Source organism: Streptomyces meridianus, assembly GCF_023703325.1.
Lineage (GTDB): Bacteria > Actinomycetota > Actinomycetes > Streptomycetales > Streptomycetaceae > Streptomyces > Streptomyces meridianus.
In genome coordinates, this window is record NZ_JAMQGM010000023.1 from 55970 (window position 1) to 112673 (window position 56704).

Sequence of the window (56704 nt, forward strand, 5' to 3'; positions counted from 1 at the left end):
GCACAGCTCCAGCGGGATCCGCTTGTCCCGCACGTACGCCGCGAGCCGGCCGAGTTCGACGGTGCCGTCGTCGGCGACGCGGATGTCGTCGATGATGCGGACGCCGTGGCCGAGCCGGTCCGCGCCGCACCACTGGAGCGCCTGCCAGATGGAGGGGAGACCGAACGCCTCTCCTGCGTGGATGGTGAAGTGGTTGTTCTCCCGCTTGAGGTACTCGAACGCGTCGAGGTGACGGGTGGGCGGGAAGCCGGCCTCCGCGCCCGCGATGTCGAAGCCGACGACGCCCAGATCCCGGTAGCGGTTGGCGAGTTCGGCGATCTCCAGCGAGCGGGCGGCGTGCCGCATCGCGGTCAGCAGGGCGCCGACGCGGATCCGGTTGCCGGCCTCGAGGGCACGGCGTTCGCCTTCGCGGAAGCCCTCGTTGACGGCCTCCACGACCTCTTCGAGGGTCAGTCCGCCGTCGAGGTGCTGCTCGGGGGCGTAGCGGACCTCGGCGTAGACCACGCCGTCGGCGGCGAGGTCCTCGGCGCACTCGGCCGCGACCCGGACCAGCGCGTCACGGGTCTGCATGACGGCGCAGGTGTGCGAGAACGTCTCGAGGTAGCGCTCGAGGGACCCGGAGTCGGCGGCTTCCCGGAACCAGGTTCCGAGCTTCTCGGGGTCGGTCTCCGGCAGTCCCTCGTATCCCGTGTCGCGGGCGAGGTCGACGATGGTGCCGGGGCGCAGCCCGCCGTCGAGATGATCGTGCAGCAGCACCTTGGGGGCCCGGCGGATCTGGTCCGGGTTCGGGGTCTGGGTAATCTCGCTCGTCATTCACGAACTCTACCTCCTACGCGCGTAGAAGGCCGGGAATGTTGTGCAACGGAGACGTGTCCGGACAGTAGGCGCGCGGCGCCGCTTCTGCCATCGTTACGGCATGGTTCAGGAGGCGGTGCCGGTGCGGGACGCCCGGCTGGGGCGGGCGGCGGGAGCCGCCGAGGACCGGACGGTGCACGGGGTGGTGCTGCTGCTTCCCGGCGGCGAGCCGGCGAGCACACGCAAGCAGTCGCCGCTCGCCGCGACGGGCACTCGCCGGCTGGGACGGTGGCTGACCCGGTTCGGGAGCCCGGAAGGGCTGGTCACGCACGTCGTGCACTACCGCTACCGCGGCTGGAACGGCGACGAGGCCCATCCGGCGCGGGACGCCGAATGGGCCACCGACGAGGTTGTCCGGCGCTACGGCGACGTCCCCGTCTGCCTGGCCGGCAGCGGGATGGGGGCACGGGCCGCGCTGCGGGCCGCCGGCCATTCGGCCGTCAACACCGTTCTGGCACTCGCCCCTTGGCTGCCCGGCGGGGACGGCGCCCACGACTCCGAGCCGGTCCGGCAGCTGGTGGGGCGCCGGGTGCTGCTGGTGCACGGGACGGTCGACCGGCGCACCGATCCGGGCCTGTCGTACCGGCTGGCCGAGCGCGCCAAGAAGGTCAACCCCGACGTGTGCCGCTTCGAAGTCCACACGGACGACCACCGCTTGAAGCAGCACCGGGACGAAGTCCTGGCGCTGGCCGCCGACTTCGTCCTCGGGTCGTTGCTGGAACGCGGCTACTCGCGGCCGGTCACCGACGCCCTGGCCGCTCCCCCGCCACTCGGCCTGAGGATGCCGCTGGCCGCGGGGTTCGGCGCTTCGCTGCGGCCCTGAGTTCCCCGGGCGCGACCACGACCGACGCGGCCGGGCCGACGGCCTCAGTGCAGCAACCGGCCGCGGCGGGAGAGCAGAAAGCGCTTGAACGCGGCGACGGGTGGGGTGTCTGCGGGCCCGTCGAGCCACGCCACCCCGATCTCGCGCACGGCGCGCGGCGCGCTCACCGCGAGTTCGACGACCCCCGGCCGCGGCACGGCGGGCGGCGGCAGCAGTGCCACCCCGAGGCCCGCCGCCACCAGACCGCGCAGCGTCTCCGCTTCCTCGCCCTCGAAGGCCACCCGCGGGGTGAACCCGGCCTCGTGGCAGAGGGCGTCGGTGATCCGGCGCAGTCCGTAACCGGGCTCCAGGGTGACGAACGTTTCCTCCGCCGCCTCCGCCAGGCGCACCCGCCGTCGGCCGGCCATGGCGTGATCGTCCGGGACGACGAGTCGCAACCGCTGCTCGTCGAGCCGCCGGGCGATCAGATCGGGCGCGTCCGGCATCGGCGAGGTCAAGCACAGGTCGAGTTCGCCGGACCGCAGCCGGTCGATCATCTCGTCGCTGTAGGTCTGCACCAGCTGGAAGCGGATGCCCGGAAACCCCGACCGGAACTCCCGGAGCAGGCCGGGGACGGTCTCCGAGCCGAGGGTGTGCAGGAACCCGAAGGCCACCTTGCCGGTGGCCGGGTCGGCATCCGCCCGCACCGCCTCAGCCGCGCGCTCGATCCCGGCCAGCGCGCTCTCCACCGAGGCGAGGAAGGCACGGCCGGCGGGGGTCAGGGCGAGGGCGCGGCCGCGGCGCGCGAAGAGCTCGACACCGAGGTCCTGTTCGAGGCGCACCATGGCGCGGCTGAGCGTGGACTGCGGGACGGCCATCCGGCGGGCGGCACGGGTCACGTGCTCGTCCCGGGCCACCCCGGCGAACTGGGCCAGCCGCGGGGCGAGCAGCACCGGCCACGAACCGGGGTCCAGCCCGGCGACCGCTTCGGATGTCACACCGATGTTTTTTTCGTTGCCGATGGATGACACTCGCGTCCGTGGCCTGCTGTCATGCGCCATGGGAACGATTATCGCCAGTTCGTGCATTGGACGCATGAGCGGGTCGTTCCCTACGTTCTCGGTATGCCTCCTGCCGATACCGGGGCGTCCGCCATCCGCGCGGGCGCCTCCACCCCCGTGTCCCCGCAGACCTCCCCGGGCCCCGACGCCGACGCCGACAAGCTGCATCCCGGCAGCAACGGCTACCGCCGGATGAGCTTCGCGCTCTTCTCGGCCGGTCTCGCCACGTTCGCCCTGCTGTACTCCACGCAGGCGCTACTGCCGGCGCTCACCACCGATCTCGGGGTCTCCCCGGGTCGGGCGAGCTGGACGGTCTCTGCCGCCACCCTCGGCCTTGCCCTCGCCGTGCTGCCGCTGAGCGCCCTGTCCGAACGGTTCGGGCGGCAGACCCTGATGACCGCGGGCCTGTGCGTGGCCACCGCACTCGCCGTCCTGATGCCCCTCGCCCCCGGCATCGGCACCCTGGTGGCGCTGCGGGCCGTCCAGGGCGTGGCCCTGGCCTGCGTGCCCGCGTCGGCGATGGCCTTTCTCGCCGAGGAGGTCCGGCCCAGGGCCCTGGTCGCCGCGATCGGCCTGTTCGTGGCCGGCAACAGCATCGGCGGCATGTCCGGCCGGATCGTCACCGGCTGGGTCTCCCAGGCCTGGGGCTGGCGGGCCGGGCTCGCCGCCGTCGCGGCCATGGCCGTGCTGTGCACAGTGGCCTACCGGCTGCTGGTGCCCCGTGCCCGGCACTTCGCCGCGACCCGGGTCAGCCCGCGGACGCTGGCGCACACCGTCGCCGAGCACCTGCGCGACCCGCTGCTCCGGCGGCTGTACGCGATCGGCGGACTGTTCATGACCGTCTTCGGCGCGGTCTACACCGTCATCGGATACCGGCTGGTCGGCGAGCCGTTCAACCTGCCGCAGGGCGTGGTCGGTTCGATCTTCCTGATCTACCTGGTCGGCACGTTCTCCTCGGCCGCGGCAGGCCGTCTGGTGGCCCGGCTCGGCCGGCGCGGCGCCCTGTACGCGGCGGTGACCACGACCGCATCCGGCCTGCTGCTGAGCCTGGCCGCCGCGCTGCCCGCGATCCTGGCCGGGCTGGTGCTGATCACGGCGGGCTTCTTCGCGGGGCATGCGGTGGCGTCCTCGTCGGTCAGCCGGGCGGCCCGGACGGCACGGGCCCAGGCATCGGCCCTGTACCAGTCGGCGTACTACGTGGGCAGCAGCCTCGGCGGCACCGTCGGCGCGCTCGCCTTTCACGCGGGAGGCTGGCCCGCGACCGTCCTGCTCGGCCTGCTGGCCGTGCTCGGCGCGGCCGGGATCACGGTGTACGCGACGCGCAAGGCGCTGGCCGAGCGCCGCGCCCGGGCCGTGCACCCGTCCTCCTGCGGGACGGCCGCCGCACGGGCCTGACCCGGACGCGCAGGCCGCACGGACCGAAGGGGCCTTCCCGCCACCTGTCCTGGCGGGAACGGCCCCTTCACTGCTGTGATTGCCGCGGTCCGGCGGTCAACTCACCGGAAAAACCCCGGTGTCCACGGTGAGGTCGAAGGGCTCGGGGAGGTGGAGCTCCTTGCCGTACTCGACGGCGGCAAGGGTTCGGTACGTCCCGGCCTCGGGCTTCCCGTAAAGCGTTGCCATCGGGTGCCCGCTCCGCCACGGGTCGAGGAGAAGGTAGAGCGGTACGGACGCGTGGGCATAGCCGTGAAGCTCGGCAATGCGGTCTGCACCGGCGTTCCCCCGTGACGTGATCTCCACGATCAGTTCGGCATCACTCGCGGAAACGAGGTTCCCCGGTCCCGCAGTACTCGACTTCGGGATCACCGCGAGATCCGGGATGTAGAGACCGCTGCGCCCCGGGACCGAGACGCCCTGGGTCTGGTAGATACCCCAGTCACGAGGGATGACGGTGTACAGCAGCCTCTGCAACTCGTCAGCCGTGTTGTGGTGATCCTTCGCCGGTGGCGGGCTCATGGTGACGATCCCCTCGATGATCTCCACCTTCCAGCCCTCGGGCGCGTCCGTCTCCTCCCAGATCCGGACGAGGTCGTCCCACCCGTAGCCGTTGTCCGGCTGGTGGTCGACGGTGAGTGCGCTCATGGCGGTCTCCTCAATCGGTGCGTCACCGGTCCCAGCATGCCGAAGGGACCGGCGGGGGTCCACCGGTCCCGTTCACCCGATCGGGGAAACCGCAGGTCAGGAAAGCATCACGCGATGCGGTCGTGGACGATCGGCTGCGGTTCGAAGGACGTCCCGGGCGGGGCCACCAGCACCCCGCCGTCCAGCGCCTCGATGGCGTAGGCGAACCTCTCGGGGGTGTCGGTGTGCAGCGTCATCAGCGGCTGCCCCGCCGTCACCGTGTCGCCCGGCTTCGCGTGCAGCTCGATGCCCGCGCCGGCCTGCACCGGGTCCTCCTTGCGGGCCCGGCCCGCACCCAGCCGCCAGGAGGCCACACCGACCGCGTAGGCGTCCAGGGTGGTGAGCACGCCGGTCTCCGACGCGTTGATCACGTGCTGCTCGCGGGCCACCGGCAGCGTGGCGTCAGGGTCCCCGCCCTGCGCCGCGATCATGCGCCGCCAGTGGTCCATGGCCGAGCCGTCCGCAAGGGCCTTCGCCGGGTCGGCGTCCTCGATGCCGGCCGCGTCCAGCATCTCCCGGGCCAGCGCCAGGGTCAGCTCGACCACGTCGGCCGGGCCGCCGCCCGCCAGCACCTCGACGGACTCGCGCACCTCGAGGGCGTTGCCGATGGTGCGGCCGAGCGGGGTGGACATGTCGGTGAGCAGGGCGACGGTCTTCACGCCGTGGTCCGTGCCGAGGCCGACCATGGTGGAGGCCAGCTCGCGGGCGTCCTCCAGGCTCTTCATGAACGCGCCGGTGCCGACCTTGACATCGAGGACGAGCGAGCCGGTGCCCTCCGCGATCTTCTTCGACATGATCGAGCTGGCGATCAGCGGGATCGCCTCGACCGTGCCGGTGACGTCGCGCAGCGCGTACAGCTTCTTGTCGGCGGGGGCGAGGCCGTCGCCCGCCGCGCAGACGACCGCGCCGACATCGGTGAGGACGCGCATCATCTCGTCGTTGGAGAGCAGCGCCCGCCAGCCGGGGATGGACTCCAGCTTGTCGAGGGTGCCGCCGGTGTGGCCGAGGCCGCGGCCGGACAGCTGCGGCACGGACGCACCGCAGGCCGCGACCAGCGGGGCGAGCGGCAGGGTGATCTTGTCGCCGACGCCGCCCGTCGAGTGCTTGTCGGCAGTCGGCCGGGGCAGGACGGAGAAGTCCATCCGCTCACCGGAGTCGATCATCGCGGCGGTCCAGCGGGCGATCTCCGCACGGTCCATGCCGTTGAGCAGGATGGCCATGGCGAGCGCGGACATCTGCTCGTCGGCGACCTCGCCCCGGGTGTAGGCGTCGATGACCCAGTCGATCTGGGCGTCGGTCAGACGGCCCCGGTCGCGCTTGGTGCGGATGACGGAGACGGCGTCCATGGGTGGGCTCCTAGAACTGAGGGGCGACGGCCGCGGCGTCCGGCCGGCCTCCCCCGGGAGGGATCTCCGGCCGGACGCGGTGGCCGACTGCAGGTGGTGCGCTGGCGATCAGCGGTCGAGGTCGTTCGGCCCGAACGCATCGGGGAGGAGTTCGCCGAGGGTGCGGACGCCGCGGGCGGTGTCCACGAGCAGCTCCGGCCCGCCGTGCTCCATCAGCAGCTGCCGGCAGCGGCCGCACGGCATGAGCAGCGCGCCCTCCCGGTCGCAGCAGGTGAACGCGGTCAGCCGACCGCCGCCGGTGGCGAACAGCTCCGAGACGACGCCGCACTCGGCGCACAGGGTGACCCCGTACGCGGCGTTCTCGACGTTGCAGCCGCTGACGACCCGGCCGTCGTCGACGAGCGCGGCGGCACCCACCGGGAAGCCCGAGTAGGGGGCGTAGGCCCGGGACATGGCGTCCCGGGCCTGCTTCCGCAGGCTCTCCCAGTCGGGCGCCCGACCGCCGGGGGTGGTGCTCACTTGCCCTGGCCCTTCCGATACGGCCGTCCGATCGCCTTGGGGACCCGCAGCCGCTGTGCGGACAGCGACAGCACGAGCAGGGTGGCGACGTACGGGGTGGCGTCGACGACCTCGAGCGGAACCGTCTCGGTGAACAAGTACCAGACGACGAGCAGGACGGCGACCGAACCGCTGACGACCCCCGCCTTCAGGTGACCGTTCTTCATCTTCCAGACCGCCAGGGCGACCAGGAGGACGGCCACGAGCAGCATCAGGGCGTGCACCGTCTGGCCGCCGCCGCGCAGCTGGAGGCTGTCCATGAACCCGAACAGGCCCGCGCCCATCGCGACGCCGCCCGGACGCCAATTGCCAAAGATCATCGTGGCGAGGCCGATGTAGCCGCGGCCGCCGGTCTGGCCGTCCTGGTAGAAGTGCGAGGGGACGATGGCGAGGAACGCACCGCCGAGGCCGGCGAGAGCGCCGGAGACGATCACCGCCGCGTACTTGTAGGTGTAGACGTTGACGCCCAGCGACTCGGCCGCGACCGGGCTCTCGCCGCAGGAGCGCAGGCGCAGGCCGAACGACGAGCGCCACAGGATGAAGAAGGTGGCCACGAACAGGCCCACGGCGAGCAGCGTCAGCCAGGACACGTTGGAGACCAGGCCGCGCAGGATGCCGGCCGCGTCGGAGACCAGGAACCAGTCGTGCTTCTCGACCGCGCCGAGCAGGTCGGGCACGACGGGGAGGCTGACCGAGGGCAGGTCCGCCATCGGCGGGGACTGCTTGTCGTTGCCGCCCGCGGCAGCGGCGGCGCTGCCCTCGGCGCTGAAGAACAGCTTGGCGAGGTACTGGGTGAAGCCCAGGGCCAGGATGTTGACGGCCACACCGGAGATGATGTGGTCCACCCCGAAGGTCACCGTGGCGACGGCGTGGATGAGGCCGCCGATCGCGCCGAAGACGATGCCGGCGAACGCCGCCGCCCAGGGTCCGTACTCCCAGCCGACGAATCCGGCACCGAACGAGCCGAGCATCATCATGCCCTCGAGGCCGATGTTGATCACGCCCGCGCGCTCGGCCCACAGGCCGCCGAGGCCGGCGAGGCCGATCGGCACGGCGGCGCCGAGAGCACCGCCGTACTGGCCTGCCGAGGTGAGGTCGTCGGCGCCGGTGAACAGGCGCAGCGCCGACAGGGCGAGCAGGCCGCCCGCGATGATCAGCAGGATGACGGGGTACGACAGCTTGCGCTTCGCATCCGGCCGCTTGGGGCCGCTCAGCTCCTTAGTGACCGCGGCAGTGAGGTTCGTGCTCATGCGGACACCTCCGCCTTCTCGGTCTTGCGGGCCTGGGCGGCGAGCTGTGCGCCGACCTTCCGCTGCTGGCTCTTGAGTCCGTAACGGCGGACGATCTCGTAGGCGATGACGACGCACAGGACGATGACGCCCTGCATCACGCCGACGACCTCCTGGGCGTAGCCCTCGAACTCGAGCTGGCCGCCGGTGCGCTCGAGGAAGCCCCAGAGCAGGGCGCCGAGCGCCATGCCGACCGGGTGGTTGCGGCCGAGCAGCGCGATGGCGATGCCGGTGAAACCGATGCCGGCCGGGAAGTCGGTGCCGTAGTTGTACGAGCTGCCGAGCAGGGTCGGCATGCCGACGAGGCCGGCCGCGGTGCCGGACAGCACCATGCTGGTGACGACCATGCGCTTGACGCTGACACCGCTGGCCAGGGCGGCGGACTCGGACTGGCCGACCGCGCGCAGGTCGAAGCCGAACCGGGTGCGGCCCAGCAGGAACCAGTAGAGGACGCCCACGATCACGGCGACGACGATGAAGCCCTCGACCGGCTTGGGCGTGGTCGGGATCTCGAAGAAGTGGCTCGTGTCCGGCAGGTACGGCGTGTGGATCAGGTTCTCCTCCTTCACCGCGAGGCGGGACGGCTGGAGGAAGTAGCCGATCACCGAGGCGGCGATGGCGTTCAGCATGATCGTGCTGATCACCTCGCTGACGCCGCGGGTGGTCTTGAGCAGACCGGCGATGCCGGCCCAGACGGCGCCGACGAACATCGCGACGACGATGATCAGCGGGATCTGGATGATGCCGGGCAGCGCGAGGGACCCGCCGACGACGGCGGCGAAGAACGCCGCGATGCGGTACTGGCCGTCGACGCCGATGTTGAACAGGTTCATCCGGAAGCCGATGGCGACGGCGATCGCGGACAGGTAGTACGGGACCGCCTTGTTGATGATCCAGACCTGGCTGTCGCTCTTGGAGCCGTAGTCGGCCATGACGGCGAAGGCCCGCATCGGGTCGTCACCGGCGGAGAGGATCACCAGCGAGGTGACGATCAGCGCGGCGACGATGGCCAGCAGCGGCGCGGCGATGCCGAGGACCAGACGGTCCTTGTCGAAGCGCTTCATCGGTCACCGCCTCCGTTCTGCGCTGCGTCATGCGGGTGTTCGAGGTGGCCGCTGGCGGCGCCGGTCATGGCCGAGCCCAACTCCTCCGGTGTGATGGTGGCGGGGTCCGCGTCCGCGACGAGCCGGCCGCGGTACATGACCCGCAGGGTGTCGGAGAGCCCGATGAGCTCGTCGAGGTCGGCGGAGATCAGGAGGACGGCTAGGCCCTCGCGGCGGGCCTGCCGGATCTGGTCCCAGATCTGCGCCTGTGCGCCCACGTCGACGCCGCGCGTCGGGTGGGCGGCGATCAGCAGCTTCGGATCGTGGCTCATCTCGCGGCCGACGATCAGCTTCTGCTGGTTGCCGCCGGACAGGGAGGCCGCGGTGACCTCGATGCCGGGGGTGCGGACGTCGTAGTCGCGGACGATCCGCTCGGTGTCGGCTCGGGCGGCCTTGAGGTCGAGGAGCGAGCCGTTGCTGTTGGGCTTCTCGGTGACGTGGCCGAGGATGCGGTTCTCCCACAGCGGGGCTTCCAGCAGGAGCCCGTGGCGGTGGCGGTCCTCGGGGATGTAGCCGATGCCGCTCTCCCGGCGGAGGCGGGTCGGCTCGTGCGAGATGTCGGCGCCGTTGAGGACGATCGTCCCGCCGTCCGGGTCGCGCATGCCCATGATGGCTTCGACGAGTTCGGCCTGGCCGTTGCCCTCGACACCGGCGATGCCGAGGACCTCGCCCTGGTGGATGGTGAAGGTGATGTCGTCGAGGACCTCGCGGACGGTGCCGTCGGGGTCGGTCGCGCACAGCTTCAGGTCCTCGACGCCGAGCATGGGCCGGTCGGTGACCGTGGACTCGCGGGTCTCGGGCGAGGGGAGTTCGCTGCCGACCATCAGCTCGGCGAGCTGCCGGGGCGTGGTCTCGGCGGGGACGACGGAGGCGACGGTCGTGCCGCGGCGGATGACGGTGATGTCGTCGGCCACGGAGAGGACCTCGCCCAGCTTGTGCGAGATGAAGATGACCGTGAGGCCCTCGGCCTTGAGTTCGCGCAGGTTGTCGAACAGTGCGTCGACCTCCTGCGGGACGAGGACGGCGGTCGGCTCGTCGAGGATGAGCGTGCGGGCTCCACGGTAGAGGACCTTGAGGATCTCGACGCGCTGGCGGTCGGCGACGCCGAGGTCCTCGACGAGGACGTCGGGCCGGACGTTCAGGCCGTAGGCGTCGGATATCTCCTTGACCTTCGCCCGCGCCCTGCCGGCTATGCCGTACGGCTTCTCCGCGCCGAGCACCACGTTCTCGAGGACCGTGAGGTTGTCGGCCAGCATGAAGTGCTGGTGGACCATGCCGATGCCCCGGGCGATGGCGTCGGCCGGGCTGTGGAGGGAGACCTGCTCGCCGGCGATCGCGATGGTGCCCTCGTCCGGCTTCTGCATGCCGTAGAGGATCTTCATCAGGGTCGACTTGCCGGCGCCGTTCTCACCGACCAGGGCGTGGACGGTGCCCCGCCGGACGGTGATGTCGATGTCGTGGTTGGCCACAACTCCCGGGAACCGCTTGGTGATCCCTTGGAGAACGACGGCAGGGGCGCTGTCCGTCCGGTGGCTGCTGGTGGACGCTTTGATGGCGCACTCTCCTCGGGGAAGGAGCGGTTCGGGAAGGGCCGTGGGGCCGGGAGGGACGAAAGGCGTGGGACGGGCCGGCGGAAACGACCGGCCGGGAAACGCTACCGCGTCCGCGACGCTACGCGCGTAGCGTCCAGTGTCCGGTGGCTCCGGGCGCAAGTCCCGGAGGGGGGCCGGGACTTCGGCGCGACGGACGTACCGGGGCGGACCCGGCACAAGGCCGGCGGAGGACGAAATCCCCCACCGGCCCCGGCTTTGCACCTCGGATGCGATCGCCGGGGTCCCCGCCGGGCGGGGACCCCGGGGGGATCACGGGGTCTGGCTGACCTTGATCTCGCCGTCCGCGATCTTCTTCTTCGCGGCCTCGATGTCGGCCTTGATGTCGTCGATGAACCCGCCGGAGGTGGCGAGGCTCACGCCGTCCTTCTTCAGGGTGTAGGCGTTGACACCGGTCAGCGGCTTGCCGTCCTTGACGCTCTTGATGACGTCGAACACGGCCACGTCCACGTTCTTGACGACCGAGGTCAGGATCGAGTCCTTGTACTTCGCCAGGCCGGGCTGCTGGTACTGGTCGGAGTCGACGCCGATCGCCCAGGTGCCCTTCTTGGCGGAGATGGCCTCGATCGCACCCGCACCGGACTGGCCGGCGGCGGAGTAGATCACGTCGAAGCCGCGGTCGAGCATGCCCTTGGCCTTCTGCTTGGCCGCGGCCGGGTCGTTGAAGCCCTTGTCGTTGTTCGCGTACAGGTACTCCGACTTGACCTCGACCTTCTTGTCGGTGTCGCGGACGCCCTGCTCGAAACCGGCCTGGAACTTCTGGATCAGCGCGTTGTTCACACCGCCGATGAAGCCGACCTTGCCGGTCTTCGACTTCTTCGCGGCGGCGACGCCGGCGAGGTACGAGCCCTCGTGCTCCGAGAAGACGATGCTGTCGATGTTCTTGCCCTCGGAGACCGAGTCGACGACCGCGAAGGTGGTCTTCGGGAAGTCCTTGGCGACCTTGCCGATCGACTTGCCGTAGTTGAAGCCGACGCCGATGACCGGGTTGTAGCCGGCCTCCGCGAGCGAGGTGAGCCGCTGCTCGCGGTCCGCCTCGGTCTCGTTGTTCTTGGCGGTGAGCATCTTGGCGTCGATGCCGAGCTCTTCCTTGGCCTTGTCGACGCCGCGGGCGGCGGACTCGTTGAACGAGTGGTCGTCACGGCCGCCGACGTCGAAGGCCAGGCCGATGCCCTTGTTGCCCTTGCCGGCGGATTCGGTGGACGACTCCCCGCACGCGGTGGCGGTGAACGCGAGGGCCGCGGTGGCGGCGGTCGCAGCTGCGATCTTGATTACGCGGCGCAAGAGGACTTCCCCTTCTGCTGAAAGCGCCTCTTCCGGCGCTGGCTCCGCGGCATCGTAACGCGCGTAGATGCCCGATTAAACCCTCTCTCCGGGCCGTTATCGGATCGACGCAGAACGACCGGGCGCAGCCCCTCCCATCAGCGGGTTCACGCAGATCCCGCCCGGTGTCCGTCCAGCAGCGCGGCCCCGGTGAACAGGTCGACGGCCACCGCGATGGCCTCCTCGTCGACGTCGAAGTCACCGCAGTGCAGGTCCCGGCGGGTGGTGTCGCCGACCGGCCGGACGCCGAGCCGGGCCATCGCCCCGGGCACCCGCTCGAGATACCAGGAGAAGTCCTCGCCGCCCAGGCTCTGCTCGGTGTCCTCGATGTGCTCCGGCCCGCGCCGGACCGTCATCGCGTCCCGCAGCAGCTCGGTGACCACGGCCTCGTTGACGACCGGCGGCACCCCGCGGATGTAGTTGATCTGCGACTTGGCCCGGTGCAGGGTCGCCACCTCGTCGATCGCCGCGTGGACCAGGTCGGGCGCGGCCCGCCAGGCCGGCAGGTCCAGACAGCGAACCGTGCCGGACAGCTCGGCGTGCTGGGGGATGACGTTGCACGCGTGGCCCGTCTCCAGCCGCCCCCAGGTGACGGCGAGCCCCGAGCGGGCGTCCACCCGGCGGGCGATCAGCGCCGACACGTCGGTGACGACCTTGGCCGCCGCGGTGACCAGGTCGGTGGTCAGGTGCGGGCGCGCGGTGTGCCCGCCCGGGCCGTCGAGGGAGACCTCGAGCCGGTCGCAGGCGGAGGTGATCGGGCCGGTCCGCAGGCCGATCCGCCCCACCTCGACCTTGGGGTCGCAGTGCACGCCGATGATGCGGCCGACGCCCTCCAGCGCACCGGAGACGATCGCGTCGGCGGCGCCGCCCGGCAGCACCTCCTCGGCGGGCTGGAAGATCAGCCGTACCGGGCAGGGCAGCCGCCCGGCCCGGTCCAGCTCGGCCAGGACCAGCCCGGCGCCCAGGACCGCGGTGGTGTGCACGTCGTGACCGCAGGCATGGGCCCGGTCGGGGACGGTCGACCGGTAGGCGACCGTCTTGGTGTCGGGGATGGGCAGCGCGTCGATGTCCGCGCGGAGCGCCAGCATGGGCGGCGCGCCCTCGCGGGCGCCGATGTCGCAGACGAGACCGGTTCCGACCGACAGGACCCGGGGGGAGAGACCGGCCTTCTCCAGACGCGCCTTGATCACCGCCGTGGTGCGGAACTCCTGGTTCCCCAGCTCGGGGTGCATGTGGAGGTCGCGTCGGAAGGCGATGAGCTCGGCACGAAGCTCCTCGGAGAGCGCACCGGGCACCTCGGGGACGTCGGCCGCCCCCCGATCGGCTCCGGCCGGCCCTGCCGGCGCACCTGGATCGGACTCGCGGGACATCAGTCGGTTCACCCTGAGCAGGGTACGTCGACCGGCAAGGCAACTGCCTCTCGATCAACAAAAGTTCAACCCGATGGGGGGTAAGAATCGGGCTGCGAGTCGCATGACCGTACCCCCGGATGGGTATGACTCTTGATTTTTCCCGCCTTCCCTCCCTTCACGGCCAGAGGCGTGCCCGCCGGACGGAAACGGTCACGGCGGGGTCGGGCACGGCGGGGCCGGAGGGGCGGCGGGCACGCGGTGGACGCCCCGTGCCGTCCCCGTGACCGCCGACAGGAAACCCTCGGCCCGTGGCGAGGCGCCGTCCGAGAGCCACTCCGGCGCGACGTCGAACACGACCACCCGGACACCGGTGCCCTCCAGGGCGAGCGGCAGGGTGTGCACCACCGTCGAGGGGAAGCTGAGGATCGTCGCCCCGACCGGTCCCCGGCGGGCGATCAGCTCCAGCGGGAGGTCCGGACGCACGATCTCCAGCCCGGTGACCGCGGCGAGCCGGTGGAGTTTTGCCGCGCTCTCCCGGCGATGGGCGAAGTACCGGGTGGCCCCGTGGTCACGGGCCAGGGCGGCGACCGCGTCGATGTAGCGGCCGGTGTCGATGACGCCGGTCTCGGCCAGCGACGTGCCCACCAGGTCGGCGCCGCCCGTGGTCCGGGGCGGCCCGAAGCGGGACCGCGTCCACGCGAAGTCGTTGGCCGTGACCACCACCCCGTCCGGTGCCTCCACCGGCATCGAGCTGAACACCTCGACCCGGCGGTTTCCGCTGACGTTCAGACGCCGGCGGGCGAGCGAGGCCACCGGAGCGAACACCGCGTCCCGCGGGCCGGCGCCCCTGCCGCTGCGGTGCCAGCGCACCAGCCGCTCACCGCGGGTGAGCTGGGAGACGAACTCCATGGTCGCCGTCCCGTCGTCCACCACGACGGTCTCCGGGGCACCGGCCAGCGTCAGCAGCAGCTGAACGTAGCGGGAGAAGGGGTCGCCGATGACGATGCGCCGCGCCCGGCGCAGCCGGGGAGCGAGCGCGCCGACCGTCCGGAACGGGGCGGCAGCTCCGCCCCGGGCGTCCTCCCAGCGGACGTTCAGCCCTTCGTCACGGGCGAGTTCGGCCATGCGCCGCAGCTGTCCCCGGCTCATGGGGTCGAGCGGGGAGAGCACCACCACGGTGATGTCCTCAGGGCGCAGCGGCTCCGGCACGGGCGCATCCCCGCCCGCCGGCTGCGGCAGCGCGCAGGCGTGCGCCCACTCGAGGACGTTGAGGAACTGGACCGGGGACTCGACGAACGCCAGTGTCTCCCCGCCGGTGCGGGCCGACGCCTGCCGGCCGCCGCCCCGGAAGCCGCGCGCGGATCCCGGCTCGTTCCGGGGGCGCGCAGCTTCCGGCGTGCTCACCAGAAACACCTCGTCCTTTCGTGCCGCAATCAGACGCCGGCGGGCTCGCGCTCGCCGGCCTCGGCGACGACGCCCGCGACCCGGCGCAGCTTCTTCATGGGACCGATCTCGCTGTCGTAGACCTTCTTGACGCCGTCACCGAGGGAGTCCTCGACGACACGGATGTCGCGCACCAGGCGGGCCAGTCCGCCCGGCTCCACGGAGGCGGCCTGGTCGGAGCCCCACATGGCGCGGTCGAGGGTGATGTGGCGCTCGACGAACGCGGCGCCCAGGGCGACCGCGGCGAGGGTGGTCTGCAGGCCGGTCTCGTGGCCGGAGTAGCCGATCGGGACGTTCGGGTACTCCTCCTTGAGGCTGTTGATGACCCGAAGGTTCAGCTCCTCGGCCTTGGCCGGGTAGGTGCTGGTGGCGTGGCAGAGCAGGATGTTGTCGCTGCCGAGCACCTCGACCGCGTGCCGGATCTGCTTCGGGGTCGACATGCCGGTGGACAGCACGACGGTGCGGCCGGTGGCGCGCATGGCGCGCAGCAGCTCGTCGTCGGTCAGCGACGCCGAGGCGACCTTGTAGCAGGGCACGTCGAACTTCTCGAGGAAGTCGACGGACTCGACGTCCCACGGGGAGGCGAACCAGGCGATGCTGCGCTTCTTGCAGTAGTCGTCGATCGCCCGGTAGCCCTCCTCGTCGAACTCCACGCGGTGGCGGTAGTCGATGTAGGTCATCCGGCCCCAAGGGGTGTCGCGCTCGACGTCCCACTGGTCGCGCGGGGTGCAGACCTCGGGGGTGCGCTTCTGGAACTTGACGGCGTCGCAGCCGGCGTCGGCGGCGGCATCGATGAGGGCGAAGGCGTTCTCCAGGTCACCGTTGTGGTTGATGCCGATCTCACCGGTCACGTAGACGGGGTGGCCGGGGCCGACGATCTTGTCGCCGAGGGTGCGCAGACGGTTGGTGCTCATGACAGTCATTCCTTCTTTCACAGGGGGGTTCACAGGGAGGGACCGAGGACCCACGAGGCGATCTCGCGGATCGCGCCGTGGCCGCCCGGGACGGAGGTGACCGCGCGGGCCTCCTCGCGTACGACGGCGTGTGCCTGGGCGACCGCGACCGGCCATCCGACGAGGCCGAAGCACGGCAGGTCGTTCACGTCGTTGCCGACGTAGAGCACGCGCTCGGGAGCGATGCCCTCCTCCTCGCACCACTGTTTGAGTGCGAGGTCCTTCCGGTCGATGCCGTGGAGCACCGGGACCCGCAGCTTGCGGGCCCGGGCGGCGACGACCGGGTTCTGTTCCGTGGACAGGATCAGCAGGGGGATCCCGGCACGGCGCATGGCCGCGATGCCGAGTCCGTCGCCGCGGTGCACGGCGACCGTCTCCCGTCCGTCGGAGTCGACGAGCACCCGGTCGTCGGTCTGGGTGCCGTCGAAGTCGAGGACCACCGCGTCGACGTCGTCGCGGGTGGGCAGCGCGCCGGGGCGCAGGGGGGCCGCGTCGCCGCCGGCCGGGGAGGCGTCGAGCAGCGGCGCGAGGGCGCGGGCGCGGGCGAGGTCGTGCGGGTCGTCGATCTCGAGGACCCGGGCCGGGTCGGTCGGCACCGGCTGGGTGCGGCCGAAGAACCGGTGGCCCGCGTCGCGGAATCCGGCGGCGGACATGGCGTACACCGCGCCGGTCTCGAGGAGGTCCTGGGGACGGTCCTGGCGGCGGGGCCGGTGCGCCTTGTCGTGGTTGACACCGAAGCCGCCGGCCCGTGCACCCTGCTGTCCGGGGTCCCCGACGCCCTGCTGCCCGTCTCGCCAGACGAACCCGTGGAAGGGCGCGACGGCCAGCGCGCTGTCGGCGCCCTCGACGGTGACGGCGGAGGTCACCGCGTCCACGTCCGCACGGGTGAGGAAAGGGCTGGTGCACTGGACGAGGAGGACCGCGTCCACCGGACCGCTGCGCTGTTCGTGAGCGTCCAGGGCATGCAGCACCGCGGCCTCGCTGGTCGCCGTGTCGCCGGAGATGCCGGCCGGGCGGGTCACCACGCCGGCGCCGGCGTTCCGGGCCGCGGCGGCGATGCCCTCGTCGTCGGTGGAGACCACGACGTCGGTGACCGTCCGGGCGGCGAGACACGCGCGCACGGCACGGACGACCAGCGGGACCCCGCCGACCTGTGCCAGGTTCTTGCCGGGGACGCCCTTCGAGCCGCCCCGGGCGGGTATGACGGCCAGCACACGGGGGGTGCTGTTCATGGGTACTCCTTCGCGGTTCGTGGCGCTCACAGGTGCCCCCAGCGGCGGATGACGGGTGCGACCCGCTGGACGCCCTGCCGGTAGGCCGTGCGGGCCGCGTTCCGGGCGAACTCGCGGGCCGCGCGGCGCAGTACGCCGACCTCGCGGGGCTCCTCGCCGGCGCCGGGCAGCGGGGCGCCCCCGGGGCCGAGGCCGTGCCGGGCGAGGACGCCGGGCAGGTAGCCGGGCGCGGTGAGCGGGGTGTAGTAGGGGGAGAGCGGCGGCAGGCCGGGGGCGGCCGTGAGCGCGGCCACCCGTTCGCGGACGGTGTCGAACGCCGTCTCGTAGGCGCCGTCGGCGGCCACGCCCTGGCGGTCGCACCACTCGGGGTCGGCCGACGGCAGCCGTCCGGCGTCGAGTTCGTCCCAGGAGGCGAGGCAGCCGGAGCCGAGGAAGTGGTGGTTGCCGAGGGCCTCGCGGATGCCGAGGTCGGTGAGGACGGCCGTCGGGACGCGGCGGTGCAGCGCCTCCAGGGCGGCCGTCGAGCTGACCGTGACCAGCAGGTCGGTGCGGTCGAGCACGTCGCTCATGTTGCCCTGCACCAGACGGCAGTTCGCGGGGAGTCCGCCGGGCTGCCGGGCTGCGAGCTTCTGGTAGGGCAGTTCCTCGACGTGCGTCGTGTGTTCACCGGGCTTGCTGCGCAGCTTGACCAGCACCTCGCGGTCCGGATGCAGCCGCGCGTGCTCGACGGCCCGCCGCAGCAGGTAGGCGCGGTCGGCCCGGTTGTCCGGGACGGACGGCTGGACGGCGAACACCACGGTGAACGGGCGCTCGTCCGGTGCGGCCGGGGCGTACGGGGTGCCGCCGAGGAACGGCAGCGCGCACTCGACGACGCCCGAGGTGTCGGCGCCGACCCCCGCGTACACCTCGCGGAAACGCCCCGCGTCGTGGCGGGAGTTGGCGAGTACCAGGTCCGCGCCGTGCCGCAGCAGCAGGCCGTCGGCGAGCTTCTCGTAGACCACGCCCACGTACCCGGTGACGACGACCGGCCGCTTCGCGAGGCCGTGCCAAACGTGGGCGAGCCCGTGCAGCATGGCCTGGACCCCGCCGCCGACCAGGGACAGCAGGACGACGTCGTACGGCTCGTCGCCGATCCTCCCGGGCCCCGCGCACTCCCCCATCTCGTGGAGGAAGGCGGCTGCAGTGACCTCGCGCAGGGTGTCGGCGCGCACGCCCACCTCGGCGAGCTGACGCGGTGTCGGCGTGGCGCGGCCGCGCAGGAGAAATCCGTCGAGGCGCACGCCGTCCGGCGCGATGCGGCGGGCGGTCAGGGCGCCCCACTTCCATCGCGTGTCGGAGTCGGCGAGCACGGCGATCCGCGGTCGTCTCTCGGTACTTGCTGGCACGTCGGCGACGTTAGGGAGCAATTCCGATACGCGGCCCAACGCCGCCGCAACAACGGGTTAACAACATGCCGACGAAAAGGGATCGGGCGGCGGGAAAGTCGAGTTAACCATTCCGCCATTCTTCGTTCACTGCGGAGTACACCACAGGTCGCGATGCATGCCGGGTCGCCCCCTAAGGTCACCCGGGTGGTAAAGCTCTCCGTCGTCGTGCCGTTCTACAACGTGCAGACATATGCGCCCGACACCCTGAAAAGCCTGCGTGCCAATGCGAGAAAGGATTTTGAATTCATTCTCGTCGACGACTGTTCGACCGATGAGACCCCCGAGGTCCTCGAGCGCGCGGCTCAGGACCTTCCGGGGGCCGTCGTGATCCGTCACGGGAAGAACGGCGGCCTCGCCACCGCGCGCAACACGGGCATCGACGCGGCCCGCGGCGAGTACATCGCCTTCCTGGACGGCGACGACTGGCTCGCGCCCGGCTACTACGAGGACCTCGTCGCCTGCATCGAGGACCTGGGGTGCGACTTCGTGCGCACCGACCACGTCCAGTGCACCGGCCGGTCCCGGTCGGTGCACCGGGTCCCCCACGGCCCGCGCGGCGTCGTCATGCCGCCCCGGGAGGCGATCCTGCCCGCCGACCGATCGACGTCGGTGGACTACGCGTACGCGTGGGCGGGCATTCACCACCGCCGGCTCGCCGACAACGGCGTCCTGCGTTTCGGTGACGGCCTGCGGACCGCCGAGGACCGGCCCTGGATCTGGCGGCTGCACCGGGAGGCGGAGTCCTTCGCGGTCGTCGGCCTGCTGGGCGTCTTCTACCGCCGCGGCGTCGCGTCCTCGCTGACCCAGATCGGCGACGTGCGCCAACTCGACTTCATCCGCGCATTCGACCAGGTCGTCGCGGAGACGGCGGGGGACCGGGACGCGGACCGGCTGCTGCCCAAGGCCGTCCGCACCTACTGCGCGATCATCGCCCACCACCTCGGGAACATCGAGAGGTTCGAACCTGCTGTGGCCCGCACCCTGCGATCGATGAGCGCCTCGGCGCTGAAGCAGATGCCGCAGGACGTCCTGCGCGACGCCCTGGACTCCATGGACCACGAGCGCGCCGTCCGCCTGCGCCGGCTGCGCCGCCGTCCCTTCACCGGCGGGGAGGTGGCGGCCTGATGCCCGCGGCACACCGCACCCAGATCTTCCAGGTCTCCACCCTGTACGGGGCGGCGACGCTCGCCGCCGCACTCGACGCGGGCTGCTTCCCGTCCGCTCACCGGCGGTTGCTCCTCGTCTGCAACAACGCGGCGACCCCGGAGACGGCACCGGACCTCGCGACGATGCCCGGCTTCGAGCGGCTGCTCGGCCGCTTCGACCGGGTGCTGTCCTGGAACGAGACGATCAGCCCGTTCCACCCCGGCGGCTGGTCGCCGCGGCCCGACGACGTCCCGCTGTGGGAGCGGCACTTGCGGCTGCTGTGGGGCCTCGGGGACGACGAGGTGGAACTGGCGCTCGAGTCCATCCAGGTCAATCCGGCCCTGGCGCTCGCCCAGCTGTTCCCGGCCTCGCCGCTCGACGTCTACGCCGACGGCCTGATGAGCTACGGTCCGACCCGCAACAGGATCGACCCGCTGGTGGGCACCCGCATCCGCCGGCTGCTGTACCTCGACCTGGTACCCGGTCTGAATCCGCTGCTGCTCACCGAGTTCGGCGTGGAGCAGGAGACCGTCCCCACCGACGCGTTCCGGTCCGTGCTGGCCGAGCTGGCCTCCTCCGACGTGGAGGGCCTGCCGGCGATGGACGCCCCGGCCCTGTTGCTGGGCCAGTACCTGTCCGCCCTCGGCATCCTCGAACCCGAGGAGGAGGAGCGGCTGCACGTCACCATGTTGCGCGGCGCGGTCGAACGGGGCCATCGCGAGATCGTCTTCAAGCCGCACCCGACCGCCCCCGCCCGCTGGTCCCGGCTGCTGGAGAAGGAGGCGGAGACGCTCGGTGTCCGGCTGGCGGTGCTGGACCGGCCGGTGCTCGCCGAGGTGCTGTTCCAGCGGATGCGCCCGGCCCTGGTGATCGGCTGCTTCTCGACGGCGCTGATGACCGCGGGCGCGTTCTTCGGGCTCGACGCGGTGCGGACGGGCACCGGCACGCTGCTGGAGCGGCTCAGCCCCTACCAGAACAGCAACCGGGTACCGGTCACGATCGTGGACGCGCTGCTCCCGGGCCCCGACGACCAGGCGGAGCACGACCCGGCACGGATCCGTGCCGGGGACGGCCGCCTGTCCGGTCTGGTCGCCGCGGTCGGTTTCGCGATGCAGCCGCAGATCCACCCGGCCCTGCGTCCCGAGGCCGAACGGTTCCTCGCGGCGCACCTGGACGCCCACACCTGGCGCTACTTCAAGCGCCGCCGGCTGACGTCGCTCGCCCTGCCCGGGGGTGTTCCGTCCCAGCTCGCCTTCCTGCCCCGCAACTCGACGGTGCGCCGGATGGCCCGCCGGGCCCGGGCCGTGCAGCGGCGCGTCGTGCGGAAGCGGACAGCGTTCGGATGAGCGCGCCGACCGTGACGACTCCGGCGCCCACCGGGGCCGGCTCCCCCGAGGCCACCGCGCGCCAGCAGGCCCTGGATCGGACACCCGCCCGTACGTCCTCCCGTCCGGTCCGGCTGGGTGCGCTCGATCTGCTGCGGCTGCTCGCGGCGCTGATGGTCGCCTTCTACCACTACGGCGGCCGGGACGGCGAGATCGGGGAGGCCTGGGGCAGCTCACCCACCGAGCAGTTCCCCACGCTGTCCCAGGCGTTCGCCTACGGCAACCTCGGCGTGCAGATCTTCTTCGTCATCAGTGGCTTCGTGATCTGCATGAGCGGCTGGGGCCGTCCGATCGGGTCGTTCTTCGCCTCGCGGGTCTCGCGGCTGTTCCCGGCGTACTGGGTGGCCGTCGCGCTCGTGACCGCGGTGTTCGCGCTGCCGTGGGTGGCGTACGAGGCGGTGTCACCGAGCGACGCCCTGCTCAACCTGTCCATGCTGCAACAGCCGTTGGGCGTGGACCGGGTGCTCGGAGTCGACTGGACGCTGTGGGCCGAGCTGCGGTTCTACGTGCTGTTCGCGCTGTTCGTCGTGATGCCGGGAGCCGGCCGGCACCGCGTGGTGCTCTTCTGCGTGTTGTGGACGGTGGCCGCGGTGGTGGCCGAGGCCGCGGACATGCCGCTTCTCGACGTGACGCTGATGCCCGAGTACGCGCCGTACTTCATCGGCGGCGTCGGCCTCTACCTGCTGCACCGCGACCGGCGCGACGTCACGGCGTGGGGCATCGTGGCCGTGAGCTGGCTGATCGGGCAGCACTACGCGGTGGACCGGCTGTGGCATCCGCCGAACCCCGACTTCTTCTCCTACCGGCCGTCGTTGTGGATCGTCGCGGTGTTCACGGCCGGGTTCGTGGCGGTGGGCGCGATCGCACTCGGGTGGCTGCGGGGGCCGAACGGCCGCTGGGTCACGGTCGCCGGAGCGCTGACCTACCCGTTCTACCTGGTGCACGAACACCTGGGCTGGGTGACGGTGCACGTGCTGCACCGCACTCTGGGGCTGCCGTCGTATGCGACGCTGCCGCTCACGGTCGCGTCGATGCTGCTGCTGGCCTACGCGCTGTACCGGCTGGTGGAGCAGCCGCTGGCACCGCGCATCAGGCGGGCTCTGACGGCCGTCCGCGGCTGACGGCTTCGGGAGCAACACGTCGGCGGAGGACGGGCTTTCGGTCCTGCCGGGTGCACCGGGCGGGATCGGCTCAGGACGTCGCGTAGCGCTCGATGTACACGGCGAAGGGCTCGAGGCCGACCTCGTCGCGCAACTCGTCGACGCGTTCGGGCTCCTGGCACGGCCACGGCACCGGCCGGCCGTCCCGCATCCCGGCGATCTGGGTGCCGTAGATCTGCTTGCGGCCCTCGTTGACCAGTGTGCGGTCGCGGAGGAAGGCGGCGTCGCGCGGGTGGGCCTCCCCGGACTTCACGGCCTGGTCGATCAGCCGCAACGCCCTTCGCTGTACGTGCAGTTGACGGTCCGCGTGCTGCGCGATGAGCCAGGCCCCGCGGGCAGCCTCCTCCCCGAACCGGGTGAGGGACGGCCAGCCGTGCTCGTCCATGATCCGTTCGAGCATGTCGCCGTGGCGGGCCGTGAGCCGCCGCCAGGCGAGCTGGTCCTCGTGGTCCGCGCTGTTCGCCCAGTGCGACGAGCGATGGTCCTCCGCGGCCATGGCGACAAGGTCCGAGGCCGTCTGACTCTCAGGGGTCATTGTTCGCTCCACGATGGGGTGCCGGTACACGCGGGGGCCACCACCGTAGAGCAGGAGCGGCCCGTCGGTGCGCCGCTGCGCAGGATTTCCCGCCCCCGCTCGCGCGCGACCGCGGGGGCGGTGTGCGGCTCCTGGCGGGTACGCAGTCTCCGTGCCCGCCCCGGACGCGGCGGAGGGGCGCGGGCCGAAGCCCACGCCCCTCCGTCTGCCCGGAAGGCCTGCGTGTCAGACGACGACCCAGAGGCCGGCCGCGATGACGAACGCCGCGAGTCCGAGCGTCGTCTCCATCACGGTCCAGGTCTTCAGCGTCGTCTTCTCGTCCATCCCGAAGAAGCGGCTGACCAGCCAGAATCCGGAGTCGTTCACGTGCGACAGCACGGTGGCGCCCGCGGCGACGGCGACCACGAGGAGCGCGATGTGGAAGTCCCCGAGGTTGGCGTCCGCCACGGAACCGGCGATCAGACCGGAGGTGGTGGTCAGCGCGACGGTGGCCGAGCCCTGGGCGACGCGCAGCAGCGTGGCGATGACGAACGCCTGGAGGATGAGCGACATGCCGAGGTCGGAGAGCGACCCGCTCAATGCGGCCCCGATGCCGCTGAGTTCCAGGACGCCGCCGAACATGCCGCCCGCCCCGGTGATCAGGATGATCGAGCAGATGGGACCGAGCGCGCCGTCCACGAGCTTCGTGACGTTCGCCATCGAGGTGTGCGGGCGTCCCAGCACGGCGATCGCGACGATGACCGTGATCATCAGGGCGACCGGCGTGTGGCCGAGCAGGCTCAGGAACGCGGCCCAGCCCTCGTCCCCCTTGATGACCTTCGCGCTGGCCAGCGTGTCGGTGATCGTGTCGAAGGAGATCAGGACGAGCGGGATGAACAGCAGCAGCAGGACGGTGGAGAACTTCGGGGCCCGCGCGGCGAGCGCCTCACCGTCGGCGTCCTTCTTCGTACCGTCGTTGACCTCACCGAAGATCACGTCCGGGAGGTCGACGTGGATCCGGTGTCCCAGGAAGCGGGAGACGAGGTAGGAACCGGCGTACCAGGCCAGCACGGCGATCGGAATGCCGACCAGCATGGTGACGCCGATGTTGCCGCCCAGCACCTCGGCCGCGGCGACCGGGCCCGGGTGCGGCGGGACGATGGCGTGCATCGCGGCGAAGGCACCGGCGGCCGGCAGCGCGTAGAGCAGGAGCGAGCCGCCGAAGCGCCGGGCCACCGTCAGGATGATCGGCAGGAAGACGACCAGGCCGGCGTCGAAGAAGATCGGGAAGCCGAAGAGCAGGGCGGCAACACCCAGGGCGAGCGGCGCCCGTTCGGCACCGAAGCGTCCGATGAGCGTGTCCGCGAGGACCTGGGCGCCGCCGGTCACCTCGAGCAGGCGGCCGAGCATCACACCGAACGCGACGAGGAGTGCGACCGAGCCGATCGTGTCGGCGAAGCCGAACATCAGGACGTCGGGTATGTCGGCGAGCGGGAAGCCGACGGCTATCGCCGTGACCACGCTCACCAGGACCAGTGACACGAAGGCGTGCAGCTTCACCTTCATGATCAGGAACAGCAGCAGGGCGACAGCCCCCGCTGCGATCAGCAGCAGTGTGGCTGTGCCGTAGACCGGCTCAATTGCTTCCACGGGAACACCTCATACCGATTTCTCCAACCATCCACGCCCGGGAGGACCGGGCATCTCACAACCAGTGCGTCGACTACCGGCAGCCATCGACCTCTTTCCTGCCGGCCCGCTCCAGGGCGCGGACGGCTTCCTCGGTGACGGCGGACGGCTCCTGCGTGATCGGAACCGCGATGCCGCACTCGTCCGGCTGGAGCGGTTCGAGCGCGGCGAACTGGGAGTCCAGCAGGGAACCGGGCATGAAGTGGTCCCGGCGCTGCTCCAGCCGGTCGGCGACGATCCGGCGGTCGCCGGTCAGGTGCAGGAAGAACAGCCCGGGGGCGGAGGCCCGGAGCCGGTCGCGGTAGCGGCGCTTGAGGGCGGAGCAGCTGACCACCCCGCCGAGGCCGGCCCGGTCGGCGGCCCAGGCACCGATGCTGTCGAGCCAGGGCTCACGGTCGGTGTCGTCCAGCGGGACCCCGGCCGTCATCTTGGCGATGTTGGCTTCGGGGTGGAAGGCGTCCGCTTCCGCGTAGGGGACGCCGAGCCGGTCGGCCAGCAGCCGTCCGACCGTGGACTTGCCGGTGCCGGCCACTCCCATGACCACCACGACATACGGGTCCACGACATGTGGGGCGTGCATCGCTACCTCGCCGTCTTCCTCGACTTCGACGCCGCCGCACACTCAAACCCATAAGTACGACGTATTCAAGGGCCTGTGACTCAAACGTCATACGTAAGTAACGTCGGAGCTCGCCGCGTAGTCTGACTGCAACGGGTGTGATCAGCACGGGAACGGCAGAACGGGCGGTGGGGATGGGGACCCGAGGGCAGGACCGGGGACTGCACGCGCGGCTGCTGTCGGCATTGGGGCCCGCGATCACGGCGGGCGAGTACCCGCCCGGGACGGTGCTGCGGACCGACGAGCTGGAGGAGCGGTTCGAGGTCTCGCGCACGGTGGTGCGCGAGGCGGTCCGGGTGCTCGAATCCATGCACCTGGTCGAGTCCCGCCGCCGGGTCGGGGTCACCGTGCGGCCGGCCGAGGAGTGGGACGTCTTCGATCCGCAGGTGATCCGCTGGCGCCTGGCGGGCCCGGACCGGCCACGCCAGCTGCGGTCGCTGACCCGGCTGCGCTCGGCGGTGGAACCGGTGGCGGCGGGCCTGGCCGCGGAACTCGCGACGCCCGAACAGTGCGCGGACCTCACCAGCCACGCCCTCGGCATGGTGGCGACCTCACGCGGCCATCAGCTCGAGAGCTACCTCGTGCACGACGTGGCGTTCCACCGGGTGATCCTGCGGGCGTCCGGCAACGAGATGTTCGCCCGGCTCGGCGACGTGGTGGCCGAGGTGCTCACCGGCCGCACCCAGCACCAGGTGATGTTCTCCGACCCCGACCCGGAGGCGGTGAGCCTGCACGTGCGGGTGGCCGAGGCGGTGCGGGAGCGGGACGCCGAGCGGGCCGAGAGCCTCACCCGTGAGATCACCGTCGGGGCGATGCGCGAACTCGACGTCCTCGCCCCGTGACACGTCCCGGGGGCCGGTCGTCCGCCCGGCGGGTGCCTCAGCCCACGCTGCTGACCGACAGTTTCGCGGCGAAACCCAGGAACACGGCACCCGCCGCGGACGTGACTCCGGCCGAGAGCTTCCTGCGCCGGCGGAACTGGTCGGCCAGCCGGGTACCGGCGAAGATCAGTGCAGTCAGGTAGAGGAAGCTGAACAGGGTGGCGAACGCGCCCAGCAACAGGAACGACAGCGCCGGGTGCGGGTAGCCGGGGTCGACGAACTGCACGAAGAACGAGACGAAGAACAGGATCGCCTTCGGGTTCAGCAGGCTGATCACCAGCGCACGCCGGTACGGCCGCTCGTCCTCGGCCAGGTCGCCCGGCTCGGGGGCCGCCTCGGCCGGACGGTCCTCGCGCCCCTTCCACAGAGCCCACGCGGCCCGCATCATGCCGACGGCCACCCACGTCAGATAGCCGGCGCCCGCGTACTTCACGACGCCGAACAGCATCGGGCTGGCCTGGAGCAGCGAGGCGACACCCGCGGCCGAGAGGGCCATCAGGACCGCGTCGCCGCAGAACACGCCGGTCGCCGCGCGGTAGCCGCTGCGCACACCCCGGCGCGCGGCGACGGACAGCACGTACAGCGAGTTCGGCCCCGGAAGCAGGACGATCAGCGCCACACCGGTCAAATACGTCGGAAGATCGGTCACACCCAGCATGACGCGGAGTTTCGCACAGAGTTGCGGAAGCCGACGGGGCGGTCCGCATCGCAGACGCTCCCGGCCGCTGCCGGGGTGCCGTGGACCGCAGGACGACAGGCCCCGGGCCGGCGGACGACGGCCCGGGCCGGGCGGATCAGAACGCGTCCGTGGGCACGTACTGGCCCCACACCTCGCGCAGCGCGTCGCACACCTCGCCGACCGTGGCCCGCGCCGCCAGCGCCTCCTTCATCGGGTACAGCACGTTGTCGGTGCCCGACGCCGCCTTGCGCAGGGAAGCGAGAGCGGCGTCGACGGCCGCCTGGTCGCGCTCCGCCCTCAGCTTCGCCAGCCGCTCGGCCTGCTGGGCCTCGATCGCCGGATCGACGCGCATCGGCTCGTACGGCTCCTCCTCCTCCAGCTGGAAGCGGTTGACGCCGACGACCACCCGCTCGCCTGAGTCCGTCTCCAGGGCGATGCGGTACGCACTGCGCTCGATCTCGTTCTTCTGGAAGCCGCGCTCGATGGCGTTGACCGCGCCACCCATCTCCTCGACCTTGCCCATGAGTTCGACGGCCGCCGCCTCGACGTCGTCGGTCATCTTCTCCACGACGTAGCTGCCCGCGAAGGGGTCGACGGTCGCGGTCACGTCCGTCTCGTAGGCCAGGACCTGCTGAGTGCGCAGCGCGAGCCGGGCCGACTTGTCGGTGGGCAGCGCGATGGCCTCGTCGAAGGAGTTGGTGTGCAGCGACTGGGTTCCGCCGAGGACGGCGGCAAGGCCCTGCACGGTGACGCGGGCCAGGTTGACCTCCGGCTGCTGCGCGGTCAGCTGCACGCCCGCGGTCTGGGTGTGGAAGCGCAGCATCAGCGACTTGGGGTTCTTCGCCCCGAACTCCTCCTTCATCACCCGGGCCCAGATCCGGCGCGCAGCACGGAACTTGGCGACCTCCTCGAGGATCGTGGTGCGGGAGACGAAGAAGAACGACAGCCGGGGCGCGAAGTCGTCCACGTCCATGCCGGCGGCGACGGCGGTGCGCACGTACTCGATGCCGTCGGCCAGGGTGAAGGCGATCTCCTGCGCGGGCGAGGCGCCGGCCTCGGCCATGTGGTAACCGGAGATCGAGATGGTGTTCCACTTCGGGATCTCGGCCTTGCAGTACTTGAAGATGTCGGCGATCAGGCGCAGCGACGGCTTCGGCGGGAAGATGTACGTGCCGCGGGCGATGTACTCCTTCAGCACGTCGTTCTGGATGGTGCCGGTGAGCTTGTCGGCCGGAACTCCCTGTTCCTCGCCGACCAACTGGTACATCAGCAGCAGCAGTGCGGCGGGCGCGTTGATCGTCATCGACGTCGAGACCTTGTCCAGCGGGATGCCGCCGAACAGCACCCGCATGTCGTCGATCGAGTCGATGGCGACGCCGACCTTGCCGACCTCGCCGTGGGCGATCGGGGCGTCGGAGTCGTGCCCCATCTGGGTCGGCAGGTCGAAGGCGACGGACAGGCCCATGGTGCCGTTGGCGATGAGCTGCTGGTAGCGCGCGTTGGACTCGGTGGCCGTGCCGAAGCCGGCGTACTGGCGCATGGTCCACGGCCGGCCGGTGTACATCGACGGGTAGACACCGCGGGTGAACGGGTAGCTGCCGGGTTCGCCGAGCTTCTCGGCGGGGTCCCAGCCAACGAGCGCGTCCGGCCCGTAAACCGGTTCGATGGGCAGTCCCGATTCCGACTCGCGCGCCATGTGCCATGCCTCCTGATCGAGTTACCCACTACCTGCCGGTAACCGTGTGCCGTCGACACGGACTGTAGTGGGGGGCGCGCGTGCCGTGGAGACCCGCACGCTGGGACCTTGCTCACAGAATGCTCGGCTGAGCGGTGATCCGCTCGCCGGAAGGGGTGGCGTCGCCAGGACGGCCGACACGGCCACGGCCGGACGCGACGGCGGCGGGAGGAGGTCCGGGAATCCGGGAGGTGAGGTCCGGGAATCCGGGAGGTGCGGGGGCGCGGGCGGGACCGGGGGAACGTTCCCGCCCGCGCCGATTGCGCAGAGCCGGTTGGTACGGGGGGAACCCCGGCTCGTGCGCGGCCGATGACCAGTCGGCACTCAGTACTGCGACGGCGGCTCGAAAAATGTCACACCCCCGCCCGCGGAGCCCCTCCGGCCGACTGCCGCACGGACCCGGCGGACCGTCAGGACCCGAGCGCGAGCGGGTCGGACCCGAGTTCGAGGGTGTCGACCGACGAGGACAGGTCCGTCCCGCCGGTCGGCGCGGACGTGGGTGCGGTGGTGGGACCGGGCGCGGATCCGATGGTGGGCGCGGGATCGGTGGTGTTCTCGGTGCCCTTGCTCACGCCGTTCTCCGGGCCGCCGACACCGTCGTCCGTCCGGCGCCCGGCCACCCCGAGCAGCGCGTCGCACTTGCGGTCGAGCGCCTCGGGACCTCCCGCGGCCTCCTCGACCCGGCGCTTCTGCTCCTCGGAGAGGGTTCCGTCGCGGTACTTGCGGCAGACGTCCGCGTCCACCGTGCCGCTGTCGCCGGACGCGGTGGGCTGCGGCTCGGCGCCCTTGCCGTCCCCCTGCTCGCCGGACTTCCCCGAGGGGCCGGCGCCGCCGCGCCGGGACGAACCGTCGTGTCCCGGGTGCTCGCCGGACCTGCCGTGCCGCTTGCCGTGCGGGGGCTGCTCCGAGGCGGCGGGCACCTGCCCGGTGCCGCTGGGTGTTCCGACGGCTGAGACGCTGGTGGCGGGCAAGGGCGCGGGGGCCTCCCCGAAGGGCTTCGGCAGCGCTCCGGACGCGATGGCAGCACCGCCCAGCAGCGCCGCCGAGAAGGCCACCCCGAGTCCGGCCCACAGCGGCCGGCCCGGCCACGACCCCCCGCCGGCGCGGTGGGAGCGGCGGCGCGCCCCGGCCTGTCCGGACCGGGAGCTGCGGAAGGCCCGCATCGCCTCGGCCTCGCCGGCCAGTTCGCCGTCGGGGGCCAGGACGACAGCAGGGAGTTCCGCCATCGCCTCCATCGTGGCGGCGAGTTCGACGGCCTGTTCCCGGGCCCGCGCGTCCGCGGTGCCGACGGCGGCGAGAGCATCGGCCGTCTCGCCGCGCAGCAAATGCTCCGCGGCGGTTGCGTCCAGCCAGCTGTACCGGTTGTCGGCCATCACATGTCCTTCTGCGTCCACACGCACGTTTCCGTCACACCAGCCGGGGCAACCGCACGCGGGCGGTATCCGAACCGCTCGGGAATCCCGTCGAACCCGTCGGTAACCGGGCCGCCCGCCGGGTCCGCCCCGCCGGGGGCCGGCTCGAGGAGTTCCGCGAGCCTCCGCAGGCCGCGGTGGGCGGCCGTCCGGACCGCGCCGGGACGCTTGCCGAGCACCTTGGCGGCGCTCTTCGCGTCGAGCCCGACGACGACCCGCAGCACCACCGCCTCCGCCTGGTCCTGGGGCAGTTCCGCGATCAGGCGCAGGGTGCGCCCCGTGCCGAGCGCCTCCAGCGCCTCCCCCACCGTGTCCGAGTTCCCCGCACGGTCGGCGAGTTCGGTCTCGTCACCACTGACGGCGGGCCTGCGGCCGCGCATGCGGATGTGGTCCAGGGCCCGGTTCCGGGCGATCCGCGCGGCCCAGCCACGGAAGCGGTCGGCGTCGCCGCTGAACTTTCCGAGGTCGCGGGCTATCTGGAGCCACGCCTCGGAGGTCACGTCCTCCGCGTCGGTCTCGCCGACAAGCGTCCGGACATAGCCGAGCAGCCGCGGGTGCACAGCCCGGTAGACGGTACGGAACGCGGTCTCGTCCCCGTCCTGGGCGGCGTGCACCGCGGACGTCAGCTCGGCGTCTTCCCCCAGCACGCTTTCATCCTGCCCCACGGTCCTCCGGCCTTCCGACATGGGGGGAGCCCTACGATCCGGTCTGCGCTCGCCCCCACGGTGCGCGCCCCCAGATGCTCCGCCGCTCCGCGCGTCCGTTCCAATGGCCCGGCGGCCGCGTCGCCCACCGGCACGGACGGGAACGCTAGCCGCAGGGCCCCGTCCGAGTCCACGCTCCCAGGGGCCCGGCGGACGACCATGACAAGGGTGTGACACAAACCCCGCGGGCGGCGCTGTTAGGAGTACGGGCCCGCAACGGGCCCCCGATACCGACGGCCGGGGTCTCTCCTGTGGGGGGTGGCGACCCCGGCCGTCCTCTTCGCTGCGGGGCCGCCGTGTTCCGCTGCGGTGTTGTCGCGCCGGAGTGCCGGCCCGCCGCCGCGCGGTTCCCCCGACGGGCGCACGGCGGCCGGCGGCGGTACGGCTCACGGATCGGTCCCGGCAGGCAGGGTCTGCTTCCCGGGACCGGTACGCGGGACCGGCCCCGGCGGGAGTGTCAGGACGTGGGCGAGGGCGTGCCGGAGGCTTCGGGTTCCGGTTCGTCCGGTGAAGTTCCGCTTCCGGAGCCTTCGTTGGCGTCCGTCCCGGAATCATCCGGTTCGCCGGGAGCATCGGGGCTGCCGCTCTCGTCCGGTGTCGTCTCGCCGGATCCGGTGCCGTCCTGGCCGCTGTCCTCGGAACCCTGCCCCTTGCCGGTGCCGTTGCCGTTGTTCCGGCCGTTGCCGGTGCCGTTGTCCTGGCCGTTGCCGGTGCTCCCCCGGTTGGTGCTCTCCGGCGCCGGCGTGCCGGGGCTCCCGGATCCGGATCGTTGCTCGTCGGAATCCTCACCGGGCTTCCCGGGCCCGTCCTTGTCGGGCTCGGTCCCACCGGTCTTCTTCTCGTCCGGCTCCTTGCCCTCGGCCTTCCCCTCGCCCGGCTTCCCCTTCCCCGTGCCGGGCAGCCGCTCGCAGTACTCGGACACGCTCTCGTCCTCGCCCGCCTCGTACGCAAGCCTCACGAGGGTGTCGACGTCGGGCACCTGGCCCGCCCGCAGGGCGTGCTCGTAGTCGCGGCACAGGGCCTCGATCTCCCGGGTGGCGACCGTCCGCGGGTCGCCCTCGGCGGGGGGCGGCGCGTTGCGTCCCGGTGCGCCGTGGGAGGAGCTCCCCGAGGGAACCGACGTGACGATCCCGGACGGGGTGACCGGCAGTTCCCCCGGCTCCACGGCACCGGGCCGGAGAGGCCCCGGCGGCATCGGCAGGGCCCCGGTCCCTGCGGCCACCGCGACCCCGCACAGGGCCACCGCGGCCACCACGGCGCCTACGGCCGCCCGTGCTGACCGGACGCCCGACGGGAAACTCCCCATCGTCCACGGTGCCTTCGCGACGCTCCGCCGCCGGCTCCAGTCGTCCTGCCGCCGAGCCACCCCGGCATGCTCCCCCGCTTCCCGCGCGGCACGGAAGGCCGCCAGCGCCTCCTCCTGCCGCGCCCGGGCCCCGGCGGTGTCCCCTGCGGGGGGACCGGCGGCAGCGGCGAGGAGCCGCGCAAGGGCGGCGACGTCGTCCGACTCGGCGGCACCGGCCGCCGACGGCCGCGGACGTCGGCCGCCGAGCAGTTCCTCCGCACGCCTGCGGTTCAGACTGCGGCCGGCCGGCCTCCGGCTCTCTGCTTCTCGGTTGTCGGTCATCCCAACTCTTCCAGCGTACGAGGGGCCGAAGACGTCACGGTTGGCCCGGCCGTGCCCGACGCCCCGTTGCGCGTGCGGAGTTGCCGGGCCAGCCGCTTCAGCCCGCGGTACGAAGCGGTGCGGACGGCGCCCGGCCGCTTGCCCAGGACCCGCGCGGCGTCCGGGCCGTCCAGCCCGACGACGACCCGCAGCAGGACCGCCTCCGCCTGGTCGCGGGGCAGCGCGGCGACCAACTCGAGAGCCTGTTCGGTCGACAGCGTCTCGAGCGCCTGGCTCTCGGTGTCGTGGGCGCTCGGCAGTTCCAGCAGGTCCTGCTCCAGCAAGGTGGTCCGGGGGCGGCTGTTCTGCCGTCGGAGGTGGTCGAGGGCCCGGTGCCGGGCGATCGTCGCGGTCCAGCCGCGAAAGCCCTTGCCGTCGCCGTGGAACCGTCCGATGTCGCGGGCGATCTCCAGCCACGCTTCGGCCACGACGTCCTCGGCGTCGTCCCCCACGAGCCCGTGCACGTACCCCAGCAGCCTGGGGTGCAGGGCGCGGTAGAGAATGGCGAACGCCGTTTCGTCACCGTTCTGTGCCCGCTCGACGGCCGCACCTATCCCGCCGTCGTTTCCGTCCGGCGCACGTCGGCGGTCCCCCTGCATGCCCACGCCGTCCTCTTCGTACCGGATACGGCACCGCTCATCGTGCCCATGTCCCCCCGGGCCCGAGACCCCGCCCAGAATACGATTCCACTCCTTACCCGGTGTCAACCCCCGTTCGACATCTCGTGATCAACTCCCCACGAAGCGGTCACGTTTCGCGCGGGTCCGCTTCACGGGGTGTCGTGCGAACGGCGCTCCGGCGCCTGAACCAGCAGAAAGAACCCGTGTATTGATTCCTCGGGCCCGACCAGGAAGCGGTTCACCACCCGGCCCAGCGGGTTCCAGACCCGCCCGGTGGACATCCTGATGCCCACCGGCTGGCGGAACAACCGCCCCTCGTCGTCCCTGAGGTCCACCCACTCGGCATGGGTGCGGCGCACGATCACCTCGCCCACATAGGCGCCGAGTCCGAAGAGCGTCTCGGCGACCTGGGTCTTCTCCGGCTGGTCGCGTCGCAGCCCGTCCACGACGAAATCCACGATGTGCAGGCTGGCGACCGAGTAGTCGAGCGGCAACCGGTGCTGTTCGGTCAGTGTCCTGACCACACCCGCCGTATAGCTCCGCATCTGACCGGCCTTGGGCAGCCGCCTCGGTTGCTCATGCATTCCCCGTGCAAACCTCCGGCTCGCAGGACCCGGGGGCAGCAGAGCGCCCGCTCCCCCGAGGGGAGCGGTCCCCTCCCCCGCCACACAGAGCGCAGCAACCTCACCAAGTGTCACCCGCATCCGCGGATCAACGGACGCCGGCGGGCGGGTCGTCCCGGATCCCGGTCCGGCACCCGGAAGGCGCGGCCCCGCAGGCCGACCCGTTGCGGCCCCTCGACGGGCGGAGGGAGACTTGCGACCGTGCTGATCAGACGCGAAACACCGGCCGACATCCCGTCCGTGCACGCCGTGATCGCGGCGGCCTTCGCCGCGCCGGACGTCCCGGAACCGGACGAGGCCGCACTCGTCGGCCGGCTGCGCGGCTCCGGCGCCTGGCTGCCCGAGCTGTCCCTGGTGGCCGTCGGCGAACGGGGACAGCTCGTCGGGCATGTGCTGTGCACCCGCGGGCACGTCGACGACGTCCCGGCCCTCGGCCTCGCGCCGCTCGCGGTGTCCCCGGGCCACCAGGGCCGGGGGACGGGCGGCGCACTCGTCCACGCGGTGCTGGGCGCGGCCGACGCGCTCGGCGAGCCGCTCGTCGCCGTGCTCGGCAGCCCCGCCTACTACGGGCGCTTCGACTTCCGGCCGAGCGCAGAGGCGGGCGTCGCGCCGCCGGATCCCCGCTGGGCTGCGCACTTCCAGGTCCGCACCCTGACCGGCCACGCGCCGGCGATCCGCGGCACGTTCCGTTACGCGCCGCCGTTCGACGGCCTCTGAGCACCGGCCCCCGCCGGGGGTGCCGGTGCCGGGCTCCGCGGGACGACCGCGGGTCGGTACAGGCCGCTCAGCGCAGGTCGCTCGGTGCGGACTGCCAGCCGAAGGCGTCCTCCAGCGAGTCGGCGGCGCCCAGCGTCAGCGACGCCTTCCCGTACCCGTCGCTGCCTGCGGCCGAGTCGAGCGACGCATCGCGCTGCCGTTGGAAGCCGTGCCAGCCGGCGGTCTCGCCCTCCACGAGCAGTTCGTCGGCCACGCAGTCCATGACGACGCCGCCGACGGCCCCGGCCAGCCGGTGCACGACGGTCAGCACGTCGTCGCCGGTGCCGTGCACCTGGAGCATGATCGCCTCCACCGGGTCCGAGTCACTGACGTTGATCTCCAGCGACCAGGTCGGGCCCTCCAGCACGCCCCAGGCGGGGTCGGAGAGGTCGGCGTCCGGCATCGTCCCGGCCAACGCGGCCAGCACCTGGGCGCGCCGGCCGAGGGACGGCCCTTCGCCGTCCTCCGGCAACTCGTCGAACACTGCGTTCTCGTCGGGTACGGGCATCAGGAGCAGGTCCCAGCTCAACGTGCTCTCCAAGGGCGTGAGTCCGGCAGGGCGGTGCAGACGCTATCGCCTGCCTGCCGTTCTGCGTCCCGCCCCGGAGGACCCGCTCTCCCCGCACCGGCTTTCCGGGGCCGTCGGGAGACCCGGCGAGGCGGTCAGGTCCGGGCGAACCGCGTCGTCTGCTCGGCGAACTCCTGCGCCATCAGCGCGCTGACGGTGGGCCGGGTGTGGCGGATCGTCCGCAGGTAGTCCCCCGTCGCGGGGTGGGCCCGCCGGCCGGTGTCGACGGTGCGCTCGAACATGGCCTGGGCAACGGTGCGCGCGGCCTGCCCGATGTCCGCCGGAGTGAATCCGTCGCTGGCGGCGGCGAGCACTTCGGCGTCGGCCTCTGCCCCCGCCCGGTCCAGGAAGCTCCTCCACAGGGCGGCCCTCGCGGCCTGGTCGGGAGGACCGATGGGAAGCACGTAGTCGAAGCGGCCGTGCCGCAGGAACGCCGGATCGAGCGCGCTCACGTCGTTGGTGGCGCACACCAGCAGCCGGTCGTCGCGCTCGCGGAACCGGACGATCGCCTTCAGCAGTTCGTTGACGACACCGAGGGACAAGGGGTCGCCCTTCCGGCGCTCGCCGGCGACCTCCTCGACCTCGTCGATGAACACCAGCACGTGGTCGAGCCGGGAGATCTCCTCGAACCGGCGGCTCAGCCCCGTCGCCAAGCCGTCCCCGACGGCGAGACGAGCCGGGAACAATTCGACCAGCGGCCAGCCGAGCCGGCCGGCAGCGGCCCGCGCGAACGTGGACTTGCCGGTGCCCGGAGGTCCGAACAGCACCACGGCGCGCGGCAGTTCGACACCGTGCTGCTCGGCGAGCTCCGGATGGGCCAGCGGCAGGACGAGGCGCCGCTCGATGAGCGCCTTCTCCGCCGCCATCCCGGAGACCCGGTTCCAGAGCCCCTCGTGGGGCCGTTCGGCTCCGAGATCCGAGAGCAGGTCCGCTTCGTGCGGCGTCACCGGCTCCGTCTTCTCGAAGAACACCAGTCCGCTGCGGGTGCCGAACCCCGAGTTCCGCAGCGCCTTGACGCCGGTCTCGCCCTCCGGGAGGACAGTCGCCAGCGTCCGCACGCCGGCCGCGGCCAGCCGCTGCTCCAGTGCGCTCAGCAAGGCGCTGCCCAGGCCCATGTTCCGCCACGACGGCAGCAGACCGATGCGCAGGATCCACGCCCGGTCGGCGTCGATCCGGCTCACCGACGCGCCCACCACGACGTCGTCGACCAGGGCGACGACTGCCGGGTGCTCCGCCTGGAGCGCGGCCACGACGTCGGAGAGGCGGAAGATCGGCGGCTCGTCGGTGGTCCGGCTCTCCGTGTCCAACCGGACGACGGCCTCCAGATCGTCCAGCGTGAAATCCCTGATGTGCCACTCGGGCATGACCGACGGCCTCCCGCACACTCGCTTCCTCCCCATCATCAGGGCAGCGCCCGTACGGCACGACTCGGAATGACATGGGGCTGATGTCCCTGATGAAAGTGCTATGAAGGGTCATGCAGCCGGTGGAGTGACGTTTCAGGACACCCCCGCGCTGGGTAGAACAGGACGCTCGCCTGCGCGAGCGGCGCCAATACCGCAGATCTGGGGGGACCTTGAGTCCACGATCCACACACGCCTACAGACCGCTCAGCCTGAAACGCCGGACCTGGCTGACACTCGGGGCGGTCGTCCTCGGCGGCGCCGGGGCCGTCACGGTCGCCGTCGCCGCCCAGCCGGACGGCCGGGGGACCGAAGCCCGTCCGGCGAAGGTGCGCAGCCTTCCGCTAGAGGGCACCGGCAGCACGAAGCGGCAGCTGCCGCGCACCGAGACCGAGCTCTTCAGCATGCTGGGCGTGTCCTGGCAGGGCGCCACGAAGCGCCTGCACGGCACCGCCGAGATACGCACGCACAACACCGAGACCGGCGAATGGACCGGTTGGCGCGAACTCGACCTCGACCAGCACCTGCCCGACCGGGTTTCCAAGAACATGCGCGGCGTGTCCGACCCGCTGTGGGTCGGCCCCTCCGACGCCGTCCAGGCCCGCGTCGCCGCTGCCGACGGCAGCACGTCCGGCCTGCCCAAGGGGCTGCGCCTGGACCTCGTCGACCCCGGGGTGACCGCGCGGGAGGCCCGTACCGCCTCCCGGAACCACCTCGCCACCGGGGCCCTCCCCGGCGGCTCCTTCGAGGCAGCGCCGGTGGCGGCCACCTCCGAGACGCCCACGGCGACACCGGGCGACACCACGACGCCGGCGCCCACCGCTTCCGCCGCGCCGACGGACACCGCCACGGCCACGCCGTCGGAAACCGTCACGAGCTCGCCGTCCGAGACGGCCTCCCCGACCCCGACCGTGCCTCCGGCCCCGCCGTCGACGGTGACCCGGCCGCCGATCGTCAGCCGCGCGCAGTGGGGCGCCGACGAGTCGAGGGTCGACGACCCGCCGGAGTACATCGAGGCCGTCAAGGCGGTGTTCGTCCACCACACGGTCGGCACCAACAACTACAGCTGCGCCGACTCCCCCGCCCTGGCCCGCGGCATCTTCGAGTACCACGTCGAGACGAACGGCTGGAACGACCTCGGCTACAACTTCCTCGTCGACAAGTGCGGCACGGTCTTCGAGGGCCGCGCCGGCGGCGTCGACCTGCCGGTCAAGGGCGCGCACACCTACGGGTTCAACAGCGACTCCGCGGGCATCGCCGTCCTCGGCGACTTCCAGAGCGGCGCCGGGAAGCCCACCCGGCAGGCGCTCGAAGCGGTCGCCCGCGTCGCCGCGTGGAAACTCGGCCAGTACGGCGGCGACCCGTCCGGCGAGGTGACGCTGACCGCGGCCGGCGACACCGGCGTGTGGAACACCGGCGACCAGGCGACGCTGAAGACCGTCTCCGGCCACCGCGACGGGTTCGCCACCGAGTGCCCGGGCGACAACCTGTACGCGAAGCTGCCGGAGATCCGTCGCTTCGCCTCCAGCAAGGCCGTGAACGCCGCGGCCGCCACGGCCGACGTCGACCGGAACGGCATCGACGATCTCGTCGCGGGCACCCCGTCGGTCTCCAACGGCGCCGGGGCCCTCTCGGTCGTGCCCGGCGGAACGGACGGCCCCGTGGCCGCCGCGACGCGCGTGCTCACGCAGAACAGCCCGGGCGTTCCCGGCGGGTCCGAGTCCGGCGACGGCTTCGGCGCCGACACGGCCTGGGGCGACCTCGACAACGACGGTTACGCCGACCTCGTCGTCGGCGCCCCCGGCGAGAACCTCTCCACCTCCACCGACACCGGCATGGTCACGGTGCTGCGGGGGCCGGGGCTCGACACCGGGTCGTTCTACGAGATCCCGGGGCACACCGGCGGCGAGAAGCTCGGATCGTCCGTCGCCACCGGCGACTTCAACAGCGACGGCCACGCCGACGTGTTCGCGGTCGCCCCCGGCAAGCCGGGGCGCTGGTGGTCGTTCGACGGCAAGTCCGCGGCGGCCACGTCGGGTTACCTCGGCTCGGGCGCGTACATCGGTGCGGTGTCCTCCGCCGACTCCGCCACCGGTGACTTCGACCGGGACGGCTACACCGACGTCGTCGTCAACTTCCGCGACCCCGACGGGACCGGCCGCGTGCTGGTCCTGAAGGGCTCGGCGACCGGGCTCAAGCGGGTCGGCATCCTGGGCGTCAAGGGCGGCCGTTCGGTGGCCGTCGGCGACATCGACGCCGACGGGTACGCGGACGCCGTGGTCGGCCAGCCGTACACCGCCGAGTCCGACGCCCACAGCGGCGGCCAGGTGACGGCGTTGTACGGCTCGTCCGCGGGCCTCACCACCACCGGACGCACCACGATCCACCAGAGCACCTCCGGCGTCCCCGGTGCGGCCGAGGCCGGCGACGCGATGGGCATGTCCGTCTCCGTCGGCGACTTCGACCTCGACGGTTACGCCGACGTGCTGGCCGGCCTGCCCCGCGAGGACCTCACCCGCAGCGGAACGAGCCGGACGGACGCGGGCGCGGCACTGCTGATGCGCGGCACCGCGAGCGGCCTGACGGGCACCGGCGCCCAGGCGTTCAACCAGGACACCTCGGGCATCCCCGGCGCCTCCGAGTCCGGTGACCGGTTGGGTTCGGCAGTCGTCCTGCACGACCTGTCCGGCTGGAGCCGGGCCGACCTCGCCATCGGTGCCGACGGCGAGAACGCGGGCGACGGAACCGTCCTGCAACTGGACAGCGGCAGTTCGGGCGTCTCCGTCTCCGGCGCCGTGTACTACAACCCCGACGACGTCAGCACCCCCACGGGCGCTGCGCTGGGCGGGGTACTGCTGCCCTGACCTGCCGCACCGACGGCGGCCGGACGGCCGGGACCCGTTTCGTGGGTCCCGGCCGTCCGGGCTGCTCCCTGCGCCGGGGACCCCGCTACGCCTGCGGGTGCAGCACCACCTTGGTGAAGCCCTCGATGCGCTTGTCGAACTTCTCGTACGCCATCGGGGCGTCCGCCAGCGACAGCTCGTGGGAGACGACGAAGCTCGGCCTGGCGCGCCCCTCGATGATCATGTCGCGCAGCTGCCGGTTGTAGCGCTTGACGTTGCACTGCCCGGTGCCCAGCCGCAGGCCCTTCTCGAAGAGCTTGCCGATGGAGACCATGAGCTGGCCGCGCTTGGCCTGCTCGTCGGGCCCCCCGGGGTCGGCCGGTACGTACAGGCCCGGGATGCCCAGCGCACCGGTCGGCCGGACGGTCTGGATCAGCGAGTTGAGCACTGCCGCGGGTTCCTCGCGGCCCTCCCCGCCGCGCGCCTGCGCCTGGTAGCCGACGGCGTCGACGCCCTTGTCGGAGCCCTGGCCACCCGTCTGTTCCTTGATCTGCTCGACCGGGTTGCCCTCGGCGAAGTTGACCGGGATGCAGCCGATCTCCGCGGCCTTCTGCAGCCGCTCGGTGACCCGGTCGACGACGAAGACCTTCGACGCCCCGCGCAGCATGGCGGAGTAGGCGGCCATCAGACCGACCGGCCCGGCACCGTACACGCAGACGCTCTCACCGGGCCGGACGTCGGCGAGCTCGCAGCCGTGGTACCCGGTGGGGAAGATGTCGGCGAGCAGGATGAAGTCCGACTCGTGCTCGCGGCCCTCCGGGAGTTTCAGGCAGTTGAAGTCGGCGTAGGGCACCCGCAGGTACTCCGCCTGACCGCCGGTCCACGGCCCCATCGCGACGTAGCCGTAGGCACCGCCGGCGAATCCCGGGTTCACGGTCGTGCAGAAGCCGGTGAAGCCCGTGCTGCAGTTCTTGCAGAACCCGCAGGCGACGTTGAACGGCATGACGACCCGGTCGCCGGCCTTGAGGGACGTGACCCCGTCGCCGCACTCCTCGATGATGCCCATGTTCTCGTGGCCGAAGACGATGCCCGGCTCCGCGGCAGTACGCCCCTCGTACATGTGCAGGTCGGATCCGCATATCGCGGACGACGTCACGCGGACGATCACGTCGTTGGGGTGCTGGGTGCGGGGCTTCTCGACCTCTTCCACCGCAACCTCGAACGGTCCTTGGTAGACAACGGCCTTCATGGCGTACCTCCCGTCGGCGAAACTCGTTCGCTGGCCCCGGGAGGAAACGCGCCGCTACCGGACGTGACCGCAGGGGCTGCGCGACGGAGGCACCGCCACACACCCGCCCGTCCCGGGTGTCCCATCTCTCAGTCGCCCCTTCTGGGGGTATTCGGGCAAACCGACTACGGTGGGGCGAATACTGACGCCTACCGAGTACCCGAAGACGGGGAGGGAAACATGACCCAGCGATTCGGCACCCTGCTCGTGCCGGTGCCCGGCCTGTCCGGTAAGACGTACCCCGCGGGCACGCCGGTGGCCATCAGCGGCCGCGGAGCATCCGTGGACGCCTTCGTGGGCGGCGACTGGCTCCCGCTGACCTGGTGGGAATTCGCCGAGGGCCACGCCTCGCACGGCGAGGCCCTGCCCGAGAGCTGAAGCCGGCCGGCCCCCGGGCGGCGGACATCCGGGACGCGGCCGGCCGCGGACGGAAGGCGGCCGCTGCCGCTCGCCGGCCGGCCGCCCGCGGCACGCCGCTTCAGCCGGCCGGCTCCTGTGCGGGGTCGACCTCGTCCGCCAGGCGGACGAACTGCTTCCAGCTCGGCTTCGGCTTCTGCGGATCCCACAGCTTCTGCGCCGTGGCGGCCAGCGGCAGCCGGATCCCCCGGGCCACCTGCTGCTCGGTCTGGGCGTTCGCCAGGTCGCACCACACGGCGAACATGCCGCCGAGCACCCGGTCCGGCCCGGTCAGCGACGCCGGGGACGCCTTGGTGCCGCGCAGCACGGCGGGCGTCCACTCCTTGTAGATGCGCTCGCCGGTGGGATACGTGAACTCGTTCGGCTCGCCGAGCACGTAGTAGAGGTACTCGTCGTTGAGGTTGACCAGCTTCCGGCCCTCGCGCAGGTAACTCTCCGGCTTCCGCGCGCCGATCTCCTTGCCCGTCCAGTACTGGACCTGGATGTTCTTGCCGGCCGTGGTCTTCCCGTCCTCGAAGAACCCGTCGTTCCACGCCTTGGGCTGCTTGTCCGCCGCGCGGACGGTCCGCGCCCGGTCGTTGAGCCAGCCCGTGGCCAGGTCCTGGACCGTCGCACCCGGCCCGTACTTCTGCTCGGCGGCCTTCGCGAGCTGTGGGTAGGACGCCTCCGGGTCCTCGGTCATCAGGGCCGCGTACTCGTCGGCGCCGACGTGGAAGAAGGTGCCGGGGAACGTCTTCGAGTACTCCCGCAGCAGGTCGTCCACGATCTTCGCGGCCTGTGGGTCGGAGATGTCCACGGCGCCGGGTGCGTCGTTGCCGCGGGCGCTGGTGAGCTGGAGGCCGGGGTGTGCCTTGATCACCGCGCCGAGGTGGCCGGGCGAGTCGATCTCGGGGACCACGGTGATGTGCAGGTCCTCGGCCAGGTCCAGGATCCGCTGCAGCTCGGCGGTGGTGAGGTGCTGCTCGGAGACGACCTCCGGGTGCGAGGTGCTCGCCAGCCGGAAGCCCTGGTCGTCCGAGAAGTGCAGACCGAGCTGGTTCATCTTGAGGTCGGCCATCTCGCGCATGCGGGCCTCGATCCAGCCCACCGTGAAGTGCTTGCGCGCGATGTCGAGCTGGAAGCCGCGCTGGGCGCGGCCCGGACGATCACGGACCACGCCGTCGGAGAGCCGCCCGGAGGCGCGCACCGCATGCACCACCGTCCGGGTGCCGTAGAAGACGCCGGCCTCGTCGGGGCCGGTGATCACGGCGCGGCCGTCGCGGACCGTGAGCCGGTACGACTCGGGCCCGCCGGACTGGCCCCGGTTCAGCTCGAGCTGGACGTCGCCGTCCCGGGCGGGGCCCGGGGAGTACCGCATCCGCAGTTCCCGGGCGAGTCTGCGGGCCTCGTCGGCGAGCGGCCCGTCGCCGACGACGCGCGCGTCCTGCTGCGGCTTCCAGCCGGGCCCCCGGGCGGGCTCGTAGGAGCGGACGGACGGGATCGTGCGCGGCGCGGCTGCCGGCACGGACGGGCCGGTCGCCGAAGCGCTCCGGCTCTTCTCCTGCTTCGGTTCACCGCCGTCCGAGCAGCCCGTCGCGAGAACGGTGATCACAGCGGTGGCGGCCCCCAGGGAGAGCAGCTTTTTCGGCATTCGTGTCGACTCCGGCATCGCGTATGGCTGTCCCGTACAGGTTGAATCTAAGGGGGTCGCGGGGCCCGCCGCGTCCACCACGCATTCCGGCCGACTCACGTGCGGGTGAAATTCGGGTATCCGTCGGACAGTGGCCAACATGCGTCATTACGGTGACCTCACAGCCTCCCGCATCCCGTTCGTCACCCCGTCCGGAGCGCAGGGGCAGGCCCCGTCCACCGTTCCGTCCCACCGGTCACGGCGTTCCGTGCCACCGCTCGACCGAGGAGCCGACGCTGTCCAGCGAAACTCCCGTCCCGCCCCTGGCGATATCCGTCCCGAACCGGGGCGCCTCAGCGACCCTGCCCGCCGGGCTGGAGCGTTTCAACACTGCCCCGGCTGCGGTGGCGGAATCCCGCCTCCTCGAGTGCTGCGGGAGCACCCGCTGGGCGCGGCGCATCGTGCGGCACCGGCCGTATCCCGATCTCGGCGCACTGCTCGCCGCCGCGGACGAGGCGTACTACGACCTCACACCCGCCCAGGTGAGCGAAGCCGTGGCCTGCGAGACGCCCGTGGGTCTGTGGCAGCCGGCCGGCGGACGCCCGGACGTCAGGTCGGCGGGTTTCGCCGCGCGGACCGCGATGCAGGCGGCGCATGCGGCCTACGAGAGACAGTTCGGTCACGCGTTCGTGATCTGTCTCGACGACGTGCACGCGAACGACAAGCTCGATCACGTGCTCGCAGCCATCCGCACCCGTCTCGGCCACGACACGGAGCGGGAGCGGGCCGTCACGGCGGACGAGCTGCGGCGCGTCGTGCGCGGGCGACTCGCCCGGCGGTTGGCGGACCACCCGGAGTGGTGCCCGTGAGCTGCCGCCGCCCCGGGGAGCGCGCCGTCGTCGCCCCGGCCCGACCCGGCTTTCCGGCCCGCTCGCGGCGGCCGTCCCGGTGGGCCGTGAGTGCCTGATTGATCACACCCCCGGCCCCCGGGCGACCGGGACGACAGAGCGTCGCTACGATGGCCAGGGCCGGTGGACCATACCCGGCCGGGCCCGACCGACAGTGCACATCTCGTTCGCAGAAGCTGGCGGCAGCCCCCATCCCCGCTCCCGGAGGGTTTTCCGTGCCGGCTGGAACGCTGTACCGCGGCCGGGAAGGCATGTGGTCATGGGTGGCTCACCGAGTCACCGGTGTCCTCATCTTCTTCTTCCTGTTCGTTCACGTCCTCGACACCGCGCTCGTCCGCGTCTCCCCCGAGGCGTACGACGACGTCGTCGCCACATACAAGACACCGCTCGTGGCCGTGCTGGAGTACGGCCTCGTCGCCGCGATCCTCTTCCACGCGCTCAACGGTCTGCGGGTCATCGCCGTGGACTTCTGGGCCAAGGGCCCGAGGTACCAGAAGCAGATGCTGTGGACGGTCCTGGGTCTCTGGATCGTGCTGATGGTCGGGGCGATCTACCCCGTTCTCGGCCACGCCGCGCGCGAAGTCTTCGGGAGCTGAGCATGACCGACGAAGCCACCACCACCGCCGCCGGCGAGACCCGCGGCTACTCCGTGGACAACCCGGCCCCCGTGATCGAGGCGCCGCGGGCCCGCAGGGCGAAGACCCCGCGGGCGCCGCGCATGAACTTCGAGATGCTCGGCTGGCTGTTCATGCGGCTGTCCGGCATCGTGCTCGTCGTGCTCGTGCTGGGTCACCTGCTGATCCAGCTCGTCCTGGACGGCGGCGTCAGCAAGATCGGCTTTGCGTTCGTGGCCGGCCGCTGGGCCTCGCCGTTCTGGCAGGCCTGGGACCTGATCATGCTCTGGCTCGCGATGCTGCACGGCGCCAACGGCCTGCGCACGATCATCAACGACTACGCCGAGCGCGCCAACCCGCGCTTCTGGCTGAAGATGCTGCTGTACACCGCCACGGTGTTCACCGTCCTGCTGGGCACGCTGGTGATCTTCACCTTCGACCCGAACATCCGCTAGAGCCGGGGCATACGCGACCATGAAGATCCACAAGTACGACACCGTGATCGTCGGCGCCGGCGGCGCCGGTATGCGCGCGGCCATCGAGTCGACGAAGCGCAGCCGGACCGCGGTGCTGACCAAGCTCTACCCGACCCGCTCCCACACCGGCGCCGCCCAGGGCGGCATGGCCGCCGCCCTCGCGAACGTCGAGGAGGACAACTGGGAGTGGCACACCTTCGACACGGTCAAGGGCGGTGATTACCTGGTCGACCAGGACGCTGCCGAGATCCTGGCGAAGGAGGCCATCGACTCGGTCCTCGACCTCGAGAAGATGGGCCTGCCGTTCAACCGCACCCCGAACGGCACGATCGACCAGCGCCGGTTCGGCGGCCACTCCCGCAACCACGGCGAGGCGCCGGTCCGCCGGTCCTGCTACGCCGCGGACCGCACCGGCCACATGATCCTCCAGACGCTGTACCAGAACTGCGTCAAGGAGGGCGTGGAGTTCTTCAACGAGTTCTACGTCCTGGACCAGCTCATCACCGAGGTCGACGGGGTCAAGAAGTCCGCCGGTGTGGTGGCCTACGAACTGGCCACCGGCGAGATCCACATCTTCCGGGCGAAGTCCGTTATCTACGCCTCGGGCGGCTGCGGCAAGTTCTTCAAGGTGTCCTCGAACGCGCACACCCTCACCGGTGACGGCCAGGCCGCCGTCTACCGCCGGGGACTGCCGCTGGAGGACATGGAGTTCTTCCAGTTCCACCCGACGGGCATCTGGCGCATGGGCATCCTGCTCACCGAGGGCGCGCGCGGCGAGGGCGGAATCCTCCGCAACAAGGACGGCGAGCGCTTCATGGAGAAGTACGCGCCCGTCATGAAGGACCTCGCCTCGCGCGACGTCGTCTCCCGCTCCATCTACACGGAGATCCGGGAGGGCCGCGGCTGCGGCCCCGAGGGCGACCACGTCTTCCTCGACCTCACGCACCTCCCGCCGGAGCAGCTGGACGCCAAGCTTCCGGACATCACCGAGTTCGCGCGGACGTACCTCGGCATCGAGCCCTACACGGACCCGATCCCGATCCAGCCGACCGCGCACTACGCCATGGGCGGCATCCCGACGAACGTCGAGGGCGAGGTGCTGCTCGACAACACCACCGTCGTGCCGGGCCTGTACGCCGCCGGCGAGGTGGCCTGCGTGTCCGTGCACGGGGCCAACCGCCTGGGCACCAACTCGCTGCTGGACATCAACGTCTTCGGCCGCCGTGCGGGCATCTCCGCCGCCGACTACGCAGCGAAGACCGAATTCGTCGAGATTCCCGAGGATCCGGCGGCGCTGGTCGTCGACCAGGTCGAGCGGCTGCGTTCCTCCGAGGGCACCGAGCGGGTCACCGAGATCCGCAAGGAGCTCCAGGAGACGATGGACGCCAACGTCATGGTCTTCCGCACCGAGCAGACGATCAAGACGGCCGTCGAGAAGATCGGCGAGCTGCGGGCGCGCTACCGGAACGTGTCGGTCCAGGACAAGGGCAAGCGGTTCAACACCGACCTCCTGGAGGCCATCGAGCTGGGCAACCTGCTCGACCTGGCCGAGGTCATGGCCGTGTCCGCCCTCGCCCGCAAGGAGTCGCGCGGCGGTCACTACCGCGAGGACTTCCCCAACCGCGACGACGTCAACTTCATGCGCCACACCATGGCGTACCGCGAGGTCGGCGACGACGGCGCGGAGTCCGTCCGCCTCGACTACAAGCCGGTCGTGCAGACCCGCTACCAGCCGATGGAGCGTAAGTACTGATGAGCACCGAGACGCTCGAGAAGACCGAGGGCGGCGCGCAGTCCGCCGAGGGCGCCTCGCCGTACATCACGGCGACCTTCCGGATCCGCCGGTTCAACCCGGAGATCTCGGCCGATGCGATCTGGGAGGACTTCCAGATCGAGATCGACCCGAAGGAGCGTGTCCTCGACGCCCTCCACAAGATCAAGTGGGAGCTGGACGGCACGCTGACGTTCCGGCGTTCCTGTGCGCACGGCATCTGCGGCTCCGACGCGATGCGCATCAACGGCCGCAACCGGCTGGCGTGCAAGACCCTGATCAAGGACATAAACCCCGAGAAGCCGATCACGGTCGAGGCGATCAAGGGCCTCACGGTCCTCAAGGACCTCGTGGTCGACATGGAGCCGTTCTTCCAGGCCTACCGCGACGTCATGCCGTTCCTCGTCACCACGGGGAACGAGCCGACCCGCGAGCGGCTGCAGTCCGCCGAGGACCGCGAGCGCTTCGACGACACCACCAAGTGCATCCTGTGCGCCGCGTGCACGTCCTCGTGCCCGGTGTTCTGGAACGACGGCCAGTACTTCGGCCCGGCGGCGATCGTCAACGCCCACCGCTTCATCTTCGACTCGCGTGACGAGGCCGGGGAGCAGCGGCTGGAGATCCTCAACGACAAGGACGGCGTGTGGCGCTGCCGCACCACGTTCAACTGCACCGACGCGTGCCCGCGCGGCATCGAGGTGACGAAGGCGATCCAGGAAGTGAAGCGGGCGCTGATCACCCGCCGCTACTGAGGCTGAAGCCTGGCGCGGAACTCCGCGCGACGAGGGCCCCGTTCTCCCGGCCGGTTCCGGGGGGCGGGGCTCTCGTCGCTGCCGGTCCCCCGGCGCCGGACCGGTTGCCGAGCACGAGGAGTCCGCGCCGGAGAGCGACGGCGGGTACCACCCCGCATCCCTTTCCGGGTACGTGGCCCTCGTGATCGGCCGCGATGGGAGCCCGCGTCAGTGGCTGCACGTCGCCCGGGGCGTCCCCCGCATCTCCCGCCGCCCCCGGCGGTCCCGCTCGGCCTGTGTGCCGTGGAACGGCCGGACGATGACCGATTCCGCACCTCGTCACGGGCTGCGACGGCTACGCTTCAGGCACTGTCGGCCCTTGTTCCGGCGCCGCTCCCCGTCCGGCAAGGAGAACCCAGATGTCCCACACGGTCCGGCTCCTGGCCGCTGCGACCCTTCTCGCGTCGGCCGCGCTGACCGGCACCACCGGGTGCTCGCCGCAGGTCGTGCCCGAACCCGACCGCGTCATCACCCTGCGGCACCTGCCCGCGGACGATCACCCGGAGCGGACGCGCAAGCGCACGCTGGACTTCCGGACGTACCTGGCGAACACCCGCCCCGACTACGGCGGCGTGGCGGATCACGTGGTCGCGGTGCAGGGCGACTGGGACGCCGACGGTGGTCGCGTCCTCATTGCCACCGACTACCCCGGCGGGCCGAGCCGCCCCGAGAAGAGCGTGGCCCCGCGCATCACCGAGGCCTTCGCGACCTGGGCGAGGACCGACCACCGGACCGGTCTCGCGGCCGTGTACGACCGCTCCGGCGAACTCCTCTACGCGGGCGGCAGGTTCTGATCGGTACGCCCCGTGACGGGCGGACACCGGCGACGCGCGACGGCCTGCCCTTCGCCGATGTCGACGCCCTCGCGGCCGCAGCACACGCGGGGCAGACCGACAAGATCGGCGTGCCGTACGTCGAGCACGTACGGGCAGTGGCACGGGGGTTGGTGCCGGTGAGCGAACGGCTGGCGATGGCGGGGCTGCTGCACGATGTCGTCGAGGACACCGGCTGGACCTGCGCGGGGCTGCTGGAGGCCGGCGTTCCGGCGGACGTGGTCGCGCTCGTCGACGCGGTCACCAAGCGCCCGGGAGTGCCCTACCCGGACATGCTCCGTGCGATCGCCGCCGACCCGGACGCCGCCCTGCTGAAGATCGCCGACAACGCGCACAACTCCCGCCCGGACCGGCTCGCCGCGCTGCCGGCCGACGGGCGGGAGCGGCTGGCGGAGAAGTACCGGGCCGCGCGCGACGTGCTGTGGCCGGCGGTGGACCGCGGCCGCCTGGAGACGGTCGTCCGGTCGGTCAACCCGTCGTTGCTGGAGACCGGTTCGGGCTGAGACACCGGACCGGGGCCTGCCGGGCCCGGCAGGTACGGGACGGCGCGGGCAGCACCGCGCGGTCCTCGACTGCCGTGCACCTCGGGCGACATGACGGGGATCGCCGCGCTCCTCGGCCGTCCGCAGGGTGCGCTGCAGATCCGAGGAGTACAGCTCCACCTCGGCGCCGTCCGGGACCTGAACCCGCAGCACGTACAGCGTGCGCATGAGTGTGCCCCTCCTGTCGGTGGTTCCTGCCGACGGAACGACGGCCGCCCCTGCCCGGTGAACGAGCCGTGTTCCGGAGCCGGTGCCGGGCCGGGGCGACCCGGTTCGAGCAGCCGGCCGCGGACGACCACGATGCCGGCGATCAGCGCTTCGCCGCGGAGCGCTCCGCCTCCAGCATCACCCGGCGCAACATCCCCGCGAGAGACCGGCGTTCACCGGCGTCCAGAGCGCCGAGCAGCCGCTGCTCCTCCCGGCCCATCCCGTCGATCGCGCCCAGCCAGGTCCGCCGGCCGCTGTCGGTGAGCTCGACGTCGACGCGCCTGCGATCGTCCGGTGAGGGCGTGCGGCGGACGAAGCCTCGCCGCTCCAGACCGGTGAGGCGGCCGGTGACGGAGGCCGGGGCGATGTCGAGTTCGGCTGCGATCGCGGAGGGGGAGGCAGCGTCACCGTGTCCGGCCAGCACGTGCAGGGTCTCGAACTCGTGCTTCTGCAGGTCGTGTGCGGCCAGGAACTGCTCCTCGAACCGCCGCAGATGCTTCACCAGCTTCTGCATGCGGGTCACCGCTCCCTCGACGTCCGGATCCAGCCGCCCGGGCAGCAGCGGGCTCCACCGGGCGATGTGGGCGTCGGTCCGGTCCTGCTGTTCCTGCTCCCGCTCCTGCATGCCCGAGATCGTACGTCGGGGCCGGCCGGTGGTCCGGTGGCGCGTTCCCGCCACCGGACCGCCCTCCCTTGCGGAACCGGTCCGGTCAGCCGCCGACGTAGTCCGCCAGGTGCTCGCCGGTGAGGCCGGCGCGGGCGGCGACGAGGTCCGCGGGGGTGCCCTCGAAGACGACCCGCCCGCCGTCGTGCCCGGCGCCGGGACCGAGGTCGATGATCCAGTCGGCGTGCGCCATGACCGCCTGGTGGTGTTCGATGACGACGACCGACTTGCCGGAGTCGACGAGCCGGTCGAGCAGGCCGAGCAATTGCTCGACGTCGGCGAGGTGCAGCCCGGCGGTCGGCTCGTCGAGGACGTAGACACCGGCCTTGTCCGCCATGTGCGTGGCCAGCTTGAGCCGTTGCCGCTCCCCGCCGGACAGCGTGGTGAGCGGCTGGCCGAGCGTGAGGTAGCCGAGCCCGACGTCGGCGAGCCGCCGCAGGATCCGGTGCGCGGCCGGGGTGCGTGCCTCACCGGCCCCGAAGAACTCCTCGGCGTCGGCCACCGGCATCGCCAGCACCTCGCTGATGTCCCGGCCCCCGAAGCGGTACTCGAGGACCGAGGCGTCGAAGCGCTTGCCTTCGCAGTCCTCGCAGGTGGTGGAGACGCCGGCCATCATCGCCAGGTCGGTGTAGACGACGCCGGCCCCCTTGCAGGTGGGGCAGGCGCCCTCGGAGTTGGCGCTGAACAGCGCCGGCTTCACCCCGTTGGCCTTCGCGAAGGCCTTGCGGATCGGCTCGAGCAGTCCGGTGTACGTGGCCGGGTTGCTGCGCCGCGAGCCGCGGATGGAGCTCTGGTCGACCGACACCACGTCGTCGCCGCCCGGCCCCGGCTGCTGCACCAGCGACCCGTTCAGCAGCGAGCTCTTGCCGGAGCCGGCGACGCCCGTGACCACGGTCAGCACCCCGAGCGGGATGTCGACGTCGACGTTGCGCAGGTTGTGCGTCGAGGCGCCCCGGATCTCCAGCGCGCCGGCGGGCTTGCGGACCGTCTCCTTGAGGGTGGCCCGGTCGTCCAGGTGGCGTCCGGTGACGGTGCCGCTCGCCCGTAGCCCGTCGAGCGTGCCCTCGAAGCAGACGCTGCCGCCACCTGCACCGGCGCCGGGGCCGAGATCGACGACGTGGTCGGCGATCGCGATGACCTCCGGTTTGTGCTCGACGACGAGCACCGTGTTGCCCTTGTCCCGCAGCCTCAGCAGCAGGTCGTTCATGCGCTGGATGTCGTGCGGGTGCAGCCCGGTGGTCGGCTCGTCGAAGACGTAGGTGGTGTCGGTGAGCGAGGAGCCGAGGTGGCGGATCATCTTGACGCGCTGCGCCTCGCCGCCGGACAGCGTGCCCGCGGGCCTGTCGAGCGAGAGATAGCCGAGGCCGATCTCGACGAACGACTCGAGGGTGTGGCGGAGCGTCGCGAGCAGCGGCGCCACGGATGGCTCCTTCAGACCGCTCACCCACCGGGCCAGGTCCCTGATCTCCATCGCGCAGGCGTCGGCGATGGAGACCTTGCTGATCCTCGACGAGCGGGCGCCCTCGCTGAGCCGGGTGCCGTCGCACTCGGAGCAGACGGCGAACGTCATCGCCCGCTCGACGAACGCGCGGACGTGCGGCTGGAGCGCGTCGACGTCCTTGGACAGCATCGACTTCCGGATCTTCGGGATCAGGCCCTCGTACGTCAGGTTGATGCCCTCGACCTTGATCTTGGTCGGCTCCTTGTGGAGCAGGTCGTGCAGCTCCCTCTTGGTGAACCTGCGGATCGGCTTGTCCGGGTCGAAGAAACCGCAGCCCCGGAAGATCCGGCCGTACCAGCCCTCCATGCTGTAGCCGGGGATCGTGAGCGCGCCCTCGTTGAGCGACTTGCCCTCGTCGTAGAGCTGGGTGAGGTCGATGTCGGAGACGCTGCCCCGGCCCTCGCAGCGCGGGCACATGCCGCCGGTGCGGTTGAAGGTCGCCCTCACCGCCTTCCGGTCGCCGCGCTCGACGGTGATCGCACCGCTCGCCCGGACCGAGGGGACGTTGAAGGCGTACGCGCTGGGCGGGCCGATGTGCGGCTTGCCGAGCCGGCTGAAGAGGATGCGCAGCATCGCGTTGGCGTCGGTGGCGGTGCCGACCGTGGAGCGGGGATCGGTGCCCAGCCGCTGCTGGTCCACGGTGATCACTGTGGTCAGCCCGTCGAGGACGTCGACCTCGGGACGGGCCAGCGCCGGCATGAACCCCTGCACGAAGGCGCTGTAGGTCTCGTTGATCAGCCGCTGCGACTCCGCGGCGATCGTGTTGAACACCAGCGAGCTCTTGCCCGAGCCGGAGACGCCGGTGAACACCGTCAGCCGGCGCTTCGGGATCTCGATGCTGACGTCCTTGAGGTTGTTCTCGCGTGCGCCGTGCACGCGGATCAGATCGTGGCTGTCGGCGACGTGCGGCTCGGACGGCTGAGTGTCCGTCCTCCTGGCCTTGCTCACTGTGGTCTCCGTCCGTGAGGCGGGGCCGCCCCTGCGATGCAATGCGGCGCCGTCCGGCTCGATCCGGGATGCTTCGAACAGTACGTCCGGTTCTCCGTCCGCGGCGCGACATGGCCCGAACCGGTCGCGACCGGGTCATGGTGGGTGCACGGTGACGCCCATGGCCGTCAGGCTAGGCGCGGACCGGCGACCGCCGCTTCTCCGTTCCTGACCGGTCATTCCTCGTTCCGTCCGGCGCCGGCCCCGGGTGCCGTGGGAGAATCACCGCGTGCAGGACCTCGACGACCTCGTCCGGCTGCGGCGGGCCCGGGACCGGATGGACCGCGACTACGCCGAGCCGCTCGACGTCCCGGCGCTGGCCCGGGAGGCCCTGATGTCGCCGGGCCACTTCTCGCGCAGCTTCCGCGCGGCCTTCGGCGGGACGCCGTACAACTACCTGATGACCCGCCGCATCGAGCGGGCGAAGGCGCTGCTGCGGCGCGGCGACCTCACGGTGACCGAGGTCTGCTTCGCGGTCGGCTGCACGTCGCTGGGGTCGTTCAGCTCGCGCTTCACCCGGCTGGTCGGCGAGAGCCCGAGCAGCTACCGGGCCCGGAGCCACGACCACGGCGCCGCCATCCCCGCCTGCATGGTCAAGATCCACACGCGACCGGTCAGGAACGGAGAAGCGGGGGCCGCCGCCCGGCCGTAGCGTGCAAGGCATGGACATCAGGCTTTCCCAGTGCTTCATCGCCGTCGACGACCACGACAAGGCGATCGCCTTCTACCGCGATGTGCTCGGCCTCGAGGTGCGCAACGACGTCGGGTTCGAGGGCATGCGCTGGGTGACCGTCGGGGCACCCTCGCAGCCGGACGTGAACATCGTCCTGGAACCGCCGCTGGCCGACCCGAACGCCTCACCCGCCGACAAGCAGGCCATGGCGGAGATGATGGCCAAGGGCCAACTGCGCGGCGTCATCTTCGCGACGGACGACTGCGATGCCACCTTCTCCCGCATCGACGCCGCGGGCGGCGAGGTGCTGCAGGAGCCCATGGACCAGCCCTACGGCGTCCGCGACTGCGCGTTCCGCGACCCGTCGGGCAACCTGGTGCGCTTCACCCAGCCGCTCGCGAAGTGAGCGCCGGGCGGGTCCGGTTGCGGCGCCGGGGCTGTGGGCCGAGCTTGCAACCGTAGACGATATTTCGCTGTAGAATAATTTGACACCGAAGTATATTGCCGGACATGCCGCATCCCCTGCGCGACCGCCGCTTCCGTCTGCTCTTCGCCGGACGGTCCCTGTCCCTGCTCGGCGACTCCGTCATCCCGGCCGCCCTCGCCCTCGCCGTCCTGCGCGTCACCGGATCCACCTCCGCGCTCGCCGTCGTCCTGGGCTGCGCCCTGGTGCCGAAACTCGCCTTACTGCCGGTCGGCGGCGTCGTCGCGGACCGGCTCAGCGCCCGCACCGTCACGATCGCCACCGACCTCGTGCGATGCGGGGCCCAACTCGTGGTCGGCGTGGAGCTGTTGAGCAGCGCTCCCTCCATCGCGGTCATCGCCGGTGCGGAGGTGGCCGGCGGGGTCGCCTCGGCATTCGCCATGCCGGCACTCGGCCCGCTGGTCACCGGAACCGTCGCTGCGGCGGACCGTCAGCGTGCCAACTCCCTGCTGGGCACGGCCGGGAGCGCCGCCCGGCTGGGCGGCCCGGCCCTCGCCGGGCTGCTGCTCTGGGCCGCCGGGCCCGGATGGGCCTTCGTGCTGGACGCCCTGACCTTCGTGCTCAGCGCCGCGTGCATCGCCCTGGTCCCGGTGCGCCATGTGCAGCTTCCGCGGCGGTCGTTCCGGGAGGACCTGACACTCGGCTGGGCCGAGGTGCGCGCCCGCGACTGGTACTGGACGAGTCTGATCGCCCACGGCGTCTGGAACTTCACCGCCAGTGTGCTGCTGGTCCTCGGTCCCGCCGTGGCCGTCGCCGAGTTGGGCGGCGAGCATGTGTGGGTGGCCCTGCTCCAGGTCGGCGCCGTGGGGCTGCTGGCCGGTTCGCTCCTCGCCGGCCGGGCGCGGCTGCGACGCCCGGTGCTGATCGCGAACATCGGGTGCGCCACCTACGCGCTGCCGCTCGCCCTGCTGTCCCTCGCGGCTCCCGCAGCGGTGGTCGTGGCGTCGTACGGGGTCGCGATGGTGGGGCTCGGCTTTCTCAACCCCGTGTGGCACACCGCCGTCCAGAACGCGGTGCCCGAGCACGCCCTGGCCCGCATCACCTCGTACGACTGGCTGGTCTCGCTGGGCGCCATGCCGCTCGGCTACGCCCTGGCCCCGGTCGCCGCCGCGGCCTGGGGACCGGCCGTGCCGCTCATGGCCGGTGCGGTGCTCGCCGCCGGGGCCTGCCTCGGAACGGCCGCAGTGCCGGGCGTGCGGCACTTCACGGCCGGGCCGGACGTGCCTGCGGGAGGGATGTCCGCCCCGCCGACCGGGACCGCGGCGGGGGCCGTCGCGCAGGAACCGGGCGGCCCGTCCTGATCCCGGCCGCAGCCGGCCCGGCGCGGTCGTTCCGTCCACCGGCATCCGACATCCGGCGTCGGGCACGGTTTCGGCCATCTTCACCGATCGCCCGACGCCCTGGTGACGGATCCGGGCCCGGATGGGACCCTTCTGATTGTTCGTCACATTCGCACCACCCGTCTGCCGGTGCCGCCCCGCCCCGGGTGGCACGTCCCCCCATCCGCGCGGTGACCCCGCGCGGCCGACGCAGCAGGAGTCCGCATGAGACGCAGCCGAAGAATCCGTACCGGCACCGGAGTTCTGATCGCCCTCGGCGCCCTAATCGCCACCGCCCTCCAGGCCGGCCAGGCCGGCGCCGCCGCCCCGCCCGTCGCGGTCCACGACGCCGCGAAGTCGCGGGCCGCCCAGGAGCGGACCGCCGAGTTCTGGACCCCCGAGCGGATGCGCTCGGCCGAACCGCTCGATCTGCTCGAGGCCGGGCCGGGCGAGGTCACCGCCGATGTCCCGCGCGGCACGAAGCAGACCGTCGCCCCCACCCGCAAAGCGACCGGGCCCGCGGACGTCCAGTCCTTCCCCCAGCCCGGCGGAGCGTGGACGGGCGGCGGCGACGTCGTCACCACCTCGGGCCGGGTGTTCTTCACCTACGGCGGGCGCACAGCGTCCTGCTCCGGCAACGCCGTCACCAGCGCCAACGGGAGCACCGTGATGACAGCGGGCCACTGCGTCAAGCTCGACGGCGCCTGGCACACCGACTGGGTGTTCGTCCCCGCCTACGACAACGGCCGGGCCCCGTACGGCACCTGGGCCGCGACACAGACCATGTCCACGCCCCAGTGGGCGGCCAGTGAGGACATCAACTACGACGTCGGCGCCGCCGTGGTCGCCCCGCTGAACGGGCAGCGCCTCACCGACACCGTCGGCGCGCAGGGCCTCGCGTTCAACACGGGCTACAACGTGGACATGTACGCGTTCGGCTTCCCGGCCGCCGACCCGTACGACGGCTCGAAGCTCATCTACTGCAGCGGGACGACCTACCAGGACTTCCTGCTCTCCAGCGACCACGGCATGGCCTGCGACATGACCGGCGGTGCCAGCGGAGGCCCCTGGTTCACTTCGTTCGACGAGGCCGGCGGCACCGGGCTGCAGTCATCGGTGAACAGCTTCAAGTACAACTTCCTGCCGGACGCGATGTACGGCCCGTACTTCGGCGCCGACGCACAGAACCTGTACAACACGGCCCAGTCGAGCTGAGGCCGTGACCGGCCCGCCCCGGCGGCCGGAACCGGGACCGGGCGGCTCGCCGCGAGCCGCCCGGTCCCGCGTTGCCGCGCCGGGCTCACATCCGGCCGAGCCGCCACAGCCGCCAGACGCCGGTGCCGTCGGAGAGGTACTGGGTGCCGGTGATGGTCTCGGTGCCGAGAACGTATTCCTTCTTCTGCCACAACGGGATCATCGGGACGTCCCGGGCGACGATCCGCTGGATCGCGTGGAAGTCCGTCACGGCCCGTGCCCGCCGCGAGTTGCGCTGGGTGCTGCGGATGAGCTCCTCGATCCGGGCGCTGCGGTAGCCGGTGTGCAGGGCGGACTTCTGCCCGACGAGGGGCGCGGTGAAGGTGTCCGGGTCCGGGAAGTCGGCGACCCAGCCGATGCAGAAGGCGTCGAAGTCCCCGTCGGCGTAAGACTTCTGGAAGGCGGTCCACTCCTGCCGCACGGTCTTCACCCGGAACAGCCCGCCGCTCTCCAGCTGCCGGCGCAACTCCGCGGTCTCCTCGTCGGTCGCCGCCCCCGACGAGTAGCCGAGGGTGATGTCGACGGGCAGCGTGACGCCGGCTGCGGCCAGACGGGCCCGTGCCCGCTCGGGGTCGGGCTTCGGATAACGGTCGTAGAACGTCGTGGTGTGACCGCTCATGCCTTGCGGGATGAGCGAGTACAGCGCCGAGACGGTCCGGTGGTGGACCTTCCGGGCGAGCGCGGGACGGTCGACCAGGTCCGCCGCGGCCTGCCGCACCTCGCGCCGGTGCATGGCCGAACCCTCGCGCACGTTGAAGGCCATCACCCGGGTGGTGCCCGCCGGGTTGGCCATGACCTTGACGCCGGTGGCGGTCGGCGACGAGAGCTCCTTGATGTCCTCAGGAGGCATCTGGCGTGCCGCGACGTCGAGTCGGCCGGCCTTCCACGCCTTGCCGAGCCGCTTCGGGTCGACGAAGTAGTGGATGTCGACCGGGCTGCTCTGCTGCCGCACCGCCCCCCTGTAGTGGGGATTGGGCACCAGCACCGCCTTGCGGCCGCTCACGTACTCGTTGAGCAGGTAGGGCCCGGTGCCGTCCACCGAGGTGCCCTGGCGCAGCCGGTCGGGCTTGTAGCGACGGGAGTCCACGATGGATCCGGCCCCGGTGGCGATCTTGTACGGGAACGTGGCATCCGGCGTGGACAGTTCGAAGGTGACCGTCCTGCCCTCGGCGTGCACGTACTTCAGCGTGTCCAGGACGGGCAGCGGGCCCAGCGGGTCCTTGATGGCGGCGATCCGGTCGAAGGAGAAGCGGACGTCCTCCGCGGTGACCCTTCTCCCGCTGGGGAACCTGAGGTCGTCCCGCAGCTCGCACCGGAACGTCCGCAGGTCCTCCCCGCTGAACCGGCACCACTTCGCCGCGTCGGGGACGGGACGGGTGGCGCCGGGCGTGAACGTCATCAGCGACTGGTACAGGTTGCTGTACAGCGACCAGGAACCCACGTCGTAGGCCCCGGCGGGGTCGAGCGAGGTGACCGTGTCGGTCGTAC

At 71.7% G+C, this 56704-nt stretch carries 51 protein-coding genes (2 of these 51 cut by a window edge); 20 read left to right on the top strand and 31 right to left on the bottom strand.

Features of this window, described 5'->3' with window-relative positions:
• Positions 1-813, bottom strand: the 5' portion of a protein-coding gene (locus M1E25_RS11095) for an adenosine deaminase (RefSeq protein ID WP_251413392.1). It extends 354 nt beyond the left edge of the window; the window shows 813 of its 1167 coding nt (coding positions 1-813); its start codon is at positions 811-813; its stop codon lies beyond the left edge, outside the window.
• A gap of 103 nt (positions 814-916) precedes the next feature.
• Between M1E25_RS11095 and M1E25_RS11100 the strand changes: the two genes are divergently transcribed.
• The gene (locus M1E25_RS11100) at positions 917-1678 is read left to right on the top strand and encodes an alpha/beta hydrolase (protein WP_251413394.1); all 762 of its coding nucleotides are present in this window, start codon (positions 917-919) and stop codon (positions 1676-1678) included.
• A gap of 44 nt (positions 1679-1722) precedes the next feature.
• Here M1E25_RS11100 and M1E25_RS11105 read toward each other — a convergent pair whose 3' ends face one another.
• Positions 1723-2718 (bottom strand): LysR family transcriptional regulator, encoded by a 996-nt coding sequence (locus tag M1E25_RS11105; protein WP_372500599.1) that lies wholly within the window; start codon positions 2716-2718, stop codon positions 1723-1725.
• Between the two features lie 63 nt (positions 2719-2781).
• Between M1E25_RS11105 and M1E25_RS11110 the strand changes: the two genes are divergently transcribed.
• Positions 2782-4113, top strand: coding sequence for an MFS transporter (locus tag M1E25_RS11110; protein WP_251413396.1), 1332 nt, complete (start codon positions 2782-2784; stop codon positions 4111-4113).
• A gap of 96 nt (positions 4114-4209) precedes the next feature.
• Here the strand turns inward: M1E25_RS11110 and M1E25_RS11115 are convergent, their stop codons facing one another.
• The 12 genes from M1E25_RS11115 to M1E25_RS11170 all read right to left on the bottom strand — a co-directional run bounded on the left by M1E25_RS11115 (position 4210) and on the right by M1E25_RS11170 (position 18433).
• Positions 4210-4800 carry a Uma2 family endonuclease gene (locus tag M1E25_RS11115; protein WP_251413397.1) on the bottom strand — a complete coding sequence of 197 codons (591 nt, stop codon included), beginning with the start codon at positions 4798-4800 and terminating at the stop codon, positions 4210-4212.
• A gap of 107 nt (positions 4801-4907) precedes the next feature.
• The gene (locus M1E25_RS11120; RefSeq protein WP_251413400.1) at positions 4908-6185 is read right to left on the bottom strand and encodes a thymidine phosphorylase; all 1278 of its coding nucleotides are present in this window, start codon (positions 6183-6185) and stop codon (positions 4908-4910) included.
• Positions 6186-6293: 108 nt separating this feature from the next.
• A complete protein-coding gene (locus M1E25_RS11125) occupies positions 6294-6704 on the bottom strand; it encodes a cytidine deaminase (RefSeq protein ID WP_308290413.1) in 411 nt (136 codons plus the stop codon).
• A complete protein-coding gene (locus M1E25_RS11130; protein WP_251413403.1) occupies positions 6701-7993 on the bottom strand; it encodes an ABC transporter permease in 1293 nt (430 codons plus the stop codon). Before M1E25_RS11130 ends, M1E25_RS11125 begins: the two co-directional genes overlap by 4 nt.
• On the bottom strand, positions 7990-9096 hold the full coding sequence (locus M1E25_RS11135; RefSeq protein WP_251413405.1) for an ABC transporter permease: 1107 nt from the start codon (positions 9094-9096) through the stop codon (positions 7990-7992). The genes M1E25_RS11130 and M1E25_RS11135 overlap by 4 nt, the downstream gene beginning before the upstream one ends.
• Positions 9093-10688 carry an ABC transporter ATP-binding protein gene (locus M1E25_RS11140; RefSeq protein WP_251413639.1) on the bottom strand — a complete coding sequence of 532 codons (1596 nt, stop codon included), beginning with the start codon at positions 10686-10688 and terminating at the stop codon, positions 9093-9095. Before M1E25_RS11140 ends, M1E25_RS11135 begins: the two co-directional genes overlap by 4 nt.
• A 309-nt stretch (positions 10689-10997) precedes the next feature.
• Positions 10998-12029 (bottom strand): BMP family lipoprotein, encoded by a 1032-nt coding sequence (locus M1E25_RS11145; RefSeq protein ID WP_251413407.1) that lies wholly within the window; start codon positions 12027-12029, stop codon positions 10998-11000.
• A gap of 146 nt (positions 12030-12175) precedes the next feature.
• A complete protein-coding gene (locus M1E25_RS11150; RefSeq protein ID WP_285830652.1) occupies positions 12176-13438 on the bottom strand; it encodes an amidohydrolase in 1263 nt (420 codons plus the stop codon).
• 192 nt (positions 13439-13630) lie between these two features.
• Positions 13631-14824 (bottom strand): hypothetical protein, encoded by a 1194-nt coding sequence (locus M1E25_RS11155; RefSeq protein WP_372500602.1) that lies wholly within the window; start codon positions 14822-14824, stop codon positions 13631-13633.
• Between the two features lie 29 nt (positions 14825-14853).
• Positions 14854-15777, bottom strand: a complete 924-nt coding sequence (locus M1E25_RS11160) for an N-acetylneuraminate synthase family protein (protein ID WP_251413412.1) — start codon at positions 15775-15777, stop codon at positions 14854-14856.
• Between the two features lie 29 nt (positions 15778-15806).
• Entirely contained in the window at positions 15807-17048 is a 1242-nt protein-coding gene (locus M1E25_RS11165; RefSeq protein ID WP_251413414.1) for an acylneuraminate cytidylyltransferase, read from the bottom strand.
• Between the two features lie 26 nt (positions 17049-17074).
• Positions 17075-18433: a DUF6716 putative glycosyltransferase gene (locus M1E25_RS11170; protein ID WP_251413416.1), complete on the bottom strand. Its 1359-nt coding sequence runs from the start codon at positions 18431-18433 to the stop codon at positions 17075-17077.
• A 186-nt stretch (positions 18434-18619) separates the two neighbouring features.
• Between M1E25_RS11170 and M1E25_RS11175 the strand changes: the two genes are divergently transcribed.
• From M1E25_RS11175 to M1E25_RS11185, 3 genes are read left to right on the top strand one after another with little or no spacing between them, the layout of a single operon-like run.
• Entirely contained in the window at positions 18620-19600 is a 981-nt protein-coding gene (locus M1E25_RS11175; RefSeq protein ID WP_251413418.1) for a glycosyltransferase family 2 protein, read from the top strand.
• Positions 19600-20967 carry a polysialyltransferase family glycosyltransferase gene (locus tag M1E25_RS11180; RefSeq protein WP_251413420.1) on the top strand — a complete coding sequence of 456 codons (1368 nt, stop codon included), beginning with the start codon at positions 19600-19602 and terminating at the stop codon, positions 20965-20967. The genes M1E25_RS11175 and M1E25_RS11180 overlap by 1 nt, the downstream gene beginning before the upstream one ends.
• Positions 20964-22127, top strand: coding sequence for an acyltransferase family protein (locus M1E25_RS11185; RefSeq protein ID WP_251413422.1), 1164 nt, complete (start codon positions 20964-20966; stop codon positions 22125-22127). The genes M1E25_RS11180 and M1E25_RS11185 overlap by 4 nt, the downstream gene beginning before the upstream one ends.
• Before the next feature lie 70 nt (positions 22128-22197).
• Here the strand turns inward: M1E25_RS11185 and M1E25_RS11190 are convergent, their stop codons facing one another.
• The 3 genes from M1E25_RS11190 to M1E25_RS11200 all read right to left on the bottom strand — a co-directional run bounded on the left by M1E25_RS11190 (position 22198) and on the right by M1E25_RS11200 (position 24949).
• Positions 22198-22701 (bottom strand): DUF6624 domain-containing protein, encoded by a 504-nt coding sequence (locus M1E25_RS11190; protein WP_251413423.1) that lies wholly within the window; start codon positions 22699-22701, stop codon positions 22198-22200.
• A gap of 225 nt (positions 22702-22926) precedes the next feature.
• The gene (locus tag M1E25_RS11195) at positions 22927-24330 is read right to left on the bottom strand and encodes a GntP family permease (protein ID WP_251413425.1); all 1404 of its coding nucleotides are present in this window, start codon (positions 24328-24330) and stop codon (positions 22927-22929) included.
• 73 nt (positions 24331-24403) lie between these two features.
• Complete coding sequence (locus M1E25_RS11200) at positions 24404-24949, bottom strand: gluconokinase (protein ID WP_251413429.1); 546 nt, start codon at positions 24947-24949, stop codon at positions 24404-24406.
• Between the two features lie 173 nt (positions 24950-25122).
• On the opposite strand from M1E25_RS11200, the gene M1E25_RS11205 reads away from it, so the two are divergent.
• Positions 25123-25830: a FadR/GntR family transcriptional regulator gene (locus M1E25_RS11205; protein ID WP_251413430.1), complete on the top strand. Its 708-nt coding sequence runs from the start codon at positions 25123-25125 to the stop codon at positions 25828-25830.
• A 37-nt stretch (positions 25831-25867) separates the two neighbouring features.
• On the opposite strand, the gene leuE is transcribed toward M1E25_RS11205, so the two are convergent.
• The 7 genes from leuE to M1E25_RS11240 form a co-directional block, all read right to left on the bottom strand.
• Positions 25868-26527, bottom strand: a complete 660-nt coding sequence (gene leuE, locus M1E25_RS11210; RefSeq protein WP_251413433.1) for a leucine efflux protein LeuE — start codon at positions 26525-26527, stop codon at positions 25868-25870.
• Between the two features lie 136 nt (positions 26528-26663).
• Positions 26664-28244, bottom strand: a complete 1581-nt coding sequence (locus tag M1E25_RS11215) for an acyl-CoA mutase large subunit family protein (RefSeq protein ID WP_251413435.1) — start codon at positions 28242-28244, stop codon at positions 26664-26666.
• A 449-nt stretch (positions 28245-28693) separates the two neighbouring features.
• The gene (locus tag M1E25_RS11220) at positions 28694-29656 is read right to left on the bottom strand and encodes a hypothetical protein (protein WP_251413437.1); all 963 of its coding nucleotides are present in this window, start codon (positions 29654-29656) and stop codon (positions 28694-28696) included.
• Positions 29656-30342, bottom strand: a complete 687-nt coding sequence (locus M1E25_RS11225; protein WP_251413439.1) for an RNA polymerase sigma factor — start codon at positions 30340-30342, stop codon at positions 29656-29658. The genes M1E25_RS11220 and M1E25_RS11225 overlap by 1 nt, the downstream gene beginning before the upstream one ends.
• Before the next feature lie 514 nt (positions 30343-30856).
• Positions 30857-32026 (bottom strand): putative sodium/potassium/calcium exchanger, encoded by a 1170-nt coding sequence (locus M1E25_RS11230; protein ID WP_251413441.1) that lies wholly within the window; start codon positions 32024-32026, stop codon positions 30857-30859.
• Positions 32023-32664, bottom strand: a complete 642-nt coding sequence (locus tag M1E25_RS11235; RefSeq protein WP_251413443.1) for an RNA polymerase sigma factor — start codon at positions 32662-32664, stop codon at positions 32023-32025. The genes M1E25_RS11230 and M1E25_RS11235 overlap by 4 nt, the downstream gene beginning before the upstream one ends.
• A gap of 170 nt (positions 32665-32834) precedes the next feature.
• On the bottom strand, positions 32835-33269 hold the full coding sequence (locus M1E25_RS11240; protein ID WP_251413445.1) for a hypothetical protein: 435 nt from the start codon (positions 33267-33269) through the stop codon (positions 32835-32837).
• A gap of 240 nt (positions 33270-33509) precedes the next feature.
• On the opposite strand from M1E25_RS11240, the gene M1E25_RS11245 reads away from it, so the two are divergent.
• Positions 33510-34025 carry a GNAT family N-acetyltransferase gene (locus tag M1E25_RS11245; RefSeq protein WP_251413447.1) on the top strand — a complete coding sequence of 172 codons (516 nt, stop codon included), beginning with the start codon at positions 33510-33512 and terminating at the stop codon, positions 34023-34025.
• 67 nt (positions 34026-34092) lie between these two features.
• Here M1E25_RS11245 and M1E25_RS11250 read toward each other — a convergent pair whose 3' ends face one another.
• Positions 34093-34593: a hypothetical protein gene (locus tag M1E25_RS11250; protein WP_251413450.1), complete on the bottom strand. Its 501-nt coding sequence runs from the start codon at positions 34591-34593 to the stop codon at positions 34093-34095.
• A gap of 134 nt (positions 34594-34727) precedes the next feature.
• Positions 34728-35996: an ATP-binding protein gene (locus M1E25_RS11255; RefSeq protein ID WP_251413452.1), complete on the bottom strand. Its 1269-nt coding sequence runs from the start codon at positions 35994-35996 to the stop codon at positions 34728-34730.
• Positions 35997-36208: 212 nt separating this feature from the next.
• On the opposite strand from M1E25_RS11255, the gene M1E25_RS11260 reads away from it, so the two are divergent.
• Positions 36209-38899, top strand: a complete 2691-nt coding sequence (locus tag M1E25_RS11260; RefSeq protein ID WP_251413454.1) for an FG-GAP-like repeat-containing protein — start codon at positions 36209-36211, stop codon at positions 38897-38899.
• Between the two features lie 85 nt (positions 38900-38984).
• On the opposite strand, the gene M1E25_RS11265 is transcribed toward M1E25_RS11260, so the two are convergent.
• On the bottom strand, positions 38985-40127 hold the full coding sequence (locus tag M1E25_RS11265; protein ID WP_251413457.1) for a glutathione-independent formaldehyde dehydrogenase: 1143 nt from the start codon (positions 40125-40127) through the stop codon (positions 38985-38987).
• Positions 40128-40346: 219 nt separating this feature from the next.
• Between M1E25_RS11265 and M1E25_RS11270 the strand changes: the two genes are divergently transcribed.
• Positions 40347-40544: a hypothetical protein gene (locus tag M1E25_RS11270; RefSeq protein ID WP_251413459.1), complete on the top strand. Its 198-nt coding sequence runs from the start codon at positions 40347-40349 to the stop codon at positions 40542-40544.
• Between the two features lie 100 nt (positions 40545-40644).
• Here the strand turns inward: M1E25_RS11270 and M1E25_RS11275 are convergent, their stop codons facing one another.
• Positions 40645-42213: a beta-N-acetylhexosaminidase gene (locus tag M1E25_RS11275; protein ID WP_251413469.1), complete on the bottom strand. Its 1569-nt coding sequence runs from the start codon at positions 42211-42213 to the stop codon at positions 40645-40647.
• A 383-nt stretch (positions 42214-42596) separates the two neighbouring features.
• Here M1E25_RS11275 and M1E25_RS11280 point away from each other — a divergent pair, with 383 nt between their 5' ends.
• The 7 genes from M1E25_RS11280 to M1E25_RS11310 all read left to right on the top strand — a co-directional run bounded on the left by M1E25_RS11280 (position 42597) and on the right by M1E25_RS11310 (position 48088).
• On the top strand, positions 42597-43061 hold the full coding sequence (locus M1E25_RS11280; protein WP_372500612.1) for a 2-oxo-4-hydroxy-4-carboxy-5-ureidoimidazoline decarboxylase: 465 nt from the start codon (positions 42597-42599) through the stop codon (positions 43059-43061).
• A gap of 254 nt (positions 43062-43315) precedes the next feature.
• Positions 43316-43696 carry a succinate dehydrogenase, cytochrome b556 subunit gene (gene sdhC / locus M1E25_RS11285; RefSeq protein WP_308290414.1) on the top strand — a complete coding sequence of 127 codons (381 nt, stop codon included), beginning with the start codon at positions 43316-43318 and terminating at the stop codon, positions 43694-43696.
• Positions 43697-43698: 2 nt separating this feature from the next.
• Complete coding sequence (locus tag M1E25_RS11290; RefSeq protein WP_251413471.1) at positions 43699-44169, top strand: succinate dehydrogenase hydrophobic membrane anchor subunit; 471 nt, start codon at positions 43699-43701, stop codon at positions 44167-44169.
• Positions 44170-44188: 19 nt separating this feature from the next.
• Positions 44189-45943: a succinate dehydrogenase flavoprotein subunit gene (sdhA, locus tag M1E25_RS11295; RefSeq protein ID WP_251413484.1), complete on the top strand. Its 1755-nt coding sequence runs from the start codon at positions 44189-44191 to the stop codon at positions 45941-45943.
• Positions 45943-46713 carry a succinate dehydrogenase iron-sulfur subunit gene (locus M1E25_RS11300; protein WP_251413487.1) on the top strand — a complete coding sequence of 257 codons (771 nt, stop codon included), beginning with the start codon at positions 45943-45945 and terminating at the stop codon, positions 46711-46713. Before sdhA ends, M1E25_RS11300 begins: the two co-directional genes overlap by 1 nt.
• 398 nt (positions 46714-47111) lie before the next feature.
• Positions 47112-47546 (top strand): hypothetical protein, encoded by a 435-nt coding sequence (locus M1E25_RS11305; RefSeq protein WP_251413661.1) that lies wholly within the window; start codon positions 47112-47114, stop codon positions 47544-47546.
• A gap of 44 nt (positions 47547-47590) precedes the next feature.
• The gene (locus tag M1E25_RS11310) at positions 47591-48088 is read left to right on the top strand and encodes an HD domain-containing protein (RefSeq protein ID WP_251413652.1); all 498 of its coding nucleotides are present in this window, start codon (positions 47591-47593) and stop codon (positions 48086-48088) included.
• A 349-nt stretch (positions 48089-48437) separates the two neighbouring features.
• On the opposite strand, the gene M1E25_RS11315 is transcribed toward M1E25_RS11310, so the two are convergent.
• Positions 48438-48959, bottom strand: coding sequence for a MarR family winged helix-turn-helix transcriptional regulator (locus M1E25_RS11315; protein WP_251413501.1), 522 nt, complete (start codon positions 48957-48959; stop codon positions 48438-48440).
• 85 nt (positions 48960-49044) lie between these two features.
• Positions 49045-51447 carry an ATP-binding cassette domain-containing protein gene (locus M1E25_RS11320; protein WP_251413503.1) on the bottom strand — a complete coding sequence of 801 codons (2403 nt, stop codon included), beginning with the start codon at positions 51445-51447 and terminating at the stop codon, positions 49045-49047.
• A gap of 316 nt (positions 51448-51763) precedes the next feature.
• On the opposite strand from M1E25_RS11320, the gene M1E25_RS11325 reads away from it, so the two are divergent.
• The 4 genes from M1E25_RS11325 (at position 51764) to M1E25_RS11340 (ending at position 55177) form a co-directional block, all read left to right on the top strand.
• Entirely contained in the window at positions 51764-52138 is a 375-nt protein-coding gene (locus tag M1E25_RS11325) for a helix-turn-helix transcriptional regulator (protein ID WP_251413655.1), read from the top strand.
• A gap of 10 nt (positions 52139-52148) precedes the next feature.
• Positions 52149-52565, top strand: a complete 417-nt coding sequence (locus M1E25_RS11330; RefSeq protein ID WP_251413517.1) for a VOC family protein — start codon at positions 52149-52151, stop codon at positions 52563-52565.
• 104 nt (positions 52566-52669) lie between these two features.
• Positions 52670-53944 carry an MFS transporter gene (locus tag M1E25_RS11335; RefSeq protein ID WP_251413519.1) on the top strand — a complete coding sequence of 425 codons (1275 nt, stop codon included), beginning with the start codon at positions 52670-52672 and terminating at the stop codon, positions 53942-53944.
• 243 nt (positions 53945-54187) lie between these two features.
• Entirely contained in the window at positions 54188-55177 is a 990-nt protein-coding gene (locus tag M1E25_RS11340; RefSeq protein ID WP_251413521.1) for a trypsin-like serine peptidase, read from the top strand.
• Between the two features lie 85 nt (positions 55178-55262).
• Here M1E25_RS11340 and M1E25_RS11345 read toward each other — a convergent pair whose 3' ends face one another.
• Positions 55263-56704: the 3' portion of an ABC transporter substrate-binding protein gene (locus M1E25_RS11345; RefSeq protein WP_251413522.1), read on the bottom strand. The gene runs 82 nt beyond the window's last position; the window shows 1442 of its 1524 coding nt (coding positions 83-1524); the start codon falls outside the window, past its right edge — the gene reads right to left on this strand; the stop codon is at positions 55263-55265.

Bases quoted from the DNA above. Each gene is read 5' to 3' on its own strand.
- M1E25_RS11115 (WP_251413397.1), bottom strand. From the start codon at position 4,800: ATGAGCGCACTCACCGTCGACCACCAGCCGGACAACGGCTACGGGTGG.
- M1E25_RS11270 (WP_251413459.1), top strand. From the start codon at position 40,347: ATGACCCAGCGATTCGGCACCCTGCTCGTGCCGGTGCCCGGCCTGTCC.
- M1E25_RS11340 (WP_251413521.1), top strand. From the start codon at position 54,188: ATGAGACGCAGCCGAAGAATCCGTACCGGCACCGGAGTTCTGATCGCC.
- M1E25_RS11160 (WP_251413412.1), bottom strand. From the start codon at position 15,777: ATGAGCACCAACCGTCTGCGCACCCTCGGCGACAAGATCGTCGGCCCC.
- M1E25_RS11330 (WP_251413517.1), top strand. From the start codon at position 52,149: ATGGACATCAGGCTTTCCCAGTGCTTCATCGCCGTCGACGACCACGAC.
- M1E25_RS11235 (WP_251413443.1), bottom strand. From the start codon at position 32,664: ATGCAGGGGGACCGCCGACGTGCGCCGGACGGAAACGACGGCGGGATA.
- M1E25_RS11110 (WP_251413396.1), top strand. From the start codon at position 2,782: ATGCCTCCTGCCGATACCGGGGCGTCCGCCATCCGCGCGGGCGCCTCC.
- M1E25_RS11230 (WP_251413441.1), bottom strand. From the start codon at position 32,026: ATGACCGACAACCGAGAAGCAGAGAGCCGGAGGCCGGCCGGCCGCAGT.
- M1E25_RS11120 (WP_251413400.1), bottom strand. From the start codon at position 6,185: ATGGACGCCGTCTCCGTCATCCGCACCAAGCGCGACCGGGGCCGTCTG.
- M1E25_RS11165 (WP_251413414.1), bottom strand. From the start codon at position 17,048: ATGAACAGCACCCCCCGTGTGCTGGCCGTCATACCCGCCCGGGGCGGC.
- M1E25_RS11205 (WP_251413430.1), top strand. From the start codon at position 25,123: ATGGGGACCCGAGGGCAGGACCGGGGACTGCACGCGCGGCTGCTGTCG.
- M1E25_RS11130 (WP_251413403.1), bottom strand. From the start codon at position 7,993: ATGAGCACGAACCTCACTGCCGCGGTCACTAAGGAGCTGAGCGGCCCC.
- M1E25_RS11100 (WP_251413394.1), top strand. From the start codon at position 917: ATGGTTCAGGAGGCGGTGCCGGTGCGGGACGCCCGGCTGGGGCGGGCG.
- sdhA (WP_251413484.1), top strand. From the start codon at position 44,189: ATGAAGATCCACAAGTACGACACCGTGATCGTCGGCGCCGGCGGCGCC.
- M1E25_RS11290 (WP_251413471.1), top strand. From the start codon at position 43,699: ATGACCGACGAAGCCACCACCACCGCCGCCGGCGAGACCCGCGGCTAC.
- M1E25_RS11190 (WP_251413423.1), bottom strand. From the start codon at position 22,701: ATGACCCCTGAGAGTCAGACGGCCTCGGACCTTGTCGCCATGGCCGCG.
- M1E25_RS11105 (WP_372500599.1), bottom strand. From the start codon at position 2,718: ATGGCGCATGACAGCAGGCCACGGACGCGAGTGTCATCCATCGGCAAC.
- M1E25_RS11315 (WP_251413501.1), bottom strand. From the start codon at position 48,959: ATGCAGGAGCGGGAGCAGGAACAGCAGGACCGGACCGACGCCCACATC.
- M1E25_RS11215 (WP_251413435.1), bottom strand. From the start codon at position 28,244: ATGGCGCGCGAGTCGGAATCGGGACTGCCCATCGAACCGGTTTACGGG.
- M1E25_RS11325 (WP_251413655.1), top strand. From the start codon at position 51,764: ATGGACCGCGACTACGCCGAGCCGCTCGACGTCCCGGCGCTGGCCCGG.
- M1E25_RS11300 (WP_251413487.1), top strand. From the start codon at position 45,943: ATGAGCACCGAGACGCTCGAGAAGACCGAGGGCGGCGCGCAGTCCGCC.
- M1E25_RS11220 (WP_251413437.1), bottom strand. From the start codon at position 29,656: ATGGCCGACAACCGGTACAGCTGGCTGGACGCAACCGCCGCGGAGCAT.
- M1E25_RS11275 (WP_251413469.1), bottom strand. From the start codon at position 42,213: ATGCCGAAAAAGCTGCTCTCCCTGGGGGCCGCCACCGCTGTGATCACC.
- M1E25_RS11150 (WP_285830652.1), bottom strand. From the start codon at position 13,438: ATGTCCCGCGAGTCCGATCCAGGTGCGCCGGCAGGGCCGGCCGGAGCC.
- M1E25_RS11180 (WP_251413420.1), top strand. From the start codon at position 19,600: ATGCCCGCGGCACACCGCACCCAGATCTTCCAGGTCTCCACCCTGTAC.
- M1E25_RS11335 (WP_251413519.1), top strand. From the start codon at position 52,670: ATGCCGCATCCCCTGCGCGACCGCCGCTTCCGTCTGCTCTTCGCCGGA.
- leuE (WP_251413433.1), bottom strand. From the start codon at position 26,527: ATGCTGGGTGTGACCGATCTTCCGACGTATTTGACCGGTGTGGCGCTG.
- M1E25_RS11255 (WP_251413452.1), bottom strand. From the start codon at position 35,996: ATGCCCGAGTGGCACATCAGGGATTTCACGCTGGACGATCTGGAGGCC.
- M1E25_RS11305 (WP_251413661.1), top strand. From the start codon at position 47,112: ATGTCCCACACGGTCCGGCTCCTGGCCGCTGCGACCCTTCTCGCGTCG.
- M1E25_RS11265 (WP_251413457.1), bottom strand. From the start codon at position 40,127: ATGAAGGCCGTTGTCTACCAAGGACCGTTCGAGGTTGCGGTGGAAGAG.
- M1E25_RS11185 (WP_251413422.1), top strand. From the start codon at position 20,964: ATGAGCGCGCCGACCGTGACGACTCCGGCGCCCACCGGGGCCGGCTCC.
- M1E25_RS11135 (WP_251413405.1), bottom strand. From the start codon at position 9,096: ATGAAGCGCTTCGACAAGGACCGTCTGGTCCTCGGCATCGCCGCGCCG.
- M1E25_RS11200 (WP_251413429.1), bottom strand. From the start codon at position 24,949: ATGCACGCCCCACATGTCGTGGACCCGTATGTCGTGGTGGTCATGGGA.
- M1E25_RS11240 (WP_251413445.1), bottom strand. From the start codon at position 33,269: ATGCATGAGCAACCGAGGCGGCTGCCCAAGGCCGGTCAGATGCGGAGC.